Origin of the sequence: Pseudoalteromonas sp. MelDa3, from assembly GCF_002863625.1 — a bacterium.
GTDB classification, from domain to species: Bacteria; Pseudomonadota; Gammaproteobacteria; order Enterobacterales; family Alteromonadaceae; genus Pseudoalteromonas; species Pseudoalteromonas arctica.
In genome coordinates this window covers 1-57,671 of the sequence record NZ_PJBR01000002.1, presented here as the reverse complement: position 1 = coordinate 57,671, position 57,671 = coordinate 1, and the positions used below count along the sequence as shown (strand labels likewise).

The 57,671-nt window shown below is 40.4% G+C and carries 38 protein-coding genes and 1 tRNA gene (1 of these 39 running past the window's edge); 11 read left to right on the top strand and 28 right to left on the bottom strand.

Annotated features, from left to right (window positions below):
- On the bottom strand, positions 1 to 12,819 hold the 5' portion of the coding sequence (locus tag CXF89_RS00685; RefSeq protein ID WP_121953508.1) for an Ig-like domain-containing protein. Its footprint begins 4,911 nt before the window's first position; the window shows 12,819 of its 17,730 coding nt (coding positions 1-12,819); the start codon lies at positions 12,817 to 12,819; the stop codon falls past the left edge of the window.
- Between the two features lie 239 nt (positions 12,820 to 13,058).
- Here CXF89_RS00685 and CXF89_RS00680 point away from each other — a divergent pair, with 239 nt between their 5' ends.
- From CXF89_RS00680 to CXF89_RS00665, 4 genes are all read left to right on the top strand, one after another.
- Positions 13,059 to 15,035, top strand: a complete 1,977-nt coding sequence (locus tag CXF89_RS00680; protein ID WP_121953507.1) for a TolC family outer membrane protein — start codon at positions 13,059 to 13,061, stop codon at positions 15,033 to 15,035.
- 120 nt (positions 15,036 to 15,155) lie between these two features.
- A complete protein-coding gene (locus tag CXF89_RS00675; RefSeq protein ID WP_121953506.1) occupies positions 15,156 to 17,294 on the top strand; it encodes a type I secretion system permease/ATPase in 2,139 nt (712 codons plus the stop codon).
- Positions 17,291 to 18,712, top strand: coding sequence for an HlyD family type I secretion periplasmic adaptor subunit (locus CXF89_RS00670; RefSeq protein WP_024608819.1), 1,422 nt, complete (start codon positions 17,291 to 17,293; stop codon positions 18,710 to 18,712). Before CXF89_RS00675 ends, CXF89_RS00670 begins: the two co-directional genes overlap by 4 nt.
- A gap of 23 nt (positions 18,713 to 18,735) precedes the next feature.
- Positions 18,736 to 19,323, top strand: coding sequence for a response regulator transcription factor (locus CXF89_RS00665; RefSeq protein ID WP_007583159.1), 588 nt, complete (start codon positions 18,736 to 18,738; stop codon positions 19,321 to 19,323).
- A 22-nt stretch (positions 19,324 to 19,345) separates the two neighbouring features.
- Here the strand turns inward: CXF89_RS00665 and CXF89_RS00660 are convergent, their stop codons facing one another.
- The 3 genes from CXF89_RS00660 to CXF89_RS00650 all read right to left on the bottom strand — a co-directional run bounded on the left by CXF89_RS00660 (position 19,346) and on the right by CXF89_RS00650 (position 22,614).
- Positions 19,346 to 21,301 (bottom strand): bifunctional diguanylate cyclase/phosphodiesterase, encoded by a 1,956-nt coding sequence (locus tag CXF89_RS00660; RefSeq protein ID WP_007583158.1) that lies wholly within the window; start codon positions 21,299 to 21,301, stop codon positions 19,346 to 19,348.
- The gene (locus CXF89_RS00655; protein ID WP_121953505.1) at positions 21,301 to 22,008 is read right to left on the bottom strand and encodes a transglutaminase-like cysteine peptidase; all 708 of its coding nucleotides are present in this window, start codon (positions 22,006 to 22,008) and stop codon (positions 21,301 to 21,303) included. Before CXF89_RS00655 ends, CXF89_RS00660 begins: the two co-directional genes overlap by 1 nt.
- 147 nt (positions 22,009 to 22,155) lie before the next feature.
- Positions 22,156 to 22,614 carry an LPP20 family lipoprotein gene (locus tag CXF89_RS00650; RefSeq protein ID WP_008168853.1) on the bottom strand — a complete coding sequence of 153 codons (459 nt, stop codon included), beginning with the start codon at positions 22,612 to 22,614 and terminating at the stop codon, positions 22,156 to 22,158.
- A 140-nt stretch (positions 22,615 to 22,754) separates the two neighbouring features.
- Between CXF89_RS00650 and CXF89_RS00645 the strand changes: the two genes are divergently transcribed.
- Positions 22,755 to 23,948, top strand: a complete 1,194-nt coding sequence (locus tag CXF89_RS00645; protein ID WP_121953504.1) for a flagellar assembly protein FlgT — start codon at positions 22,755 to 22,757, stop codon at positions 23,946 to 23,948.
- 4 nt (positions 23,949 to 23,952) lie between these two features.
- On the opposite strand, the gene CXF89_RS00640 is transcribed toward CXF89_RS00645, so the two are convergent.
- Positions 23,953 to 24,855, bottom strand: a complete 903-nt coding sequence (locus CXF89_RS00640) for a LysR substrate-binding domain-containing protein (protein WP_024589976.1) — start codon at positions 24,853 to 24,855, stop codon at positions 23,953 to 23,955.
- Between the two features lie 112 nt (positions 24,856 to 24,967).
- Between CXF89_RS00640 and CXF89_RS00635 the strand changes: the two genes are divergently transcribed.
- From CXF89_RS00635 to CXF89_RS00620, 4 genes are all read left to right on the top strand, one after another.
- Positions 24,968 to 25,696: a glutathione peroxidase gene (locus CXF89_RS00635; RefSeq protein WP_010553231.1), complete on the top strand. Its 729-nt coding sequence runs from the start codon at positions 24,968 to 24,970 to the stop codon at positions 25,694 to 25,696.
- A gap of 82 nt (positions 25,697 to 25,778) precedes the next feature.
- Positions 25,779 to 27,227: a dihydrolipoyl dehydrogenase gene (locus CXF89_RS00630; RefSeq protein WP_121953503.1), complete on the top strand. Its 1,449-nt coding sequence runs from the start codon at positions 25,779 to 25,781 to the stop codon at positions 27,225 to 27,227.
- A 144-nt stretch (positions 27,228 to 27,371) separates the two neighbouring features.
- Positions 27,372 to 28,304, top strand: coding sequence for a DHH family phosphoesterase (locus CXF89_RS00625; RefSeq protein ID WP_121953502.1), 933 nt, complete (start codon positions 27,372 to 27,374; stop codon positions 28,302 to 28,304).
- 120 nt (positions 28,305 to 28,424) lie between these two features.
- Positions 28,425 to 29,018 (top strand): DUF4303 domain-containing protein, encoded by a 594-nt coding sequence (locus CXF89_RS00620; protein ID WP_121953501.1) that lies wholly within the window; start codon positions 28,425 to 28,427, stop codon positions 29,016 to 29,018.
- Positions 29,019 to 29,094: 76 nt separating this feature from the next.
- On the opposite strand, the gene CXF89_RS00615 is transcribed toward CXF89_RS00620, so the two are convergent.
- The 12 genes from CXF89_RS00615 to rppH all read right to left on the bottom strand — a co-directional run bounded on the left by CXF89_RS00615 (position 29,095) and on the right by rppH (position 39,571).
- Positions 29,095 to 29,169: transfer RNA gene (locus CXF89_RS00615), tRNA-Arg, on the bottom strand.
- A gap of 72 nt (positions 29,170 to 29,241) precedes the next feature.
- Entirely contained in the window at positions 29,242 to 29,916 is a 675-nt protein-coding gene (locus tag CXF89_RS00610; RefSeq protein ID WP_121953500.1) for a FlgO family outer membrane protein, read from the bottom strand.
- Positions 29,917 to 29,924: 8 nt separating this feature from the next.
- Positions 29,925 to 30,626 (bottom strand): FlgO family outer membrane protein, encoded by a 702-nt coding sequence (locus CXF89_RS00605; protein ID WP_010553226.1) that lies wholly within the window; start codon positions 30,624 to 30,626, stop codon positions 29,925 to 29,927.
- 13 nt (positions 30,627 to 30,639) lie between these two features.
- Entirely contained in the window at positions 30,640 to 31,233 is a 594-nt protein-coding gene (locus tag CXF89_RS00600; RefSeq protein WP_121953499.1) for a FlgO family outer membrane protein, read from the bottom strand.
- A 144-nt stretch (positions 31,234 to 31,377) separates the two neighbouring features.
- The gene (locus CXF89_RS00595; protein WP_180961365.1) at positions 31,378 to 31,872 is read right to left on the bottom strand and encodes an SPOR domain-containing protein; all 495 of its coding nucleotides are present in this window, start codon (positions 31,870 to 31,872) and stop codon (positions 31,378 to 31,380) included.
- Between the two features lie 112 nt (positions 31,873 to 31,984).
- Positions 31,985 to 32,668: an SPOR domain-containing protein gene (locus CXF89_RS00590; protein WP_121953497.1), complete on the bottom strand. Its 684-nt coding sequence runs from the start codon at positions 32,666 to 32,668 to the stop codon at positions 31,985 to 31,987.
- 608 nt (positions 32,669 to 33,276) lie between these two features.
- On the bottom strand, positions 33,277 to 34,155 hold the full coding sequence (galU, locus tag CXF89_RS00585) for a UTP--glucose-1-phosphate uridylyltransferase GalU (RefSeq protein WP_007583126.1): 879 nt from the start codon (positions 34,153 to 34,155) through the stop codon (positions 33,277 to 33,279).
- 23 nt (positions 34,156 to 34,178) lie between these two features.
- Positions 34,179 to 35,030, bottom strand: a complete 852-nt coding sequence (locus CXF89_RS00580) for a thymidylate synthase (RefSeq protein WP_010553222.1) — start codon at positions 35,028 to 35,030, stop codon at positions 34,179 to 34,181.
- 10 nt (positions 35,031 to 35,040) lie between these two features.
- Complete coding sequence (gene lgt, locus CXF89_RS00575; RefSeq protein ID WP_007583122.1) at positions 35,041 to 35,844, bottom strand: prolipoprotein diacylglyceryl transferase; 804 nt, start codon at positions 35,842 to 35,844, stop codon at positions 35,041 to 35,043.
- A 13-nt stretch (positions 35,845 to 35,857) separates the two neighbouring features.
- Complete coding sequence (locus CXF89_RS00570) at positions 35,858 to 36,667, bottom strand: sulfite exporter TauE/SafE family protein (protein WP_024589991.1); 810 nt, start codon at positions 36,665 to 36,667, stop codon at positions 35,858 to 35,860.
- Positions 36,668 to 36,757: 90 nt separating this feature from the next.
- On the bottom strand, positions 36,758 to 39,022 hold the full coding sequence (gene ptsP / locus CXF89_RS00565) for a phosphoenolpyruvate--protein phosphotransferase (RefSeq protein ID WP_007583118.1): 2,265 nt from the start codon (positions 39,020 to 39,022) through the stop codon (positions 36,758 to 36,760).
- Between the two features lie 30 nt (positions 39,023 to 39,052).
- A complete protein-coding gene (gene rppH, locus CXF89_RS00560; protein WP_002958704.1) occupies positions 39,053 to 39,571 on the bottom strand; it encodes an RNA pyrophosphohydrolase in 519 nt (172 codons plus the stop codon).
- Positions 39,572 to 40,254: 683 nt separating this feature from the next.
- On the opposite strand from rppH, the gene mutH reads away from it, so the two are divergent.
- Positions 40,255 to 40,926, top strand: coding sequence for a DNA mismatch repair endonuclease MutH (gene mutH / locus CXF89_RS00555; protein WP_024589993.1), 672 nt, complete (start codon positions 40,255 to 40,257; stop codon positions 40,924 to 40,926).
- Positions 40,927 to 41,123: 197 nt separating this feature from the next.
- On the opposite strand, the gene eno is transcribed toward mutH, so the two are convergent.
- The 5 genes from eno to rlmD all read right to left on the bottom strand — a co-directional run bounded on the left by eno (position 41,124) and on the right by rlmD (position 48,622).
- Positions 41,124 to 42,422, bottom strand: coding sequence for a phosphopyruvate hydratase (gene eno, locus CXF89_RS00550; protein ID WP_121953496.1), 1,299 nt, complete (start codon positions 42,420 to 42,422; stop codon positions 41,124 to 41,126).
- Between the two features lie 112 nt (positions 42,423 to 42,534).
- Positions 42,535 to 44,169, bottom strand: coding sequence for a CTP synthase (locus CXF89_RS00545; RefSeq protein ID WP_101217576.1), 1,635 nt, complete (start codon positions 44,167 to 44,169; stop codon positions 42,535 to 42,537).
- A 162-nt stretch (positions 44,170 to 44,331) separates the two neighbouring features.
- On the bottom strand, positions 44,332 to 45,129 hold the full coding sequence (gene mazG, locus CXF89_RS00540; protein WP_121953495.1) for a nucleoside triphosphate pyrophosphohydrolase: 798 nt from the start codon (positions 45,127 to 45,129) through the stop codon (positions 44,332 to 44,334).
- A 2-nt stretch (positions 45,130 to 45,131) separates the two neighbouring features.
- Positions 45,132 to 47,288 carry a GTP diphosphokinase gene (gene relA, locus CXF89_RS00535; RefSeq protein WP_121953494.1) on the bottom strand — a complete coding sequence of 719 codons (2,157 nt, stop codon included), beginning with the start codon at positions 47,286 to 47,288 and terminating at the stop codon, positions 45,132 to 45,134.
- A gap of 8 nt (positions 47,289 to 47,296) precedes the next feature.
- Positions 47,297 to 48,622, bottom strand: a complete 1,326-nt coding sequence (gene rlmD / locus CXF89_RS00530) for a 23S rRNA (uracil(1939)-C(5))-methyltransferase RlmD (protein WP_121953493.1) — start codon at positions 48,620 to 48,622, stop codon at positions 47,297 to 47,299.
- A gap of 109 nt (positions 48,623 to 48,731) precedes the next feature.
- On the opposite strand from rlmD, the gene barA reads away from it, so the two are divergent.
- A complete protein-coding gene (gene barA, locus CXF89_RS00525; protein WP_121953492.1) occupies positions 48,732 to 51,506 on the top strand; it encodes a two-component sensor histidine kinase BarA in 2,775 nt (924 codons plus the stop codon).
- Between the two features lie 82 nt (positions 51,507 to 51,588).
- Here the strand turns inward: barA and pdxJ are convergent, their stop codons facing one another.
- From pdxJ to lepA, 6 genes are read right to left on the bottom strand one after another with little or no spacing between them, the layout of a single operon-like run.
- Positions 51,589 to 52,320 carry a pyridoxine 5'-phosphate synthase gene (gene pdxJ, locus CXF89_RS00520; RefSeq protein ID WP_024592969.1) on the bottom strand — a complete coding sequence of 244 codons (732 nt, stop codon included), beginning with the start codon at positions 52,318 to 52,320 and terminating at the stop codon, positions 51,589 to 51,591.
- Between the two features lie 22 nt (positions 52,321 to 52,342).
- A complete protein-coding gene (gene recO, locus CXF89_RS00515; RefSeq protein WP_024592970.1) occupies positions 52,343 to 53,035 on the bottom strand; it encodes a DNA repair protein RecO in 693 nt (230 codons plus the stop codon).
- Positions 53,036 to 53,055: 20 nt separating this feature from the next.
- The gene (gene era / locus CXF89_RS00510; protein WP_007581730.1) at positions 53,056 to 53,988 is read right to left on the bottom strand and encodes a GTPase Era; all 933 of its coding nucleotides are present in this window, start codon (positions 53,986 to 53,988) and stop codon (positions 53,056 to 53,058) included.
- A complete protein-coding gene (gene rnc / locus CXF89_RS00505) occupies positions 53,978 to 54,655 on the bottom strand; it encodes a ribonuclease III (protein WP_007581728.1) in 678 nt (225 codons plus the stop codon). The genes era and rnc overlap by 11 nt, the downstream gene beginning before the upstream one ends.
- A gap of 2 nt (positions 54,656 to 54,657) precedes the next feature.
- Positions 54,658 to 55,593, bottom strand: a complete 936-nt coding sequence (gene lepB, locus CXF89_RS00500) for a signal peptidase I (protein ID WP_007581726.1) — start codon at positions 55,591 to 55,593, stop codon at positions 54,658 to 54,660.
- 16 nt (positions 55,594 to 55,609) lie between these two features.
- Positions 55,610 to 57,397, bottom strand: a complete 1,788-nt coding sequence (gene lepA / locus CXF89_RS00495) for a translation elongation factor 4 (protein WP_007581724.1) — start codon at positions 57,395 to 57,397, stop codon at positions 55,610 to 55,612.
- Positions 57,398 to 57,671 lie beyond the last annotated feature (274 nt).

Genomic DNA, 57,671 nt, shown 5'->3' with positions numbered 1-57,671 from the left:
GGTATTATTAGCATCATCGGTAACACTTACTTGAGCCGTATAATCACCATCAACAAGTGCTACGGGGACATCTACTTGCCAATTGCCATCAGTACCCACTGTTGCTGTTAGTGTTTGACCGCCGATAAGGATGGTTACATCAGCACCAATCTCATTACTCGTGCCTGAAATTGTAGGGGTTGTATCTATTGTCACGTTAACTTCGTTCACAATTAATGTAGGAGCAACGCTATCTATTTCACCTTGAGCCTGCTGCGTTGTTAAATTACCAACACTGTCTCTAACCTCTGCAACAACAGTGTATTGACCTTGCGCTAGCTCTGCTGGTACATCTGCTGACCAACTGCCATCGGCTTGAACAATCGCAGTAAACTCTTGGCTTTGCCCTGCACTATCGGTGACAGTCACATCAATTACAGTGCCTTGCCCCATATCGGTGGTTCCGCTAATTACTGGCGTACTGTCATTAGATAAAGCATCAACACTAACGGTTAGTTCTGGCGCTACGTTATCAAAATCAAGTGTATTGATTGTTCTTACATTACCGGCGGCATCCGTTGCACTGGCAGTCACATAGGCAAGGTTTAGTAATGGTACTGTTATGTTTGCAAGCCCCCACGTACCATCAGGATTTGTTGTCGCTGTATAAGTTGCACCAACTAATCCCCCAACTAGGTACTCTGTAATAGTGATTACAGAGCCTCCCGGTAAATCAGAATCCCCCGAAAGAGAAACTAAATTACCTAATAAAAACGATGGAATAATTTCAAGATCCGGAGCGGTTATATCCACTTCGCCAGTGTCAGTGCCGGTGCCTGTGTTGCCTGCCGCATCGGTAATGCTGGCGCTGACGCTGTAATTACCTTCGGCTAATGTACCTGTTGGTGTCGCACTCCAGTTACCATTGGCATCGGTTTGTACATCAATGCTTTGAGTCGCATTTGCTGCATCTGTAAACGTCACCGTGATGGTGCTGTTAGGTGCATCACTAGTGCCTGTCACTGTGGGCGTGCTGTCGTTTGTTAATACTGGCGCATCTACACTCACACTTGGTGCTGTGGTATCAATGGTGCCGTTGCCGGTAATATCGGTGCTGTTACCTGCCACATCGCTAATACTTGCTTCGATGCTATATGGTCCTTCTGCCAGTGCAGTCGGTACTTCCACTGAGAAGTTGCCATCGGCATCCACCGTGGTGGTGAACGTTTGTGTATTGCCTTGATCGTCCACCACGGTGAAGTTAATAACGGTGCCTTCAACGGCATCGCTTGTGCCGCTAAGTGTCGGGGTGATGTCGCTACTTGAGCCTGGACTGGTAAGTACAAGTGTCGGTGCAATGGTATCTATTTCACCAGTGCCTGTGGCAGTGGCTTCGTTGCCTGCGGCATCGCTCACACTGGCGCTCACTGTAAAGGTGCCTTCAGCCAGTACTTGCGTGGCTGCTACGCTCCATGTGCCATTAACCCCTAATGTGGTCGTTACGGTATGAGTAATATTATTACTGTCGGTGATTTCAACGCTTACGGTGCTACCTTGTGGCGCATTCGCTGTGCCGGTGATCGTAGGTGTTGTGTCATCAGTCACGGTTACATCATTTACGGCAATATTAGGAATGGTCGTATCCACTACACCATTTTCTGTTGCTGTACTTGTATTGCCGCTTCCATCTGTAACACTCGCTTCAACTTCATAACTGCCTTCAGCTAAGTCAACAGGAGCTTCAACACTCCAGATACCGTCTGTAACGGTTGTTTGTACCGTGTTTGTTATGTCATTACTGTCCGTGATACTGACGGTGATAATAGTGCCATTTGCTGCACTGCTGGTACCGCTCACATTCGGCGTTGTATCATTTGTATCCATTAATGCATCAATATTAATACTCGGTGCATTGGTATCCAATGTTGCGCCTTCACTTAACGTGGTGGTGTTGCCTGCACTGTCGCTTACACTTGCTTCGATAGTGAGTGGACCATCAGTTAGCGCGTTCGGTACATCTGCTGACCAACTGCCATCGGCTTGTACTGTTGCGGTAAACGTTTCTGTTGTGGTGCCGTCGCTTACACTGATGTTTATTACTGTGCCCGCTGGCGCATTGCTGCTTCCGCTGATTGTTGGGGTGCTGTCGTTGGTCGCTCCTACGGTATCCAGTGTCAATGTCGCCGCTAAGGTATCAAGGGTGCCTGTTTGTGTGGTGCCGCCGGTGTTGCCTGCATCATCGGTGATACTGGCTTGTACGGTGTAGCTGCCATCTGGTAATTCAGGGCTGGTTGCTTGCCAATTACCGCTGGCATCAACGGTGGCAGTGATTGGGTGCTCATCACCGTTACTGTCGGTAATAATAATGTTGATAACCGTGCCTTCAGGCTCTGTTGAGGTACCACTAATCACTGGAGTACTGTCGTTACTCAAACCCAGTGCATCAACGGTGACAACTGGTGTGATGGTATCTACATTACCACTGCTGTTTGCGGTGCTCTCGTTGCCTGCGGCATCGGTAATGCTGGCAACAACGCTAAACTCACCTTGTGCAAGGGCTGTCGATACTTCGATTGCCCAGTGACCATCGCTGCCTACAACAGTGCTAAGGGTTTGATTGATGCCTTCGCTGTCGGTGATGGTGAGTGTTACCGTGCCACCAATTTCATTACTGGTGCCCTGAAGCTCAGGTGTTAAATCGCTGACATCGCCTACATTTTGAATGGTTAAGGTTGGCGCTTGTGTGTCGATGGTGGTGGTATCACTCACGGTGGTTTCGTTGCCGACACTATCGCGCACACTTACTTCAATCGTGCTTTCACCTTCACTTAATGGTGTCGCTGGTGTGGCGCTCCAGTTGCCATTGGCATCCACTAAGGCGGTGATGGTTTGCGGGTTGCCTGCGCTGTCGGTCACTACGATAGTCACTTGTGCCCCCTCGCCCGCATCGCTTGTGCCGCTAATAACCGGTGTATTGCTGTCGCTTTGTGCTGCAACCTCAACAGTGAGTGTCGGCGGTGTATTATCAAAGTCATCTGAGCTAATTGTACGGGTATTACCTGCGGCATCGGTCGCTGTGGCGATCACTGAGCCAACATCAAGTAACGATACATCTAATCCGACTAATGACCAGTTGCCATCCGCATCCGTTGTAGTGGTATATGTTGCACCAATCCCACCGTTAACAAGTTGCTCGGTAATGGTAATTTCACTGCCTGCTGGCAAATCAGAGGTGCCGCTTAGAGTAATTAATAAACCAAGCTCAAACGTTGGTGTAAAGGCAAGGATTGGCGGAGTTACATCCACTTCGCCGCTGTCAGTGCCTGTACCTGTGTTGCCTGCGGCATCGGTGATGCTGGCGCTAACGCTGTAATTACCTTCAGCTAAATCAGTCGTTGGTGTCGCACTCCAGTTACCATTGGCATCGGTTTGTACATCAATGCTTTGAGTAGCATTTGCTGCATCTGTAAACGTAACCGTGATGGTGCTGTTAGGTGCATCACTGGTGCCTGTCACTGTGGGCGTGCTGTCGTTTGTTAATACTGGCGCATCTACACTCACACTTGGTGCTGTGGTATCAATGGTGCCGTTGCCGGTAATATTGGTGCTGTTACCTGCCACATCGCTGATGTTGCCGTTAATACTGTACGGCCCTTCGGCTATCGCATTAGGCACTTCGACTGAAAAGTTGCCGTCTGCATCAACCGTGGTGGTGAACGTTTGTGTATTGCCTTGATCGTCCACCACGGTGAAGTTAATAACGGTGCCTTCAACCGCATCGCTTGTTCCACTGAGTGTCGGGGTGATGTCGCTACTTGAGCCTGGACTGGTAAGTACAAGTGTCGGTGCAATGGTATCTATTTCACCAGTGCCTGTGGCAGTGGTGTCGTTGCCTGCCACATCTTCAACACTCGCGCTAATAGTGTATGCACCTTCTGCAAGTGCTATCGGTACAGGCATTGACCACGTACCATTAGCAAGTACGGTGGCGCTCATTGTTTGCGCTGCGCCGCTGCTGTCGGTGACAACAATGGTTACTTCACTGCCTTGTGGCGCATCGCTTGTACCCGAGATAGTCGGTGTCGTGTCATTGCTAACACCATTGTCTGCAATAACAAGGCTTGGTGCGGTTAAGTCAATCTCGCCTGTTTCGGTGGCGCTGCCGATATTACCTAGTCCATCATCTACCTGTGCGGTGACAGTATATTCGCCTTCTGCTAGTACGCTTGGTGCATCGACGCTCCATACGCCGCCCGTTACGGTCGTATCAACAGTCGTAATATTCCCTGCACTGTCTTCAAACGTTAAACTAATGGTGGTGCCATCTGCCGCATCGCTTGTACCATTAATGGTTGGGGTGGTGTCGTTGGTGTCAACCAGTGCATTAATACTGATGCTTGGCGCTGTGGTGTTGAGTATGGCGGTTTCACTTAACGTAGTGGTATTACCGGCGTTATCACTAACGCTTGCTTCGATAGTAAGTGGACCATCAGTTAACGCGTTCGGCACATCTGCTGACCAACTGCCGTCGGCTTGTACTGTCGCGGTGAACATTTCGGTTGTGGTGCCATCGCTTACACTGATGTTTATCACTGTGCCCGCTGGCGCATTGCTGCTTCCGCTGATTGTTGGGGTGCTGTCGTTGGTCGCTCCTACGGTATCCAGTGTCAATGTCGGCGCTAAGGTATCTAGGTTGCCCGTTTGTGTCGCACCGCCGGTGTTGCCTGCATCATCGGTGATACTGGCTTGTACGGTGTAGCTTCCATCCGGTAATTCAGGGCTGGTTGCTTGCCAGTCACCGTTTGCATCCACGGTGGCGGTGATTGGGTGTTCATCACCGTTGCTGTCGGTAATAACAATATTTATAACCGTGCCTGCAGGCTCTGTTGAGGTACCACTAACAACTGGGGTGCTGTCGTTACCCAGGCCCAGTGCATCAACGGTGACAACCGGTGTAATGGTATCCACATTACCACTGCTGCTCGTGGTGGTGTCGTTGCCTGCAGCATCAGTAATGCTGGCAACAACGCTAAAATCACCTTGTGCAAGGGCACCTGGAATTTCAATGTTCCAGTGACCATCGCTGCCAACTAGGGCCTCAATGGTTTGCACAGCACCTGCGCTGTCGGTGATGGTGAGTGTAACGGTGCCACCAATTTCATTACTGATGCCCTGAAGCTCGGGTGTTAAATCGCTAACATCACCTACGTTTTGAATGGTGAGCGTTGGCGCTTGCGTGTCTAACGTAATTGTATCTGTAACTTTTGTCGTATTTCCTGCTTCGTCAGATACACTCACTTCGATGGTGTTATCACCTTCATTTAAATCTGTTTGTGGAGTTACTTCCCAGTTACCATTTGTATCTACTGTGGTGGTAAGTGTTTGTTCAACCCCGTTATCATCAGTAATAACAACCGTGATGCTGGTACCAACGTCTGCATCACTAGTGCCTGAAATAGTAGGCGTTGAGTCGTTGGTTACAGCTTCAAAGTCAACGGTTAAGCTAGGTCCTGATGTGTCTATATTACCGGTAGCCGTAGTTGAAGCGCTATTTCCTGCAGCATCAGATACTTCAGCTTCTACAGAATAATCGCCCGAGGCCAGCTCTTGAGAAAGCTCAACACTCCAATTACCATCGGCATCCGTTGTAGTGCTAAATGTACGAACAACTCCTTGAGAATCAGTAACCGTTAAATTTATAACTGTGCCTGAAGCTACGTCTGTTGTGCTACCTGAAATAATTGGAGTAGTATCATTACTTGTTTCTAGTTCATTTACTTGTATGGTTGGAGGCGTAATATCAATTACAGCATCAAGCTCTGCATTAGCCGTTCCACCACCTATGTCTGTTACTGTTGCACTAATTAAAATGGTGCCCTCAGCTAAATTTGCAGGCGGAGTAACACTCCAAAGACCGTTTTCATCAACAACTGTGGTTAAAGTAATTATTGCACCCGCTGAGTCAGTGATCTGAACTTCAACTTGAGAGCCAACTTGTGCATTAAAAGTATCACCATTTATTTGAGGTGTTTGATCGTTAGTTTCGCCAATAACATCAATGGTAATAGTCAATGCGCTTGTATCAATTGTGCCTGAAGCACTTGCTGTGCCTTCATTACCAGCGCTATCACTAATACTTGCATCTACAGAGTAGGTTCCTTCAGCTAAAGCCGCAGGTACTTCTACTGTCCAACTTCCGTCTGCAATTACTTGTGCTGAAATTGTTTGTACTGCACCATTAGCATCGGTCACTGTTAAAGTTATGGTTGAACCAGCTGGCTCCCCGCTAACCGTACCTGAAATGGTCGGTGTTGTATCACTCGTATCGCCTAACGCGTTAATAGTCACTATTGGCGCTGTGGTATCAACTTCTCCCGTTGTTGTGGCTGTGGTTTCATTACCTGCGGTATCTGTAACCGATACCTCAACAGTAAATTCGCCTTCGCTTAGTTCATTTGGCACATCAGCACTAAAGGTGCTATCAGCTTGCACTTCAGTGGTAATGATTTGTGGGTTACCGGCTTCATCAGTTACCGTAATAGTAACAACTGTACCTTCTGGCTCACTCGTCGCGGTGCCTGAAATAGTTGGAGTGGTGTTGTTAGTATCACCTACGGGGTCAATAATAACTGTTGGCGCGGCAGTATCAACTTCGCCTGTTGTTGTTACGGTTGTTTCATTCCCTGCTGTATCGGTAACCGATACTTCAACAGTAAACTCACCTTTACTTAATTCATTTGGTACATCAACACTAAATGTGCCATCGGCTTGTACTTCTGTGGTTATGGTTTGTGGATTACCTGCTTCATCAGTTACTGTAATAGTAACAACCGTGCCTTCTGGCTCACCCGTTGCGGTGCCTGAAATAGTTGGGGTGGTATCGTTACTATCACCTACTGGGTCAATAATAACTGTTGGCGCGGTAGTATCGACTTCTCCCGTTGTTGTTGCTGTGGTTTCATTACCTGAAGTGTCAGTAACGGATACCTCAACTGTAAATTCGCCTTCACTTAGTTCATTTGGTACGTCCACACTAAAGGTGCCATCTGCTTGCACTTCAGTGGTAATTATTTGTGGATTACCTGCTTCATCAGTCACGGTAATAGTAACAACCGTGCCTTCTGGCTCACCCGTCGCAGTCCCTGAAATAGTTGGAGTGGTGTCGTTAGTATCATCAACAGGGTCTATTATTACTAATGGTGCAGCCGTATCGACCTCACCCGTCGTTGTTGCTGTGGTTTCATTACCTGCGGTATCGGTAACCGATACCTCAACAATAAATTCACCTTCACTTAATTCGTTCGGTACATCAACAGTGAAAGTGCCATCAGCGAGCACTTCTGTAGTGATAACTTGTTCGTTACCAGCGTCATCAGTCACGGTAATAGTAACAACCGTGCCTTCTGGCTCACCCGTCGCAGTCCCTGAAATAGTTGGGGTGGTGTCGTTACTATCAACGAGTGCATTAATCGCAATAACAGGAGCTGAGGTATCAATAGTACCCGTTGTTACTTCTGTACTTTCGTTACCCGCAGTATCAGTGATTGATACGTCTACGCTGTATTCGCCTTCACTTAATTCGTTCGGCACATCAATACTAAAGGTGCCATCGGCTTGTACTTCTGTGGTGATGGTTTGTGGGTTACCTGCTTCATCGGTCACGGTAATAGTAACAACTGTGCCTTCTGGCTCACCTGTTGCGGTGCCTGAAATGGTTGGTGTGGTATCGTTAGTATCACCTATGGGGTCAATAGTAACTGTTGGCGCGGCAGTATCGACTTCTCCCGTTGTTGTTGCGGTTGTTTCATTCCCTGCGGTATCTGTAACCGATACCTCAACAGTAAATTCGCCTTCACTTAATTCGTTCGGCACATCAACACTGAAGGTGCCATCAGCTTGTACTTCAGTGGTAATGATTTGTGGGTTACCTGCTTCATCAGTAACTGTAATAGTAACAACCGTGCCCTCTGGCTCACCCGTTGCGGTGCCAGAAATAGTTGGGGTGGTGTTGTTAGTATCATCAACAGGGTCTATTATTACTAATGGTGCAGCCGTATCGACCTCACCCGTCGTTGTTGCTGTGGTTTCATTACCTGAAGTGTCAGTAACGGATACCTCAACTGTAAATTCGCCTTCACTTAGTTCATTTGGTACGTCCACACTAAAGGTGCCATCTGCTTGCACTTCAGTGGTAATTATTTGTGGATTACCTGCTTCATCAGTCACGGTAATAGTAACAACCGTGCCTTCTGGCTCACCCGTCGCAGTCCCTGAAATAGTTGGAGTGGTGTCGTTACTATCAGCCAGTGCATCTATCGTGATCACCGGTGCTGAAGTATCAATTTCTCCAGTCGTAGTTGCTGTGGTTTCATTACCTGAAGTGTCAGTAACAGATACCTCAACAGTAAATTCGCCTTCGCTTAGTTCATTTGGTACGTCCACACTAAAGGTGCCATCAGCTTGCACTTCAGTAGTAATTATTTGTGGATTACCTGCTTCATCAGTCACGGTAATAGTAACAACTGTACCCTCTGGCTCGCCCGTTGCAGTGCCTGAAATAGTTGGGGTGGTGTCGTTACTATCAGCCAGTGCATCTATCGTGATCACCGGTGCTAAAGTATCAACCTCGCCAGTCGTAGTTGCTGTGGTTTCATTGCCCGCAGTATCTGTAACCGATACCTCAACAGTAAATTCACCTTCACTTAATTCGTTCGGCACATCAACACTAAAGGTGCCATCGGCTTGTACTTCAGTAGTAATTATTTGTGGATTACCTGCTTCATCAGTCACGGTAATAATAACAACCGTGCCTTCTGGCTCCCCCGTTGCGGTGCCTGAAATAGTTGGGGTGGTGTCGTTACTATCAGCCAGTGCATCTATCGTGATCACCGGTGCTAAAGTATCAACCTCGCCAGTCGTAGTTGCTGTGGTTTCATTGCCCGCAGTATCTGTAACTGATACCTCAACAGTAAATTCACCTTCACTCAATTCGTTCGGCACATCAACAGTGAAAGTGCCATCAGCGAGCACTTCTGTAGTAATTATTTGTGGATTACCTGCTTCATCAGTCACGGTAATAGTAACAACCGTGCCTTCTGGCTCGCCCGTTGCAGTGCCAGAAATTGTCGGTGTTGTATCGTTACTATCAGCGAGTGCATCAATCGTAATAGTTGGTGCGGTATTATCGATAGTTCCTTGTGCTGAAGTTTCACTTTGGTTACCTGCTTCATCGCTAACGATGGCATTAACGCTAAAGTCACCTTCAACTAACTCATTAATAGCATCAGCTGTCCAGCTACCATCAGCTAGCGTTTGTGTTGTAATTGTTTGTGTATTACCACCAGCATCCGTCAATATTAACGTAACCGTTGTTCCAGCTGGCACATTTTGTACTGAACCTGAAATTGTTGGAGTAGTATCGGCGCTATCTGGGATTGTATTAATTGCTATAATTGGAGCTGATAAATCAATTGTTCCAGTACCGGTATCGCTTGCTTCATTACCTGCAGCGTCTGTTACTGTTGCCGTAATTGTAAAGTCGCCTTCAGCAACAGCTTGAGTTGCACCAACTTGCCAAGTTCCATCTTCTGACACAACCGCCGTCAATGTTTGAGACTCACCATTTGCATCAGTAACTAAAACACTAACAAGGCTACCTGGAGCTACATCACTTGTTGTTCCGCTAAATGTAGGCGTTGTATCGTTTGAATCAGCAAAGTCATTTATTGCAACTAAAGGAGGGGTGGTATCAACTGTGCCTAATTGTGAATCTTGGGCTGCGTTACCCGCATTATCAGATACATTAGCAGTTACGGTAAAATCCCCCTCACTTAAAGCAGTTGAAATCTCAATACTCCAAGTACCATCAGCACTTATAGTAGTCACTAACTGTTGCTCTGCTCCTAGACTATCGGTAACAATTAAAGTTACTTCACTGCCCGATGCTAATCCTTGGGTAGAACCGGTAAGAGTAGGTGTTGTATCGTTTGTATCAGCAATATTGTTGATAGTGACACTTGGTGCGGTTAAATCGACCGTACCTGTAACAGTTGCCGTACTGCTATTGCCTGCAGTATCACTAACACTCGCTGTTACTGTGAAATCACCTTCACTGAGATCTGCAATAATATCCGCTGTATATGTACCATCGGCATTTGTAAGTGTTGTGAGTGTTTGTTCATTGCCTTCACTGTCAGTTATTACTAATGTAACTTCGGTCCCTGCAGGTACATCAATTACGTTACCACTTACTGATGGAGTTACATCATTCGTATCCTCAATAGGATTAATCGTGATTGCAGGATCTGTTAAATCAATTTCTCCAGTTTCGCTTGCAGAAGCTGTATTACCCGCAGCATCAGTCACAGTTGCAATTACACTAAACGGACCTTCAACCAATTCATTACTTGCCTCAACTGACCAGCTTCCGTCAGCACCAGTAACTACTTGCACAGTTTCTGTTACGCCATCGCTTCCTGTAAATGTAACGGTTACTAATGCACCAGGCTCTACGTCTTGGGTAGAGCCGCTAACTGTTGGTGTTGTATCGTTAGTATCAATAATAAAATTAATGCTTACAGTTAAATCAACATTACCTACTGCACTTGCTTGCGCTTCATTACCCGAGTCATCTATAACAGCAGCAACTACGGTAAAGTCGCCCTCAGGTAGAGGGGTTGTTACTTGTGCAGTCCATGAACCATCTGCTTGCGTCACTGCAAGTAATGTAAATGTACTCCCATCGCTTGCCGTAATAGTTAAAGTAATGGTAGTACCTGCAGGCACATTACCGGTGTTACCACTTAAAAATGGAGTGGTATCGTTAGTATTAGCAATTGCATCGATTTGAATTGAAATAGGAGCAAACGTTATTTCGCCGTTTGTTTGCGCAGTAGCCTCATTACCTGCTGGATCGGTTACTGACGCAGTTGCTGTAAACTCACCACCTGGCAAGATTTCATTAGCATCAACACTCCATGTGCCATCTTCATTTAATAAAGTAGTTAAAGTTTGTACGTTACCGTTAATATCGGTTACTAATACTGTAATAACAGAGCCCGCAGGAGCGTCTTCCACCCTACCTACAAATGTTGGTGTAGTATCGTTAGTATCAGCAATTGCAGTAACGGTAATATCTGGGTTTGTTAAATCAACAACACCTTGGTTATTTGCTTGGGCTTGATTACCTGCAGCATCGCTTACACTTGCATCAACCTCAAACTGCCCTTCAGCCAATGGCGTAGTTACGTCGATAGACCAATCACCATCAGCGTTTGTTTGGGTTAATAATGTTTGAGTTTGACCATTAAAATCGGTAATAACCACACTAATAATAGAGCCTGCAGGTACATCTTGCGCGTTACCAGTAATAGTTGGCGTGGTGTCTTGAGTGTCGTTAATATTATTAATTTGTACCGTAGGCGCCGTTAAATCAACTACTCCTGAATCACTTGCTGATGCTAAGTTTCCTACACTGTCGCTTACTTGTGCATCAACAGTAAAATCACCTTCGGGTAAAGGAGTCCCAACTTCTACACTCCAGCTTCCATCGGCTTGAGTAACCGCAGTTAATGTTTGTATTTGTCCTGCACTATCTGTAACAGTAATTGTTACTTGCGTGCCTTCAGGAACACCATTTGTTGTTCCAACAAGTGGTGGTGTTGCGTTATTTGTTTCATCAGTTACATTTACTGTGATTACCGGAGCAGTTAAATCTACATTCGCTAAAGCTTGATCTACAGCTTGATTTCCAGCGGCATCAATCGCCACTGCGCTTACGTTAAACTCTCCTTCAGATAAAGGTGAGGTAGTAGTAATAACCCAATTTCCTAGCGCATCAACTTGAGTAACAATTGTTTGTACCGTACCTGCACTATCCGTTAACGTGACTGACACATTATCCCCAGTGTTCATCAACCCAGATACAGTCCCTGTTACTGTCACTGTTTGCGAAGCAGAATCGGCAACAGGATCAATAGCAATAAGCGGAGGTGTTGTATCAATTTCTATAGAAATAGTGTCGTTTATAGGGTTGCCAACAGGATCTGTCGCTTCAACAACAACGGTCACAGGGCCATCAGCAACCGGAGTTGGTAGAGTTATTTCAAAGGTACCATCAGGGCCAATCACAACACTAACTACTTGAGAATTTCCATCAACATCAGTTACCGTTACATTAACCGTTTCGCCAATTAAGTTTTCACTCGTACCGGTAATTGTTGGTTGTGATGAATTAGTAACGCCCAGCTCATTAAGTGAAATAGAAGCCGAAGTTGCGTCAGGCACAATACCATCAGAAGTATCTCTTAAATTAAAAGCTTCAGTAGCGCTTTGATCAAAAGAAGAATCAAAAGTAACACTACTAGGATCAACACTTTCAGAAATTCGGGTTAACTGTACAAACGAACTACCTCCATCTGCACCAGCTGCATTACCGCCACCAGCGGCTGTTGCCTCTAAATTATCTAAAATGTCCCCATCACCCTCTAATGCATCTAAAAAATCTGTTACATCTGAATTAGCTGCCGTTGATGAGTCTTGTTCTGTACCTAAGTCTAAGCTTGCGATTGCTTCATCTAAACTTTCATCAAAAACAGTTGTTTCGCTAGCGTCTCTTGCTTCTTTCGCTAATAGGTCTGGTGTTATTTTTACCTTTTGATTTGCGGGTATAGATAAGGTTTCACCTTGCACATCTATTTGTAACGACGACTTAATAGCAGTAACAACTAAATCACCTACGGTAATAATGTCACCAACGTTTAACGCTCTTATTGATCCATCATCCAACACAACACCCGCCGAACCCTGAATATCAATAACTACAAGTTGATTTGCTTCCATTTAGGTACCCTCAAACTTTTTAAAATAACAATCTAATAAATTAAAGGTAGAACAAAAAAAGCACATAGATACTGGACTCAAGTACAGGTTTAGAAGAAAAATTCAAAAATAAAAAATCAACAAAAAAGTGGTAGAAATTTTTTTTTATGCTGTCCAAAAAGATTACTTGCAAAATTAGCACTCCTTTACTAAATATTTAAAAGAGTATTTTCGGTCTTAACAGGATCTAAGAGGAAGAAATGATTATAAAAAACACTTTTAAAAAGCATCAAGGGACTATGTTAATCGGATTAGCGATTGCAACCGTAACTTTATCAAACTACGTGCATGCAAACGAACAATCAGCAATGCCACTTACATACGTCTCAAGTAAAGCGATTGAAAACAATCCTGAAGTACAAGAAGCATGGCATGCTTTTAAATCTTCTATTTATGGAGTGGATGCTGCCCGTTCAGGTTATTTACCAAGTGTTGATGTATCAGCAAGTGCAGGATATGAAAGAAGAAATTACGGTATTGAAGAAGAATATAACCGTAATACAGCCGAATTAAGCGTTACTCAAATGCTTTATGACGGTTTTAGAACATCTAATACAGTTGACCGTTTTAAACGTATTCAACTTATTAGGTACTTTGAGCTTATTTCTCAAACAGAACAAACAGCACTTGAAGCCTCGATTGCACTACTTGACGTACAAAAATTCAAAGAGTTAGTACAACTTGCAGAAGCTAATTTACAAGAGCACGAGTCTGTATACCAACAAATAGAGCAAAGCGTAGGCGCCGGTGTAGCGCGCGCAGCAGACCTAGAACAAATTAGTGGCCGTTTATCTCTAGCGCAATCTAATGTATTAACGGAGTACTCAAATTTACATGATGTAAGCGCTCGCTACCTAAGAGTTGTAGGTGAGCTACCTATGAACGATATAAAGCAAGCTGACCTTGATGAAAACAATATACCAATTTCGGTTAACCAAGCGCTAGACGTCGCCTACAAAAACAGCCCTTCATTTTATGCCTCTTTGTATAATATTGAAGCGCAAAAAGCGAACGCCAAAGCACAAAAAGCGGCCTTTCATCCTAACGTAGATTTATCTGCCCGCTACGGTAGCCAAGATAGAGATGAGCTTGGTCAAAATGAAACCAGAACAGAAGCGCGAGTCGGCATAGATATTAGTTATAACTTGTATAACGGTGGTCTTGATAGCGCTAATTTAGAACAAGCTTATCAAGATATAAACATTGCAAAATATCAACGAGATCAAGCCTGTATTGATATTCGTCAAAGTCTGCAAATTGCCTACTACAACGTCACTATACTAGAGCAAAAGTTGCCAGCGCTTAATCAACACCGCGAATCATCAACTAAAGTTAAAATTGCATATAAAGATCAATTTGATATAGGCCAACGAACTCTACTAGACGTACTTGATGCCGAAAACGAATCGTTCCAATCAACACGTTCATACATAGTTGCGCTTTACGACCGCCAATCGGCTATTTTAACTATGCTAAAAGAAATGGGGAAATTATTGCCAGCACTTGACGTAATGTCAGGTAAATACCCTACATTAAAAGAGCTAACTGACGATCCTATTGTGCATAACGCACAAAATATTTGTCCGAGTTACGATGTAGCAACCACCTTTAGCCGCAAGGCATTTCTACAAAAAAAAGCGAAGCAAGATAATGCCTACATGAGTGTAACCGCTATGCCAAGGTACTTAGATATACCGTTGGAAACCGACACTACACAAAGTAGCTTTTTAGATGATGATGGTGACGGCGTACCAAACGAGCAAGACACTTGTCCGAGTACGCCGCTGTCAACTAATGTTGATTTATCTGGCTGTACAATTTATAGCGCATCAACCTCGAATATAGAGATTGGTATCCCTTTTTCTGCTGACTCAAGCGATGTAAGGTCTCAATATATTCAAGAAATTAGTCGGCTTGCAGATTTTTTAAAAGAAAACCCAAATAAGCAGGTTGAAATACAAGGTCATGCTTCTCTAGATGGAGATCGAACATATAACCGCAAACTATCTGAAAAACGTGCGTTTGCCGTTGCTGAAATTCTAATTAAACAATTCGATATAAAACCAAAACGTGTTAAATCGTTCGGGTACGGTATTGATCAACCTCGAGTAAACGAAATATCAGTAAGAGCAAATGCTGCGAATCGACGTATCGAAGCTGTAATTACTGATAGCTAAGTCAATTAACGTTATGTAAATAACCTAAACTCGGCTTGAAATATTTAAGCTAAATTTATTTCTCGAGTTTAGGTTTAGTAGTAACAACCGCATGCAGTTCTACATAACATTGGATGGTTTATGGAATTAAACGATGTACTTGATCACGGTGGCATACTCGTTGACTGCCTAGCAGTTTTATGTCGCCATCATGATAAAGAGTTTTCAAGAGAAGCACTATTAAATGGACTTCCTCTAACTGATGGAAATCTTACTCCATCAGGTTTTTCGCGCGCAGCAAAGCGCATTGGCTTTAAATCAAAAGTAGTTAATAAGCCACTACAAAAAATTAATACAGCACTGCTACCTGCCATCTTAATTTTAAAAGACAATCAAGCCTGTGTTATTAATTCTATTGATTACGATAAGCAGTTGGTTAGTGTAATTTACCCAGAGCTTACCGAATCAGTTATCGAACAAAGCATTGATGAATTAGCAGGCAACAGTGTTGGTTTAATTATTTATGCACAACCAGAATTTGCATTTGATGAGCGAACACCTGTACTTGAAAAACTATCAAAAGACGGATGGTTTTGGGGAGTAATTAAAGAGTGCCGCTCACTTTATAAAGACGTAATCATTTCAGCTATTGCGTTGGGCTTTTTGTCGGTTGCCATGCCTTTATTTGTAATGAATGTATATGACCGCGTAGTGCCCAACCATGCAACAGAAACCCTTTGGGTACTTGCCATTGGTATTATGATAGCACTCACTGCTGACTTTGTTTTACGCTTAGTAAGAGGCTATTTTGTAGAGCTTGCTGCAAGCAGAATAGATGTCAAAGTATCGGCTGTAATTATGGAGCGGGTATTAGGTATGAAACTAAAAAACCGTCCATCATCAGCTGGCTCCTTTGCTAGCAATATTCAATCATTTGAAGCTGTACGTAACTTTTTTAGCTCCATAACGCTTGTCGCATTAGTCGACTTACCATTCGTAGTTTTATATTTAATTGTTATCGCCATTATTGGCGTACCTCTAAGTTTACCCATTATAGCGGGCGCACTTATATTATTAGCTTACGCTATAGCCGCACACCGCAAACTTGAAGCCCTTTCAGAGCAAACAATGAAAGCAAGCTCAATGCGAAATGCAGTATTAGTAGAAAGTTTAACCAACATTGAAGATGTAAAAAGTTTTCACTCAGAGTGTAAAACACAATCTGTATGGGAAAAGTCGACCATTTACATTGCGCAAGTAAACGCACAAAGCCGACTCGTTTCAAGCTCTATATCAAATACAGCATCGTGGATACAACAATGTGTAGGCGTGATAATAATGATAATAGGCGTACACCTCGTTATTGAAGGTGAGCTAACTCAAGGCGGATTAATTGCAGCCTACTTATTATCATCTCGTGCTATGGGCCCTATTGGGCAGTCAGCCGCTGTTTTAGCGCAATATCATCATGCCGCAATAGCAATGCAATCACTAAATGAGATTATGGAAAAAGAGGTCGAGCGCCCACCTGGTAAGCATTGGTTAAGCCACCCTATTTTAAAGGGCGATATAGAATTTAAAGATGTATGCTTTAAATACTCTGACGAATCTCATAATGCACTCAACGGCGTTAGTTTTAAAATTAAAGCTGGTGAAAAAGTCGCAATTTTAGGACGTAATGGCTCAGGTAAAAGTACATTAGAAAAGCTTATTTTAGGGCTATATGAACCCTGTTCAGGAGCAATTTTGATGGACAATAACGATATACATCAAATTGACCCTGCAGAGCTTCGCCATAATATTGGTTATGTACCGCAAACCGTTGCCCTGTTTTATGGGACCTTAAAAGACAACCTTACGATAAGCGCTTGGCATGCCAAAGACGAGCAAATTATTGAAGCCTGTGAGCGAAGCCAATTATTTGATTTAATTAATTCGCACCCAGACGGATTTGATTTACAAGTAGGCGAGCAAGGCCGCCAATTATCAGGAGGGCAACGCCAAGCTGTAGGTATGGCAAGAGCCATAATTAACGACCCTCCAATACTATTACTAGATGAGCCAACCTCATCACTAGATCATAATAGTGAAAGTAAAATTATTAATAATTTAAAGGGTTATTCTAAAGATAAAACCTTAATCGTGGTGACTCACCGCTCATCATTACTTGAGCTTGTTGACCGAATTATAGTTTTAGATAACGGAAAAGTAGTTGCTGATGGACCAAAACAAAAAGTAATTGCGGCGTTAAATAATAAAACCGTGGAGCAGGCCTCATGAGTGATAACAAAAAACCACTTGAACAACGCTCTTTTGAATCTGTTAGCAAAGCAATAGAAGCAAGAAAACAAGGTAAGCCATCCGTATTTAATAAACTATTTAAAGGATGGATTTCACCGCCAAATACTCAAGACTGGGTAGTAGATGCACAGTGGGAAAAAATGCAGCAGGAACCAGCAAGCGCTAGGTTACTACTTTATTTAATTTGCTTAACGTTTATATGCCTTATTGTGTGGTCTGGTTTTGCTAATTTGGATGAAGTTGCTCGTGGCGAGGGACGGGTTATTCCCTCTAATAAATTACAGCTTATTCAATCTTATGATGGTGGTATGGTCGAAAAAATAAATGTCCGAGAAGGCCAAATAGTAAACGAGGGTGATGTACTCATTAAAATAGACCCTACCCGCTTTATTTCTAGCTTTAGGGAAAATCAATCCAAGGTTGAATCGTTAAGTGCAAAAGTTGCGAGGCTCAGAGCGCTCACTCAAAAAAAGGAGCTCGTATTTAACGAAGATGTTATAAAAAATGCGCCTCAGGTGGTTCAACACGAACGCTCTCTTTATTTGAGTAACAGCCAAGAGTTGGAGCAACAGGTAAGTATTCACAAACGCCAACTAGAGCAGCGACACCAAGATTATATTGAAGCAAAAGCGGCACTTCAGCAGCATACCAGCGCGCTACGCTTAACAAACAGGGAGCTTAAAGTGACCCGCCCATTGTTACGCACCGGTGCTATTTCGGATATAGATATTATTCGTTTAGAGCGTCAAATAGTTGATTTAAACGGCGAGATAAACAGAACCAAAGCAGTTATAAATAGGAGTCTTTCGGCCATTAACGAAGCTAAAAATAAGGTAACCGAAGTTGAGCTCGTTATGATTAACCGCTGGAACAATGAACTCTCCGAAGCGCTACTGCGACTAGATTCAATTAAAGAAACTGAATCTGGCTTAGCCGATAAAGTAACTCAAACTGAAATACGCTCTCCTGTTAAAGGCACTGTACAACGATTATTAGTTAATACTGTTGGCGGTATTTTACAGCCAGGTAGTGATGTTATGGAAATTGTCCCGCTTGACGATCAACTTGTAGTAGAGGCAAAAATCCCGCCTAAAGACATTGCATTTTTACGCCCTGGGCAATCTGCAATGATAAAATTTAGTGCCTACGACTTTGCCGTATATGGTGGCCTTGAAGCCGAAGTATTACATATAAGTGCCGATACAATTACAGATGACCGCGAGAATACCTTTTATTTGGTGCAGCTAAAAACCACCAAAAATAATTTTTCAAAAGAGCTGACTATTATTCCAGGAATGACCACTCAAGTGGATATTATTACCGGTAAAAAAACCGTACTTGAGTATATTTTAAAACCGGTTCTTAGAGCTACATCGCAAGCAATGACAGAGCGTTAAAACATTTTATAAATGGAGAAGTAATGCGCCAAAGTATTTTTATTACACAGCCTGAATTTGAATCGAAACACTGGCATACAGCGTTTCCTGGTTGTTTGATATGCACAAAAGAACCACACAGAGTCACGGCATCAAGTATTATTTGGGTTTTAGCCGGCACACCTAATTGGCTTGAGCTTGTTAAAAAGTATTCTCAGCAACGTTTACTGGTTATCGTTATGACCAACGAACTAGAAATAAATCAACTAAGAAGTGCGCTTGAAGCAGGAGCTAGGGGGTACGTAGAAGCACTCGCTACTAAAGTAATTATTGAACAAGTACTTGAGACAATTTGTACTGGCGGAATATGGTTACCAGGGCAATTACTATCTAACTTAGTAGGAGCTTTATCAAATACACCGTTTAAATATGCGAGCACATGCGAGCTTGATGTACTCACAAAACGAGAACGCCAAGTAGTTGATATTGTTGTAACAGGTGCAACTAATAAGCAAGCTGCAGAATCTTTAAATATTACAGAACGCACAATTAAAGAGCATATGAGCTCTATATTTAATAAGCTAAAAGTTCGCGATCGTATTCAATTAATGTTAGTTGTAAAAGGGCATTAACCGCACAGTTAATGCCTATTACTTACTCTTTAATAACCCCATCAAAACCTAAGTTAATAAGCGTATCTATATCATCTTGGCTTGTTACACCTTGAGCCACCACTTTAATGCCAATAGAATGCGCTAATGTACACACTCCTCGCAGAAATGTTTGGTTATCTTGGCTGTAACTAATATTGTGTCCGTAAACACTATCAACCTTAATCATTTCAAGACCAAATTCCTGAATTTTATTAATTTTAGTAAATTCAGGGCCCACACGTTTTAATGCTACCTTAGCGCCCATACATCGAGCCTGCTCACAAAAATCTTTAAATATCTCAATTTCGCTAACGGCAATACTTTCACGAATATCAAAACAAATTTTAGAGGCTAAATCAGGAAACGCCGAAAGGTACGTAAGAATCGAAGCAAGTGCAGCATCATCAAGTAGCGTTTGAGCAGATAATTCAACCGAAATCAGTTCACTTGGTGGCTCAATACTATAATGAGCCACCAACGCCTTAATTAAACCCCAATCTAAACGCGCTAATAACTTTAATCGGTTAGCCCACTGGTAGTAGTAACTAGCACGGTATACTTGCCCACCAAGCTTTAGGCTCAACCCTAATTGATTTTGCATTACCTGCCCTGTAAAGCTCGTTACTGGGTAAGTATTTATTTCTAAATTATTATTGTTGAGTGCCTCTTCTATGGCATTTTTCCAGCTAGTTGCATTATCAAACAGCTCACTTTCTTGCTTGATTTGAGCTACTTTTGCTTGTACATCAGATTGTTTACCCGATGATTTTAAAAGTTCATCCGCACGCTTTAATACATCAAATCGCGTGTCGTCTTTTTGAATATAAGTACAGCTGTGAGGTATCGCTAGCTTAACGTTTTTATACTCTTCAACAAACGATTGATGCATCAATAAAATACGTTCACTGATTGCTTGAATATCATCAATATCACTAAATAAAACGGTAAAATCGCTGTGAGAAATACGTGCAATGTAATTTTCAGAAAAGTGTTCTTGGTTGCTCTCTAAGAAGCTAACCAACATCTGTGAAAATCGACGTAGAAAGTTAACCATTTCTACTCGTCCCACTTCCTCACTTACGCGATCGAGGTTAACAACCCTAAATAAAAATAAGGCACCATGGGCATGATCTTTCGATTTTTGTAAGTGAGCCTCAAGCGTTGCACCAAAGTATTCTCTATTTGCTAAACCAGTTAGCTCATCGTGTTGCGATTTAAATCTAAGCTCTTCTAAACGTTTATTATCTTCTTTAATAATACGGCTAAAACGGGTAGATAATTGGTTCATAGACTGCACTAAACGTGCAAACTCAAATGTGCGCGGAACGCTCGATTTAATAAAACGTTTTTCACCAAATGCATTAGCCTGATACACAACATCATCTAGTGGTTTTAATATTCTACTTAAAAAGTAAGCACTAACTATACAAGCAAAAAAAGCGACAATTAAAAAACTAAAAAATAGTTTAAGCGCACTTTCCCATAATGCTTGCTCAGCATATTGACTGTGGCTTTCTATAAACAAAGTACCAAACTGCTGCCAACCATTATTTACTTGCCCAACCCCTGGCTGTACATTTAATCCATACATTGCTCTAAACCACTGCGGAGCCGTCGCTTCGAGTTCATCGGTAAACGTGCGTTTAACAATCACCTCACCATTAGGGTTTTGTAGTTCTATTCGCTTATAGTGACCGGTATCAAATGTGGCCGATACTAATAATTCAAGCTCAACGGGGTCTTTATCTAATTGGCTGATCATTAACGCGAGTGAACTGGCGTTATCTACATTTTTTAAGTACAGCTGGGTCGAAAAATAACTTTTAGCCGAATTAGTGCTAATTAAAACACTACTTATAAAGCCTACAAAAATAACAATTAATAATGCAATCCACAGCTCTTGCCTGAGTGTTATTTTTCGTTTTTTAAGATACTTAGATAAGGAAAATGATGCCATTACCACATAACTCCTTCTTTGGTTGTCTGCTCCAAAATTTTACGCCAGCGTGAAAGTCTTGCTGTTGGGCTGGCTACACTTTTGGTTGAATTATTAGCCCATAAACCTTGGCTGTTAAAGCTAAAAACAGGGCTTAAATCTACACGTTTTGCAGCAGGTAAAACCTTTGTTACTAAACTGTCTAAAATAAGTGGCTGAGCGTTTGGTGTAGCAAAATAACCTAACACCATATGTGCTTGCGTTTTGTTAGTGCCCGCAATTTTTGCTTTTACATAAATAAGGCGTAACTTGTCGTCACTCACCCCTAGGGCTCTCAAGCTTATATACTTTGCTATTGCGTAATCTTCACAATCACCTAAGCCTCTGCCTAACGTTTCTAAAGGGGTTGCCCAATAATCGTTTTGTTTCCATAGCAAAATATCAGTTTGGTAGCGTAAATTACGCGCAAAAAAATCATTAACAATAAGAATTTGTTGTTGCTCTGGTTTGTTTTGAGTTTGTACCAACATACTTTGCCAGTTACGTGCAACAGCCGCTCGCGCAGGTCCATATTTTTGACCCATCAGCTCAATAAAGGTATTAAATTGAATAGTTAGTCGGCTTGCAAGCACACCACTAGAGAGTACAAAAAACAGTAATAGGTAGCGCAAATTGGCTTTGCACCATATAAATAATTTAGGATTTAAATGAGTTGGCTTAAACGCCATTTACAGAGCCACTGTTAATATAAGTGGCAATAAAATACATCTGTTGAGCACTACGCAATCTGCTTAAAAATTAATCCTAACAACAGCATAGCACTCAATATAAGAGGATGAGATATTTTGAATAACTTTTTTAATTAACTGGGCTATTTAGTAATAAGTTACTTTTTTAACTTCGCGTGGTTTTACTTCACCTATGTATAAATCGTGCACACGCTTCATATTAAGCTCAAGCTCGGTCACGTAAGTGTCATCTACTGCGTAAGTTTTAATTATTTGTGCACCTTTAATAAGCCCCTGCACTTTACTTTCTAGGTAATCGTCTTGAGCAATTGAACCTTCCACCGTTGTTCCTGCGGTAATTTTTTGCCCATATACTTGCTCAGTAAGCTCGCGGTAAGCCTCAAGCTTAGAAGCCTTAATTGCCATAAGTTGCTTTTGCGACGCGTTAGCGCCTTTTTGCAAGCTAATAGGTGCATACCCTATCGCTTTTAAAACGGGGTAATTATTTGGCTCTACATATTTATATTCAACATGCTTATCAAAAACGCTGCTACAACCACCTAAGGTTAAACACCCAAGTGTAATAAGTAATGAAATTGCTCGCATAGCATCTAGCCCTTGTATAGTAATTAGCAGTACATATGCACGTTTAATGCCATTTATAGCATTACTAATAATTACCAAATAACATTGGTACAGTCCTTGCTCTACCTAGTTAATAGCTAACGTTTAATTGGAGTAAAAGTATGAAGTCGTTTTTATCATTGGCATTTGCAGGATTAAGTGTAACGGCATTATTAACCTTCTCCCCTTTTACTAAAGCACAGTGGTATGAATCAACGGGTCACGCGAACGTTCAAAATGGTGATACGAGCGCAGCTAAATCTGCCGCTATAAAAGATGCGATTACACAAGCGTTAGTGTTCTCTGGCGCACGGGTTAGCTCTGTACAAACCCTGGTAGATGGCGTGTTAATGCAAGATCAGCTAAAAATTAGCAGCCACGGTGAAATTCAAAAAATTGAACTAATCAGCGAAAATAAATACGACAATAAATTTGCCGTTACATTACGACTCGATATTTTTTCTCAAACAGAGCAATGCCCACAAAATAGTTTTAATAAGTTTGTGGCCGTTACACAAAGCCAACTTGTTCATCGTGAACACGCCAAAATGGGTCAAATATTTGACGTAAGCAAAGCGATTAGCAAAAATATTTTTACTTCCCTGCAAAAATCAAAAATGAGCGCAGTACCTATTGCTTACTATAATAATGCAATAAGCGTTGATAAATACTTTTCGCAGCAGCACGACTATTCAAATGCCCAATTAGAAGAAATATCTTCGCGCAGTAACGCTCAATATGTTCTGCTTAGCCAAATAACCAGCCTTTCGACTAGCGACAAACTCAATAACGATTATGCATTTTGGCAAGACGAGGCGTATGAGCGCAGTTACAACATTGAGTTTGCACTGTTTGATGGCACTACCTATGAGCAACTTTGGCAAAATAGTTACCATACTCAAGCAATTTGGCCATTTGAAAAAACAACCATAGTTGATGTTAATAGTGATAGGTTTTGGCAATCGCCTTATGGGCAAAGCATAACCGATATCAACCAATCAGTAAGTTATGACATTCAAGCAGCTATGGCGTGTTTACCTACTCAAGGTAAAATAATGCATATGGAAAATAGCAAAATCGTTATTAACTTAGGTAAAGCTCATGGGTTAAAAAAAGGCCAAATGCTAAGCATTGCGCACCATAACTATTTAACCGACGCGGCAGGTAATGTTATGCCACACACCATCACCACGCTTAATAAAATTCGCGTAGAGCAGCTTTATCAGCAAACTGCTGTAGCTGTCAGTATTGATGACAAACCGCTACCTGGCGTGCAAATTAACGATGTTGTAGAAATAATCAGCCAAAACCTTTAAATATTTAATTAACTTTTTTAGTTAATTTAGCTTTTAAATTAGGGTGAGCCGATAACCACTCGCCCAATTGTTCTACACCAGATAAATGCGGATAATGCTTTCTGCATGCAAACACCACATTACGCTGCTGATTAGGGAATATAGGCAAGTAATCAATCCCTACACGGTCGGTACATGCCAACTTTGGTACAAATGTAATACCGTCATCCATGGCCACTAACGCTAATAATGTTTCTAAACTATTACCTTTATACTGGTTAGATACATCGACTCCTGCAGAAAAACAAAACTTTTGGGCTTGATCTTTAAAGCAATGGCCATCACTTAACATTAATAGGCTGCATCCTTGAAGATCGCTCAGCGCTACTTTTTTATGCTTAGACAGCGCGTTATCGTGTGATACCGCCACTAAAAAATCTTCTTTGTATAAAGCAACCGTATGGTAATTAATAAGCTCTGGCACATCGGCTAAAATAGCAAAGTCGAGTTCACCCTTGTTTAAAGCTTCTAAAATTGTTGCTGTTTGCATCTCAATAAACGAAAACTGGCTATCAATAAATGCCGCTTTCATCGATGTTAGTAACGCAGGCAACAAGTAAGGCGCAATGGTAGGAATAATACCAATAGTTAATTTACCTTGTAGAGGCTCGTTAGAAGTAGCAGCAAGTTCTTTGAGTATTTGCGTTTGTTCTAAAATAATCTCTATTTGCGTCAACAAACGTTCACCTTTTGCTGTTAAGGTAACTTGCTTGGTTGAGCGATCAAACAAAGTAACGCCAAGCTCATTTTCGAGTTTTTTTACTTGACCACTTAATGTAGGCTGGCTTACAAAACATGCATCGGCAGCTTTGCGAAAATGTTTATATTGCGCTATTGCTTTTACATATTCAAAATCTTTTAAGTTCATATTCAGCTCTACGTGATAGTTTATAACTATCAGTTTAATACAAACAAACGATTGGAACTATATTTAATTATTCACCATAATGGCTATCAACAAATCAAGAGGAACAAAAACTATGTTAAACAATATCGAAGGTCAAACAATCCCAAGTGTTACATTTGCAACTCGTCAAAATAACGATTGGAAATCAGTAACAACAGATGACATTTTTAAAGGTAAAACTGTTGTAGTGTTTTCACTACCAGGTGCATTCACACCAACATGTTCATCAACTCACTTACCACGTTACAACGAATTAGCAGGCGTACTTAAGCAAAACGGCGTTGACGAAATTGTATGTTTATCAGTAAACGATACCTTTGTAATGAACGCATGGGCTGAACATCAAGAAGCGCAAAACATTACTTTATTACCAGACGGCAACGGCGAATTTACTGACGGCATGGGCATGTTAGTAGACAAAAACGACCTAGGCTTTGGTAAGCGCAGCTGGAGATACTCTATGCTTGTTAAAGATGGCGTGATTGACAAAATGTTCATCGAACCAGATTTACCAGGTGACCCGTTTGAAGTATCTGACGCAGACACAATGCTTGATTACATCAACCCTAAGCAAGCTAAACCAGAACCAGTAAGCATCTTTACTAAACCTGGCTGTCCTTTCTGTAAAAAAGCAAAAGAGCTTCTTGCAGAAAAAGGCTTCGCATATGAAGAGATTGTTATGGGTGCAGGCGCATCACTAACAAGCCTAAAAGCTGTATCTGGTCGTGACACTGTTCCACAAATATTCATTGGTGGTAAACACATCGGTGGTTCAGACGACTTAGAAAAATACTTTGCTTAATTAATAAGTAAATTAAATACCTAACGTTAGTAGGTAAAAAATAGGGGCTTTTATGCCCCTATTTATTAGAGGAAAAAATACTATGAAAGAATTGCAAACCGATGTTGTTGTTATAGGCGCAGGCACTGCTGGTTTAAGTGCTTATCGTAATGCTAAACAGTTCACACAAAATGTATTAATGATCGAATCAGGCCCATACGGCACCACATGTGCACGTGTTGGTTGTATGCCAAGTAAGTTATTGATTGCAGCCGCTGAAGCTGCACACGCAATTGAAATGGCACCTGCATTTGGTGTTCATAGCTCAAAGCCTATCATTGATGGCAAAGCAGTTATGGCACGCGTTAAAAGTGAACGAGATCGTTTTGCAGGATTCGTAGTAGAAGCCGTAGATGAATTACCAGATGGTGATAAAATTCGTGGTTACGCTAAATTTTTAGACACAAACCGCATACAAATAGACGACCACACAATTATTACAGCAAAACGCTTTGTAATTGCCACCGGTTCACGCCCTTCGTACCCTGGCGTATTTAATAACTTTGGCGACAAACTTATTATAAACGACGACGTATTTGATTGGGATGACCTACCAGAATCAGTCGCTGTATTTGGCCCTGGTGTAATAGGTCTTGAAATTGGCCAAGCACTTAGCCGACTAGGCGTAAATGTAAAACTATTTGGTGTAGGCGGCGCAATTGGCCCACTTACAGACCCAGTAGTAAAAGACTATGCAAATACTGTTTTTGCTGAAGAATTTTTTGTAGATACCGACTCAAACGTATCTGACATGATGCAAGTTGGCGACAAAGCACAGCTAACTTACACCGACAAACAAGGTGAAAAACACACCGAACAGTTTGACTACGTACTTGCAGCCACAGGCCGAGTACCTAACGTAGATAAACTAGGCCTTGAAAACACCGGCATTGAGCTTGATGAACGCGGCGTACCGCACGCAGACACGCACACAATGCAATGTGGTGAGTCGAACATATTTATAGCAGGCGATGCGAGTAACATGCTCCCATTGTTACACGAAGCATCAGACCAAGGTGCTATTGCAGGTCAAAATGCCGGGCGCTTCCCAGATGTACGTATAGGTCTGCGCAGAGCTAAAATTGCAGCTGTATTTAGCGACCCACAAATGGCGATGGTAGGCGAAAGCTACAAGCAAATTACCGACCGTTTAGGCCCATGTGGTTGTTTTGAAGTAGGCGAAGTCAGCTTTGAAAACCAAGGCCGTAGCCGAGTAATGCTTAAAAACAAAGGTCATATGCGAGTATACGCAGAGCAAGGTACAGGCTTATTTTTAGGTGCTGAGTTTATTGGCCCACAAGCCGAACACATCGCTCACTTACTTGCATGGGCTGTACAAAACAAAATGACCGTACCAGAAATGCTTGATATGCCATTTTACCACCCAGTAATTGAAGAAGGGTTACGTACCGCCCTTCGCGACTTAAATGCCAAACTTAAATTTGGCCCAGACATTGTAAATTCATGTATGGAATGTGGCCCAGGCGCATAACCTATTTGCCACACATACAAACTTGCTAGCAAAAGCCAAAACTAACGTTTTGGCTTTTTTTTATAATTTTTTTGAGCTGACCTCTCAAAAAAAAATTTAGCTGTTACACTTAATTGATAATTCAATTAAAAAGATGGAATAGCTATGCCCAATAATAAATTTAGACTAGTCACCCGCAGCGATTTTGATGGCTTAGTTTGTGCTGTATTGCTTAAAGACTTGGACCTAATTGACGATATTTTGTTTGTTCACCCAAAAGACATGCAAGATGGCAAAATAGACATTGCCGAAAACGACATTACCACCAACCTCCCCTACGTTGCAGGTTGTCACATCGCATTCGATCATCACCTTAGCGAAACCGTTCGTAACTCAAGCGACATAAAAAATCATATTATTGATCCAGAAGCCCCATCAGCAGCTCGCGTAGTTTATGACTATTATGGCGGCGCTGAAAAACTTCCAAATATTTCTGTTGAAATGATGGACGCGGTAGATAAAGGCGATGCTGCTCAGTTTTCAAAAGACGAAATATTAAACCCAACCGATTGGGTCTTAATGAACTTTATTATGGATGCGCGAACTGGCCTTGGCCGTTTTCGCGAGTTTAAAATTTCAAATTACCAATTAATGATGAAACTGATTGATGCGTGTAAAGATCAAAGCATCGAAGAAATCCTACAAATGGAAGACGTAGCCGAGCGTGTTGCTTTATATAACGAGCATAACGAAAAAGCTAAAGAGCAAATTTCTCAATGCGCTACCGTCCATAAAAACTTAGTGGTTCTTGATTTAACTCAAGAAGAAACTATTTACGCCACAAACCGATTTGTTATTTATGCAATGTACCCCGACTGCAATATCTCGATTCATAAAATGTGGGGCCTTAAAAAACAAAACGTAGTGTATGCCGTTGGTAAATCAATCACTAACCGCAGCTCAAACACGAATGTTGGCGAACTGTGCCTTAAATACGGCGGTGGTGGTCATTTAAATGCAGGTACTTGCCAAGTAGAAACAAGTAAATCTGAAGCCGTACTTAGTGAGCTAATCGATACGATTACAAGTGATGGCTAATATTAACTTACAATAACCAGAGTCATATAATAGCTCTGGTTATTTTATTTTAGTAGAGTGAGTTTTAATCGCTCTCTTTTTCATATAAATTTCTGTAATAATAAAAGAAATAATGACCTCATGTTAGATACTAAAAACTTCGAAAAAACACTTTATCAAGATACCAAAAAAGCGTTTAAAAACATTATACAAAAATACGGTAACGATCTTTATGTAATGGGCTTTTACCACACAGGTAGCTACTCACTACTTCCAATGTTTAATACCTTATCGGATTTAAAAAAAGTATTTGAAGAAGAGTACGGCAATGATGTAAGTAGTTTTTACATGGCTAAATGGAATCCAGAAGACTACCCCACGCTTGAGGATTATTCCGAATACTTTGATGAAACAACTCTAGAGTGTCAAAAACTAGAAAACAGCATTGATTTGTTTCAATCAGATATAGAAGCAATGGATAATTGGCATCAATGGCTTACAACCATGGAGAAAGTGCTCATACAATTAGATACCGAAGGGATATTTTCAAATGGTATCGAACGCGAAAAAATTACTTTAGCAATACTCGCCTATGATGAAGAAGAAAGTATTCAATTTAAAAGAATCAAACGACTTAACCCACCAACTGTTCTAGCACAAATTCGAACTGACTTTGAAGCCATGATTACAGAGCGTGAAAAATGCGAGCAAGAAGTGTTAAATACCATTAATTAAAAATAAAACACGACTACATATACGCTATACACAAAGTATAAGGAAGGGAGGTTAAAATATAACTCATTGATTTAATTGGTAGCCCCTGCAAGAATCGAACTTGCAACTGCCCCTTAGGAGGGGGCCGTTATATCCATTTAACTAAGAGGCCACAAATAAGCTGTGTGCTTAGAGGTGTGAATTATAACGGCATCTGGTTTTTTATATCAAGCAACAACTGAACTTAGTTGCTTGATAAGTATATATCTTCTTTATTTAGTACATAAATTGGGATTAGTTTTCGACTACTCGCGACGATTTTTTTTGTATGCGCGTTAATTACACGTGTATTTACAACAACAGCATCATGGCGATAAATTAATGTACCCGCTAATACATGGCTCGCCATTTGCTCATCACTAAGCTTTTCAATATCACGTGAAAAAGCAAAATCACCACGGCTATTTACATCTATTGTTTGGGTTGTTTTAAAATCAACCACGCCATAACCAAACTTTTGTAACTGATGAATTAACGTCTCAGATATTTGATTACCCAATTGATTACTTTTAGTAAGCGATGAATCAAGATCGACCAAGGTAGTAACGGCAATATTAATATTGGTGTCGGTATCACTTTCAAATTCAAGCGTATCAACCAAATCAAGTGCCATTTGCTCTACATAGTTAGCAAGTGTTTTATGGTGCTTAAGTGGTGTGAACTGCTGAGATGGATCATATTCAACTTGCGATTGTATTGCTTGATTATTATAAGCAATATTAAGCTGATCATTACCACCGTTTACTGTGTAATCTGTTCGTGTTGTGTTTTCGTTATGCTCATTATTATGCGTCATTGAGCAGCCTGTTAACCCAATTAAAGTAGTAAATCCAACGATAGTAATTAGTATATACGACATAGTTAGCCTCACTTGCTTGCTTGCTTAAGCATTATACCATCAGTGCGGTAGTTACTATTAAGTGCATCAACAACTGACTGCGGAATAAAACCTTGCGCAGTGCCTACTACGGCTTTGCTTTGCAGCCCAATAATACGTGCATTTACAAGGACTCCTCCTTGACTACTCACTAATGTGCCAGCGAGTACGTATTTAAAGTTTTGATCTTGGTTAAGCTCTAAATAATCTCGACTAAATACAAAGTCTCCTTCAGGTGTAACACGCATGTAGTCGGTTGTTTTAAAGTCAATAACGGGTATGCCAAAATTATGTAGCTCGTGCATAAAACTTTCTGATATTTGATTACCCAGTAAACTACTGTCATTAAAATCATCATCTAAAAATACAAAACTTGAAACAGCTAATGGTGTTTTTCCATTAACATATTGCAGATTTTCAACCATGTCTTGCATTATCCCGCGTACATAATGGTTTATGTTCTTTCGCATTGGCGGAGTCGGCTTAGTATGACTATTTTTTTGAGCAAAGTCCGATTGAAATAAACGGTCATTGGATACTGGATCTGCAACATCACGCTGATTATTAACGAGTTGCGTTGTTTGGTTATTATTTTGAACCTGGGTCTCATCCGTACCTGTATTCATACCATTTAGTATATGCGAACAGCCAAAGCCCAAAGGTAAACAGAGGGTAATTAATAGATTTCTCATTTTGTGCTCCTGGTTAGTATTCGCTGCGGTATAAGTAGCCATCGCGTTGCTGTATTTTTTCATTACCCCACATCACATTAATTGGGATCTCGGTACTTCCCGCAGAGAGCACCTGTTTATTTTCTATATTCACAAGCCGTGCATTAACTATGTATGCATGCTGCTGGCGAGTCACTGTTCCTGTGATAACTAAGTCAATATTTTGGCGATTACGTAATTTACTTAAATCGCGACTTAAAATACTGTCTGAGTTTTCTGATAAATAGAGGTTATTCCCAAGTCTGTACTCAACCGTGTGATAACCTAGTTGCGTAAATTGTGTAAGCAGACTTTCTTGGATCTGCTGACTTAAGCCTGAGGCTTGCCCTGTCACTAATTTTGTATCTAGTGCATCTGCATAAAAGAAGCTACTAACGCCAACACGTGCATTAGCATTTAATGCTCCATTTAGGTGGTTAAGTTGCGACGTTAAATTAACTACATAGTCATCAACAGTAAAAGGAGCCATGGCCGCTTTAGGTGCATCTGTAGGCACACTTGGTTCTGGCGGTGGCACCAAGTTACAAGCAGCTAAATTTAAAAATAATAAAGGCAGTAAAAGGCGCATAATTGCCATCCTCTTCAAAACATACTGAGGATGAAGCAATTTGTATGCCTATATCGTACTTCTGTAAGGTTGTTGAACATAATAGCTAACAAAACATGCTACTTGTTGCTTTATAAGAGCTAAACAATCATTTTTCGCATCCGCTTAATTGCTATAAGCACCTAACTTCAATCGATAAAAAGTTGTGTTATTAACACTTACGGTTTCTACATTTATCTCAGTGGATAAGATGATATTTTGTGGTATTTTTTTTTGGAATTCGCTGAGCTTCTTTTGCAATGCATTTTTATTTTTAAAAGCGGCAATTTGCAAAGCAAACAATGCCGAGTCGGTTTTTAATATACTTTCGTTATTAACTACATCATTTACACGAGTATTTAGAACATCAGACTCATTTAGTTGTTTTAGGTTAGTAGCAAGCTGCGTTAATTTATTTTCTAACTTGAGTAGCTGCTCTACTTTTGGTTGAGAGCTTTCCCATTGTGCCGCAGAGCTTTTGAGCAGCTCCAAATCAGACTTTTCAATAAGAATCGGTTGCGGGGTTGCTTGAGCCATTTTAACTTGTTGAGATGAGTTACATGCAGATAAAACAAGTACACCCATTAGCATCATGCATTCTAAGCTCCGTTTTAAAAGCATTTTCCTTCCCTGAAATGACGTTGTTTTATGGGGAAATATACCCCCTAAACGCATTTAATTATGAAGGGTGTATTTTATGGATAAACAGATTTTAAGCAAGTTTCTATTTTAACTACAGCTTTACTGGCTTATCGGTGTAGTTACTTACTATGCAATCGAGTTTGTACAACTTGAATACGTCACAGTCTGCTTTTGCATTTTTAAAGTTTTGGTAAGAGCCAAGTTTTAGCCTGTAAAACATTTTGTCGTTTATTTTGGCGGCTTCTACGTTAGTCAATATTTTGTCTCTAAACAACGGTGCTGCTTTAGTATTTAGCTCTTGCCATGCTTTAGCCACACCTTGCTCTGAGTCAACCGAAGCTACCTGTAAAGCAAATACATGTTTAGGTTTATTTAATTCTACAGTTTGTTTTTTATTACTGTAATTTTGTTTAACTTGTTGGCGTGACTTAACATTACGTGTGTTTCGTGGTGAGCGTACAGACTTGCTGCTATACCCTTGATTAGACTGCGCAATAGCTTTGCTGTTTATAATATCGATATGATTTACGAGGTAAGTTATTTCTTTTTCTAATCTTAAAATTCGCTCTATACCTTCACGAGCTTGTTGCCACTGCATTGCGGCATCTTTTAGCTGTGCAAGTTCAAGGGCTGTAATTGATACGTAGTCAGGCGAGTTACTTTGAGGTTGTTCATCAATGGTTTTTATTTCAGGCGAGACGCTGCATGCTGTACCAAATAAAAGCATTAGCAAGCTAAGTAAAAGCCCAATGTTTTTTTTTTTATATATAAACATGTATTAGTTGTCCTGAAAGCAGTGTTTTTACACTACATTTCAGTTAAACATTCTCACAAGAAAGCGTTTAACTTTATTTAAGCTGTGAGCTATAAAACTTAGCTCTTCGCATGCTTGTCAGTATTTCGTAAAACACAACGTTGCATACTCCACCCCTTCCTTGAGAGCATTATTTAATACAAATTCAATGCCAATTAACACAAACTTTACAACATAAATAACAATATGTCTGTAATGACTTAAAAACTTTTATTTTAGAGCTATTCCTTTTCTTATTTTATTCTAGGGCCTGTTGACCTTTCAGGATTAAAATTTGTTCAATCTAGGGGCGATTTAATCGCGGCGCGAGGTTTGTAACCTAGTGGGCTAAGTAAAAACCGAGTAACAAAGAGTAAATTGTCCCGAGGCAGAACCCTTCGGGCAGCGCATGTTTGGCATTTATGCTACGTTATCGCCTATTTATGGGGAATAACCACACTACATAGGCTCTGCCTTGCCTAAATACCAAACAGCCTGCTGAAAATTTAACCTCGAAAGATAAACAGGCCCTAATAAAACTCATAAAAAAAGGCGCCGATATAGGCGCCTTTCATGTTTTACGTTAACTGTTAAATCAGTTTTTTAATAAATGATTTTAATTCATCGGCAAATTCATCGCGACGAAGTGCAAATTCAATCGTTGCTTTTAAGTAACCAATTTTACTTCCACAATCGTGGCTACGGCCTTTTATAGCGTATGCATCTACTTTTTCGTGTTCCATTAACATCGCAATTGCGTCAGTTAATTGAATTTCGTCGCCTGCACCTTGCGGAGTTTTTGCAAGTAACGGCCAGATATTTTCGCTTAATACGTATCGACCCACTACAGCTAAGTTTGATGGAGCTTCATCTACTGGCGGCTTTTCTACCATATTAAGAATTGGTGAGCTTTCACCTTGCTTTAAGTCAACATCACCTAAATCAACCACACCAAACTGGTTAACTTGTGCCATTGGTACTGGTTCTACCATAATTTGGCTGTGCTTGGTTTTCTCAAAATTAGCGATCATTTCTGCTAAGTTATCTTTTTTAAGATCGCTCTCTACATCGTCAATAATTACATCTGGTAAAATAACTACAAACGGTTCGTTACCAATAATAGGCGCTGCACAACTAATAGCATGGCCTAAGCCTTTTGCTTCACCTTGGCGTACGTGAATAATGGTTACGTCTTTAGGGCAAATTGCTTGCACTTCGGCAAGTAGTTGCCGCTTAACACGCTTTTCTAAAGTAGCTTCTAGTTCAAAACTTGTATCGAAGTGATTTTCGATTGAATTTTTACTTGAGTGCGTTACCAACACTATTTCTTTAATTCCTGCAGCAACGGCTTCGTTTACTACATATTGAATTAAAGGACGGTCTACCACTGGCAGCATTTCTTTAGGAATTGCTTTAGTGGCTGGTAACATACGAGTGCCAAGGCCCGCTACTGGGATCACTGCTTTCATTTTATGTTTTCCTTAATCTTTTATTATACTGAAAATGGATATTGAATCGCTTCGTGGCATTGATAGCCTATTACTTCAAAGTCGTCTCGTGTTACCCACGTTTCTATGTCTTCTAATGATTTAATTTTTGGATTAATTTTTAACTGAGGTGATTCAAATGGCTCACGCGTTAACTGCACGTCTCGCATCAGTTCAAGTTGGTTTTCGTAAATATGTGCATTAGCAATTTTATGATACGCCTTACCCGCTTTGTGGCCGGTAATTTGAGCCACTAACGCAAGCAACACAAAACACTGAATCTGATTGAAATTAAGGCCAAGCGGTACATCACAGCTTCGCTGGTATGACGTTAAGTATAGCGTATCGCCAAGTAGTGAAAAAGTGTGCGTATGCATACACGGACGCAAACAACCAAGCTCAAACTCACCTGGATTATAAAACGTGATTATTTCACCACGGTCATCAATGCCATTTTTTAAGTTATTAATAACTTTGGAAAGCTGATCAAGCGTTGAGCCATCTGGACGTTGCCAACCACGGCCTTGTACGCCATAAACACGGCCCATATCGTCCTCACCTTTACGGTTAGGGTTATTGAGCCATGCGTTGTTATCGTTCGCGTTGGCATCCCATGTTTTACAGCCAATCTCACGAAACTGCTCAGCGCTGTCGTAACCACGTAAATATCCTAGTAACTCAGCAATCGCTGCTTTGTAGTAACTTTTTCGCGTCGTGATCATTGGAAACTTATTATTAGCCACATCGTATTCTAAATCGGCATTAATAACGGTTAAACAACGCGTACCTGTACGTTTGTTTTCGACCCACTGACCTTCGTCAACAATACGCTGACATAATTTTAAATATTGTTTCATGCTTTTCTTATTATGCCTTAGCTGTTTTAACGTGTTGTGGTTGCTTATATGCCCAAATTAATAAACCTAAACCACCCACTATCATAGGAAGTGAAAGTATTTGTCCCATTGAAATAAAGTCGGCAAATAAACCGAGTTGTGCATCGGGTTGGCGGAAATATTCAATACAGAATCTAAACACGCCGTAACCTAATAAAAATACACCGGCTACGCTGCCTGCTGGACGTGGTTTTTTAATAAACCATTGCAGGATTAAAAACAGCACTAAGCCTTCAAAAAATGCTTCGTATAACTGCGATGGGTGACGCGCAAGCGGACCGCCCGTTGGAAATACCATTGCCCATGGCACGTCGGTAACTCGGCCCCATAACTCACCGTTTATAAAGTTACCAATACGTCCAGCTAAAAGCCCTACAGGAACCAGTGGTGCAACAAAGTCGCCTACTTGAAGCAGTGACTTTTTACGCGTCCATGAAAAAATTGCGACGGCGGTTATAACGCCAAGTGTTCCACCATGGAACGACATACCGCCCTGATCTATCCTAAATAAATACAGTGGGTTTTCTATAAAATAACTAAACTGGTAAAACAATACGTAGCCAATACGCCCGCCTAGTATTACCCCTAACATGCCGTAAAACAGTAAATCGCTTACTTGGTCTTTAGTCCAACCCGAATTTGGCTTTGACGCTTGACGATTAGCAAACCACATCGCAAATGCAAAACCTATTAAGTACATTAAGCCATACCAACGTACGCTTAGCGGTCCAACAGAAAAAATAATTGGATCAATTTGAGGAAACTCAAGTGCCATAAAAAATAAACCTTTAGCTAAAAACCATTTTAATTGCGATAACTACAAGCAGCACCGCGAAAACTTTCTTAATTGTATTAACAGGTAAATAGTGAGTTGCTTTGGCGCCAATGGGCGCAACAAACCACGAGGTAATAACAATCCCAAATAATGCAGGTAAATAAACAAACCCGGCAAAACCATGCTCTAAATCGGTAACATGCCAGCCTGCGCTGATGTAACCAATAGAGCCAAATAATGCAATAACAATTCCGCACGCTGCCGCGCAGCCAATTGCTTTTTTTATATCAACCGAAAAATAATTAAGCATCGGTACTATTAAAGCTCCGCCGCCAATCCCTATTAAACCTGATAACCCGCCCATTATTGCAGAAACGCCCCCTAAAATAGGACCAGCCGGCAACGGTTTTTCTGACATCGGTTTATTACGCGCGGAGAGCACCATTCTTGCTGCAATAAATACAACACTTATAGCAAACACTGTACGTAATATTTGTTCAGGGATTAAACTTGCTGCAAAGCCACTAATAAGTGCACCTAAAGCCACACCCGACATAACCCACGGGGCGATTGCCCAAGGCACATTATCATTTTTATGATGAGCCAGCGCTGAAGACGTTGAAGTAAATAAAATAGAAGCGAGTGAGGTTGCAATAGCAATTACTAATACATGATCAGCCGACGTTACATTAAATGAGAGTAGCAGAGTGCTTAGTACTGGAACGATAATTAAACCGCCGCCAATGCCTAGTAACCCAGCTAAAAACCCAACAATACAGCCTAGTAGTGCGCAGCTTGCGACTAACAAACCTAAGTCATACATAGTAATCTCAAATACCCTTTTAAGGTTTATATATTAAAGGATTATAAAACTAATAGCATCTGTGTATTGCAATTAATTAGGTGTACAAGCTTATTTGGGGGTGTAAAACAAATCACCTAATTTATGCTCTAGCATAAAGCTTCGCGTTAAACGTAGTACTTGTTTGGCTGTGGATTGCGCTAAACATTCACTTAGTAGTTGTTCCATGTCACTGACATTTAAACGCCTAAGTACCCACTTCACTTTATTAAGCGATGATAAATTCATACTCAGGCGTCTGTAACCCATGGCAATAAGTAAAATAGCTCCTTCAGGATCGCCGCCTAGTTCCCCACACAAACTAAATGGCAGTTCATATTGCTCACATTCGTGCGCCACTTTATTTAGTACTCTTAGTACACCTGGGTGATAAGGGTTAAAAAGTTCGGCTACACGTGCGTTAGCCCTGTCTACTGCTAATAAATACTGTGTTAAATCGTTACTGCCTACTGAGCAAAAATCGACTTTTTTTGACCACTCTGGAAGCATAAATACACTTGAAGGTACTTCCAGCATTATTCCTATGTCGGGTCTTTCTATGGTTTGCTCTGGGTATTTTTCACTTAACTCAAAATAAGCCTGTTCAAATAACGCAAGTGACTCATCAACTTCTTCAGTGCCACTGATCATAGGGAGCATTATTTTTAAATTACCCAAACCAATATTTGCTTTAAGCATCGCTTTTAGTTGATCTAAAAATAACTCTGGATGATCAAGGCTTATACGAATACCACGCCAACCTAAAAATGGGTTTTCTTCGGTAATATTAAAGTAATCAAGTACCTTATCGCCCCCAATATCCAATGTACGCATAACCACAGGATTAGGATGATAGCTAGTTAGTACTTCTCGGTACCAATTTTCTTGCTCTGATTGCGAAGGAAACTGGCCCTTTTGCATAAACCACGCTTCGGTTCGATAAAGCCCCACACCGTCACAAATATGCGCGCTACTTTGCTCGGTATTAAGCTCAAGGCCTGCGTTCAATAATAAGCTAACATGTTCACCGTCAAGCGTAATTGATTCTGAGTCTTGCTCAGCTAAAAAGCGGTTATTTAGTAGGTTATCTTGATGCTGTAACTCTGTGTATTCGTCCATCAGCATTTGTGAAGGCGATATATATAAACGCCCAGCAAATGCATCTAAAATCATCGGTTTGCCATTAAACTGCAATAGAGGTAAATCCTCTATACCCCAAATGGCAGGGATCCCCATCGCACGCGTTAATATAGAAGCATGGCTATTTGCAGAGCCATTTACGCTTACAACGCCTGTTAAGTGACCTTTTGGCACTTCAGCAAGCATGGCGGGTGTTAAGGTATTAGCAATTAAAATAGTGTTGGCCGGATAATTTTTAACAGCGTGCTCGGTATTTACAAGGTGGTGTAATACGCGAAGACCAATGTCTTTAACGTCAACAGCACGCTCTTTTATATAAGGGTCTTGCATGGCATTAAATTGAGATATTAAACGCTCTATTACAATTTTTAGGGCGCTTTTAGCACACCAGCCTTCTTGTAATTGCATTTCAACATTATGCCCTAAACTTTTAGCGTCAAGCAGTTGTTGATACACATCAAATACCGCAAGAGCTTCGTGCGGAATAGAATCGCTTAGCGTCATAGATAGGGTATTAAATTCTTTGCGCGTTGCAGCTACAGCTTGAGTAAATAAACGACGCTGCTCAGTGACGTCACTGTCTTTTAAAAGCTCAATAGATTTAAAATCAAGTTTTGGTAATACAACAAATGCTTGTCCTATACCTATTCCTGGCGCACTCGATACACCTTTTAAAACAGACGTTTGATGAGATGACTCATCTTGGCGTAATATTTCTTTAATTTCAGCATGCGCTAACTGTGAAGCAAGTTGAGCAGAAAGCGTTATTAAAAACGACTCTTCGTCTTGGCTAAATACACGTGCCATTTTTTGTTGGACAACAATAACGCCCAGTACTTTTTTTTGATGAACAACGGGTACAGATAAAAAAGCGTTGTAGCCTTCTTCATTTACTTCGGGGGAGAGCTTAAAACGAGGATGCGATTTAGCAAATGCAATATTAATAGGTTCTTCGCGTTGCGCTACTAGGCCAACTAAACCTTCGGTAAAACCAATTCTAAACTTACCTACCGCATCGGGGTTTAGCCCTTCGGTTGCCATAAGTACAAAATTGTCCTGGCTGTAATCTGCAAAATAAATGGAGCAGCACTGGGTTTTCATGGCATCTTTAACCATTTGCACAAAGCACACTAATGCGCTGTCTAAATTCGCTTGTCGCGATACAGACTCCGCAATAGATCTCAGTGTAGCCAGCATGTCCTGCTCCTTTATTTTATTCTGAATTAACTACCTTTTACTTCGCCAATGATCTTTATGTTGTTCTCTCTTATTAAAAGGCATGGCGAAAGGAGCAAACTCTTTCATTACACGTCGATAAACATCCCGTTTAAACGATACAACCTGTCTTACAGGATACCAATAACTTACCCAGCGCCAATCATCAAATTCAGGATGATGGGTTTTAAGTAAATTTACATCTTCGTCTTTACAGCGTAATTTTAGTAAAAACCATTTTTGTTTTTGCCCAATACACACCGGACTAGAGTCTCGGCGGATTAATCGTTTGGGTAATTTATAGCGTAACCAATGTTTTGAGCTTGCGACTATTTCTACATCTTCTGGTCGCAACCCTACTTCTTCGTGTAATTCACGGTACATGGTTTGTTCTGCAGTTTCGCCATCATCAACACCACCTTGGGGAAATTGCCAAGAGTGTTGACCATAACGTCTGGCCCAAAAAACCTGTCCCTGATTATTGCAAATCACAATTCCGACATTGGCACGAAAACCTTCGGCATCAATCACCTTAGTGCCTCATTTGTAAGTCGATTTTTAATGATTGTTCCACATTAGCCGCAATACGGCAAATACTATTATACCCAACCCGATTAGTAAGCTAAGTTTGAGCTTTTAGTACATTGATAATTTATGGAGAGTGGGTAAATATTTGGAAAATAACTTAACAAGGCTATTGCGGTTCTTGTTTTCCTCTAGTTACTCACAGTTTGTGCATAACTTTTGTAAAACACGCTCATTTTGCAAACAAATCCACAATATTAGATCCAAAAACTTGGCTTCTCCACAGATTCTGTGGATAAACATGTTCATATAGTTGTATTTATCCTTACAACTTTTAAATTGCTTAATCAAAACTGAATGTACAACATTAAAAAAACCAACTGAGTCAGTAACTTAAAGTAAAGCAGCTTAATTTCAATATGTTCAAAATTAACACAAACAACAAGCGAGCAAAAAACACACAACTCTAGTGATATCCACGGCTTAGCCTATTTGCTATCATGGCTATGATATTTATACAACCGAAATTAAGAATACTGATTACGTTGAATTGATACTTATAATCGCAATAAAAAGTAGCTCAATAACAAAAAACTATCATATGCAGTTTCTCCGCATAAGTAATTTCAACGTAGTTAGTGAGTTATTAAACCTCTATAATATTCATATTTTAATAAAATTGGCATGACATGCGACCTACAAAACCACACTCAATTAACGATTTAATGCAACGCGTTAATAATATTGCCGGATTAACTCTAGGGCAGCTTGCTAACAAGTATAATTTTAAAACGCCAGATGATTTACTGCGCGAAAAAGGTTGGACTGGTCAGTTAATTGAATACGTACTAGGTGCTACTGCGGGCTCAAAACCACTTCCGGATTTTGAAGATTTAGGAATTGAGCTAAAAACACTCCCTATTTCCTATAAAGGTAGGCCACTGGAAACTACGTTTGTATCGGTTACACCTTTAATGAACGTTACAGGAATGACGTGGCATACCAGCTCTGTACGTAAAAAACTAAATCATGTTTTATGGCTGCCAATTTTAAGCGAACGTGATATTGCCCCGTTTGATAGAACCATTGGCAGCGGCTTTTTGTGGCAACCCTCACCTGAACAGGACGCTTTATTACAGCGCGACTGGGAAGAGCAAATGGAGCTAATTGCGCTAGGTAGAGTCGACGAAATATCAGGCCATTTAGGCGATGCGATGCAAATACGCCCTAAAGCTGCTCATAGCAAAATAGTGACTGATGCTATTGGTCCAAATGGGCAAATAATTAAAACCCTACCCCGTGGCTTTTACTTAAAAACCAGTTTTACAGGTGATATTTTAAAGCAGCAGTTTCAGCTTTAACTGTGTTATAAAATATTAAAACTTAAGTAACCTTTAATATTATTGCCGCCACCCTCTTTCGCTCTGTGCGCGCGCCAGCAAGCTTAACCCTACAACTTATTCTCATCTCTTTGAAAAAGTATCAGGCATAAAAAATCCCCGCTTATGCGAGGATTTTATCATCTAAAATTAAAAATTAGATTCTATATAAAATAGAATTACTGACCTTTAACTTCTTTAAGACCGTTGTACGGTGCTTTATCACCTAATTGCTCTTCAATACGTAGCAATTGGTTGTACTTTGCAACACGGTCAGAACGGCTCAATGAACCTGTTTTAATTTGACCTGCAGCAGTACCAACAGCTAAATCAGCAATTGTTGAATCTTCAGTTTCACCAGAACGGTGAGAAATAACAACAGTAAAACCAGCGTCTTTAGCCATTTTTATTGCAGCTAAAGTTTCAGTTAAAGAACCGATTTGGTTAAACTTAATTAAGATTGAGTTAGCAATACCGTTGTCGATACCACGTTTTAAAATCTTAGTATTTGTTACAAATAAATCATCACCTACTAATTGGATTTTATCACCCATTAGTTTAGTTTGATGTGCAAATCCATCCCAATCAGACTCATCAAGACCATCTTCAATAGAAACGATTGGGTACTGATTAGTAAGATCTTGTAAGAAGAAGTTAAATTCTTCAGAAGTGAATTTTTTGCCTTCACCCTTAAGGTCGTAGATATTTGCTTCTTTGTCGTAGAACTCAGATGCAGCACAATCCATCGCTAAAGTAATATCTTTACCTAGCTCGTAACCTGCGTTTGCAACAGCGACTTTAATTGCTGCAAGAGCCGCTTCGTTAGATGCAAGGTTAGGTGCAAAACCACCTTCATCGCCAACCGCTGTTGAATGACCATCAGCTTTAAGTACTTTAGCAAGGCTATGGAATACTTCAGCACCCATACGTAGGCCTTCGCGGAAGTTTTTAGCGCCAACAGGTTGGATCATGAATTCTTGAATATCTACAGAGTTATCTGCATGCTCACCACCATTGATGATGTTCATCATTGGAAGTGGCATAGAGTAAACACCTGGTGTGCCGTTTAAGTCAGCGATATGTTCATAAAGCTCAACTTTTTTAGACTGTGCAGCTGCTTTTGCAGTTGCTAGTGATACAGCTAAGATTGCGTTTGCACCTAATTTTTCTTTATTTTCGGTACCGTCTAAATCTAGCATCACTTTATCTACAGCGCTTTGATTTAATGCACTTTGGCCTTTTAAAGCATCAGCAATTTCGTTATTGATATAACCAACTGCTTTTAATACACCTTTACCTAAGTAACGTGATTTATCACCGTCGCGTAACTCTAATGCTTCACGAGTACCGGTAGATGCGCCTGAAGGTGCTGCTGCACGACCCCAAGAGCCATCTGCTAAATGTACGTCTGCTTCAACAGTTGGGTTACCACGCGAGTCCATAATTTCGCGACCGATTACTTTTACGATTTCTGACATCTTGATTCCTCTATATTCCCAAAATGGTGAGTTCAGCTAACTTTACTACGTTTTATATAGCTTAGTCAGCCCTTAAAACAAAAAAGCCGTGCAATATGCACGGCTTTTAAAATTACGAATTCGCTTTTTGGTGGATATGCGCGGCTGCTACAAACCCTTCAAATAACGGATGACCATCACGTGGAGTTGACGTGAATTCCGGGTGGAACTGCGCGGCAATAAACCATGGGTGATCTTTATTTTCGATAATTTCTACCAGTTTTTTATCTTCTGATAAACCAGTAAAGCTTAAGCCTGCTTTTTCAAGTATTTCTACAAAGTTATTATTTACTTCGTAGCGATGACGATGGCGTTCAACTATTTCGTCGCTGCCATATACTTCGCGTACTTTAGAACCTGGTGTTAAATGACATTTTTGTGCGCCTAAACGCATAGTGCCACCTAAATCAGATTTTTCGCTACGTGTTTCAACATTACCTTCAGCATCTAGCCATTCAGTAATTAAGCCAACTACTGGTGCTTCTGAATTTGCATTAAACTCTGTAGAGTTTGCATCCGTTAAACCTGCAACATTACGTGCATATTCAATTAATGCTACTTGCATACCTAAACAAATACCTAGGTATGGTACTTTATTTTCACGTGCGTATTTAGCCGCTAAGATTTTACCCTCAACACCACGTCCGCCAAATCCACCCGGTACTAAAATAGCATCTAAGTGTGAAAGTAATTCAACACCTTTGCTTTCTAAATCTTGTGAATCTACGTATTGAATATTAATTGTTAAACGGTTTTTAAGGCCCGCATGCTTTAATGCTTCGTTAACCGATTTGTACGCATCTGGTAATTCAGTGTATTTACCAACCATACCAATTGTCACTTCACCCGTTGGGTTAGACTCTTGATAAAGTACTTGTTCCCACTCAGCTAAATCTGCTTCTGGTGGATCTAAGTGAAAACGACGACATACGAAGTTATCTAATTCTTGCGTTTTTAATAACGCAGGAATTTTATAAATGCTGTCTACGTCAGGTAATGAAATAACCGCTTTTTCTTCTACGTTTGTGAATAATGAGATTTTTGCACGCTCATTATTAGGTAGTTTACGGTCTGAACGACAAATAAGAATATCTGGCTGAATACCTACTGAGCGTAACTCTTTAACAGAGTGCTGAGTTGGTTTTGTTTTAACTTCACCTGCAGGGCCTAAAAATGGCACTAACGTTAAGTGAATAAATAGCGCGCGTTCGCGGCCAATTTCAGTTCCCATCTGACGAATTGCTTCAATAAACGGTTGTGATTCTATATCACCTACAGTGCCGCCAATTTCTACAATAGCAATATCATAACCTTCAGCACCGTCGTATACACGTTGCTTAATATCGTTAGTGATATGTGGAATAACCTGAATAGTAGCGCCTAGGTATTCACCACGGCGCTCACGACGTAATACGTCTTCATATACACGGCCTTGTGTGAAGTTATTACGACTAGTCATTTTGGTACGAATAAAACGCTCGTAGTGACCTAAATCAAGGTCAGTTTCTGCGCCGTCTTCTGTAACGTAAACTTCACCGTGTTGAATTGGGCTCATTGTGCCTGGGTCAACGTTGATGTAAGGATCCAGCTTTAAAATGGTAACATTTAAACCACGGGCTTCTAAAATAGCGGCCAGTGAAGCTGCGGCAATACCTTTACCCAACGAAGAAACAACTCCGCCAGTAACGAAGATAAATTTTGTACTCATGCGAACCCTAGAATATCAGGAATTAAAAGGAATATAACACCCAAAGAAGAGCCTAAGGGTATATCATCAAGACGGGGCGAAATTGTACCAAAACACTGCTTATCAATCCAGCTAAAATTAGCTAATACGCGCACAAAAAATGTGCACTATTTAACATTAAGCCTATTTTACTTTTTTAATCGCATCCCACGCACTATCCATCTCTTCAAAGGTGGCTGTATCTAAGCTTTTACCTTGCGCATGCAAATAGGCGTTTACCTTTTCAAAACGCGCTGAAAACTTATCATTAGCGCTACGAAGCAGTTGTTCGGGATCTCGTTTAATATGGCGTACAACATTAACAGTGGCAAAAAGTAAGTCGCCGAGCTCTTCCGCTGTATGATCAGATAACGGGTCTTGCTCAATCGCTTCTTTTACTTCAAGCACTTCTTCGCTCACTTTATCAAGTGCACCATGATACGTTGGCCAATCGAAACCAAGTGCGGCAACCCGTTGTTGAATTTTTTTGGCTTTACTTAAACTTGGCATATTGGCAGGAATATCTTGCCAAAAAGAAGGTGATTCTGTTTGCGCTCTAGCACTGCGTTCTTGTGCTTTGATTGCTTGCCACTGTTGCGATAGCTGCTCGTCTGTTAGCTCTTTTTTATCGCCAAATACATGCGGGTGGCGACGTGTAAGCTTATCGTTTAATTGCTCCACTAGATCATTAAAATCAAATAGATTTTGCTCTTGTGCAAGCTGCGCATAAAAAATAATTTGAAATAACAAATCACCCAATTCACCTTTAAGCTCACCTAAGTTGCCTGACTCAATACAGTCGGCAACTTCGTATGCTTCTTCTAGTGTATGCGGCACAATAGATTTAAAATCTTGTTTAAGATCCCACGGGCAACCATCCTTGGGATCTCGCAGTGTTTTCATTATGCTAAGAAGCTGTGTAAGCGCTGCATTATCATTCATGATTAATGACCACGCTTGGCATCGTGTACACCTTCAATTTGGTGTAACTTAGAAAGAACACGATTAGTACCCGATAAGTCATGTACTTCTATTTGCATCGTAAATATAGCTAACTGATTATCTTCAACCGTATTTACGTTCATGTTTAAAACATTTACTTTTTCGTTAGCAAGTACTGAGCTTATATCGCGTATTAGCCCTGAACGATCGGTTGCTTCTATTTTAATACTTAGTGCGTACGAGCCGTTGATATCATCAGACCAACTTACCGAAATAACACGCTCTGGATGCTGATTTTTTAAGTTATTAAACGAATCACAGTCTTCCTTATGAACACCTATTCCTCGACCTTGCGTTATATAACCTATTATCTCATCGCCAGGGACAGGACGACAGCATTTGGCTACATGGCTCATTAAGCTACCAACGCCATCAACCACTATGCCGTTTTTGTCACCGGTTACTTTGCTAGGCGCTTTAATACGAATAACCGGTTCATCTTCTGTCCGATCACTTACAAAGTTAAGCATTTGATTGAGGCGTACATCGCCCGCACCAATTGCAACCATTAAGTCATCAAGTTCTTTAAAGTTAAAACGCTTGATGGCTGGCTCTAAATCTTTGTATGTTAAATTAAGCTTTTGTAATTCACTGTCGAGAATTTCTTTCCCCGCACTTAAGTTTTTGTCGCGGTCGAGCTGTTTAAACCAGTGATGAATTTTGGCTCTAGCGCGCGATGACTTAATGTACCCTAATGACGGGTTTAACCAATCACGACTTGGATTTGGTTGTTTTTGGGTCAGTATTTCTACCTGATCCCCAGTTGTAAGTTGATGCGTGAACGGCACTATTTTGCCGAATATTTTTGCACCAATACAACGATGCCCCACATTTGAGTGAATGTAGTAAGCAAAATCAAGCGGTGTAGCGCCAAGTGGTAAATCAATAATATCGCCGCTTGGGGTAAATATGTATACGCGGTCTTCTACTACTTGGTTTTTAAGCTCTTCTGCTAAATCGCCACCATCAACCACTTCTTCTTGCCATTGAAGTAACTTACGCAACCAGCTAATTTTTTGCTCATAACCCGAGCCGCGTCCCGGTAATGCACCTTCTTTGTACATCCAGTGTGCAGCCACACCCAACTCAGCATCTTGATGCATATCGCTGGTACGAATTTGTATTTCTACTGTTTTACCTTCAGGCCCAAATACCACGGTATGGATTGACTGATAGCCGTTTTGTTTTGGGGTTGCTACATAGTCGTCAAACTCTTTATTAAGATGACGCCAATTGGTGTGCACAATACCCAGCGCTCCATAACAATCTTGTAGGCGTTCAACAACGATACGCATTGCACGAATATCAAAAAGCTGATCAAACTCGTAGTTTTTTTGCTGCATTTTTTTATAAATGCTGTAAATGTGCTTGGGGCGGCCATAAACTTGGGCCTCTATGCCCGCTTCACTTAAACGGTTTTTTACTTGCTCAACCATATCTTCCATATAGGCTTCGCGCGTAAGACGTTTGTCGTCAAGTTGTTTGGCTATGCTTTTATAGGTGCCTGGGTGCAAATATCTAAACGATAAATCTTCCAGTTCCCACTTTAATTGCCCTATTCCTAATCTGTTTGCCAATGGTGCAAAAATATCAGCCGTTTCTTTAGCGGCAATGACGCGGTCTTCTTCATCCGCATTTTTTACATTACGTAAATGACATACCTGCTCGGCAAGCTTAATGACCACGGCGCGCACATCTTCAACCATGGTTAATAACATTTTTCGAATATTATCAACTTGCATAGTTCCTTTACCTTGATGCGATAAAGTACTAATAGTGGCCATTTGTGCAACCCCAGTTAACAGCATGGCTATATTACTACCAAGCTGCTCTTCTATGGTTTCTAATGATATTAAATCGTTTAAAAAATACGGGGTTAAATACGCAGTAGCTAACGATTCGGGGTCGAGATTTAGCTCAGCTAAAATTTCAACCATTTCGATTGCAGTAGTTTGCCTGCTTTCATTATCACATTTTACGCAGAGCGCTTGCGCTTTAGTAAGTAGCTCTGTTTTTTCTTCAGACAAGGCAAGAAATAAAAGCCGAGTGCTAAAATCTGTTGTCTCATCTTGTTGATGTGATTGTCGTGTAGCTACCATAATGCGTTCTACCTCCGTTGAAATAACGCCATAGTTTCAATATGCCCTGTATGAGGGAACATATTCATTAGCCCAATTTTATTAAGATCAAAGCCAGCTTGTGAAATAATTGCGCTGTCACGGGCTAAAGTAACAGGGTCACAAGAGACATATAAAATAGTTTTAAACTGCTTTAAAGATAATTGCTCTAATACAGCCATTGCACCAGTCCTAGATGGATCGAGTACAAGCACATCTAAGTTTTTACTAAACCATGGGGCGCTCTGTATGCTTTGCGTTAAATCAAAGCAATGAAACTGCGCATTGGTAATAGAGTTAGTTTGCGCATTTTGAGCAGCCATTGCAACCGCTGAAGTCACACCTTCTACGCCAATTACAGATTTTGCTTGTTTTGCCAACACTAATGAGAAATTACCAATGCCACAAAATAAATCCAATAAATTTTCATCACCTTTTAAATCAAGCCAATTTGCGGCTTGCTTTAACATAGCTTCGTTAACTTGCGCATTTACCTGAATAAAATTACCTAAACCAAATTCAAATTTTAGATCAAACTCTTTAAGATAATAAAACGGCATGGCTAAGTGTGAATGCTCAATTACATCGCTCTCGCTTTGCCATACAACTTCAAACTGTTGGCTTTTTGTTATGTGCTCAACCAAAGCCTTTGTATCATCGTTAATTGCTTTAGTGTGACGAATAACAACAAAGTTTTTCTCATCACTTTGGCATAACTGTAAATGGCTTATACTGTGCAGCGCTTTGTGTTGATTAATTAAACCATCAAAAAGTGTAAAAACATCTGCAAATACTTCATCAAGTACTGCACATTTATTAATACTGACAATATTTTTTGAACCACTGGCTCTGTAACCAACACGCATTTTTTTTGCTGCTTTATCAAACATAACGGCTATGCGAGCGCTGCGCCTGTAATGCACAGACTTACTTAATAATGGAGCTTGCCAGTTTAAGCTGTTTAATTTAGCAAACTTACTAAATAGCTGAGTAACTGCAGTTTGTTTTTCTACAACTTGTTGGCTTACTTCTAAATGCTGTAATTGGCAGCCACCACACTGATTATAGTGCTCACAAAAAGCGTCTACTCTTGATTCACTCGCTTTAATAACTTTAATTACTTTTGCACTGCTGTATTTAGCTTTATCTTCGACGAGCATTGCTTTAACTGTTTCATTTGGTAATGCACCGCTTACAAAACATACTTTATTATTATGCTTCGCAATGCCACGCCCTTGATGATCCATTCCCGTTATATTTAATTCTAATGTTTGTTGCTTAAGCGGTTTTTTTTTCGCTTTAAAAATTTGCGCCATTAGGCATTACCTTCAGTTTATTTATGAAGCACCTATATTTAGATGCTTTAGAATGCGTGTTGAACCGTATATACTCAAATCATACTAATAACGATAAAACGCTCCCATTATGACCAAATTAGGCTTACGCGATTCTGTTTTAACACTGACCCTGATCCCAACGGTGATCATAGGATTACTACTTGGTGGCTATTTTACAATAAATCGTTACATTGAGCTTGATGAAATTTTATATCAGCAAGGTACTACTATTTCTGAGCCCCTTGCTATTGCGCTTGAGCAACCCATGCTCGAAAAAAACAAACAGCTATTGAATCGCCTTATAAGCTACACACATAACAAGCACTCCCCTACAATTAAGTCGATTGCAATTTTTGATAAAAATAATACGCTATTAATGACGAGTAATTATCACCGCTCATTTGAAAAGTTAATTAATCAAAAGACGCTCATAAATTTAAAAACGACCCACGTGCAAAAGTCAGATGAGCTTGTTACATTCTTCACGCCCATTATTAACCATACAAATCACGACTCTAAATGGGATCCATCTGCTTTTCAGTCATCTCTGGGCACCGTTATTATACAGCTAAACAAAGACCAAGCGGTTATAGGGCAGCAACGTGCTTTATTAATTAGCGGTATTGTAATTATTTTATCATTGGTATTTGCAGCAATTTTAGCTTTAAGGTTAAGCCGCATGTTTATGACGCCGCTTAATAAGTTAGTACTTGCAACCGACAAGTTAGTCGAAGGTAAAAGAAGTACTGGCCTTAACGACAACATGATAGGTGAATTTGAGCTATTGCGAGAAGGCTTAAATACCATTGCTCACACTATGGTGATGCAAAAAGATGAAATGCAAAAAAATATTGACCAAGCAACTAGCGACTACCGCGAAACACTAGAGCAATACGAAACTTCAAATATAGAGCTCTCATTTGCAAAAAAAGAAGCTCAAGATGCTAACCGTGTAAAATCAGACTTTTTAGCTAAAATGAGTCACGAACTTCGTACTCCGTTAAATGGTGTTATTGGATTTACACGCCAGCTTTATAAAACACCGCTGAATAAACATCAAAAAGATTATCTCGATACTATTATGCTATCAGCAAATAGTTTAATGACTATTATTAGCGACATTCTAGACTTCTCCAAACTAGAAGCGGGTGCAATGGAACTTGAGTCGATTCAGTTTCAACTTCGTGATGCTGTAAATGAAGTGATGACACTACTCGCTCCTAGCGCACACGATAAGCAATTAGAGCTATCCATTTACATTAACCAACAAGTACCAGATGACTTAACGGGCGATCCCACTCGCTTTAAACAAGTGCTGATAAACCTATTAAGTAATGCGATTAAGTTTACTGAAAAAGGCTCCATTAAGGTCGACATAAGCCATCGGTTACTCGACGACGAACGTACTTCTTTACTTGTGTCAGTAACAGATACTGGCGTGGGTATACCTGTGGATAAGCAAGACTCTTTATTTACGCCATTTGGGCAAGCAGACTCAAGCATTACACGTAAGTTTGGTGGTACAGGCCTTGGCCTCATTATTACCAAGCATATTGTTGAAGCGATGAATGGCCGCATAACATTAAACTCTGCACCAGGTAACGGTACCTGTTTTACATTCAATAGTGTGTTTAGTTTGCCCAATCATGTATTTACTAACGACTTACCGACTAAATCGCTCATTGGTAAGCGTATTTTGTATTTAGAGCCACACGAGCATACACATCACGCTGTACTTTCGTTATTGACTCAGTGGGAATCAAGCATAACGGCATGTTTTAACGAGACTAGCTTTTTAGACGCTATAAAAAATACTGAACATAAATATGATGTTTGCTTAATTGGCCATATGGCATCAGTTGATGATATGCAGCAACTAAAAAGCTATGTGAAAGCCGTGCGTGAATCTACTGATTACTTATATTTAATGCTTAATACTGTATCGCACAATATGCGAGAAGCCTTTATAGGCAGCGGTGCTGATGCGTGTTTAAGTAAACCACTTAATCACCGTAAGTTGTGTGAGGTACTTGCCGCACCTTACAGGCTTGACCACCCTACTCATAATATTGAACAAAACGATCAAGCTTTGCTGCCGTTAAAAGTATTAGTTGTTGATGATAACGATGCCAACTTAAAACTTCTCCATACTTTATTAAGTGAACAGATTGAAGTAATAGAAACGGCACATAATGGTTCACAAGCATACAGCTTAAGTAAAAGTCATAAATACGACATAATTTTTATGGATATTCAGATGCCAATTATGGACGGTATAACCGCATGCAAGCTTATACAAGAATCATCACTTAATGAAGATACACCCATTATCGCTGTAACGGCACACGCCCTTCAAAGCGAAAAAGAGCAACTACTAAAAGATGGCTTTAAAGGCTATTTAACTAAGCCTATTGATGAAGATATGCTTAAACAAATTATTAGCGATCATAGTCCACAGACCCCGGTTAATCGCGATAAAGCTAAAACAGATACACCACAAAGTCCTGCACCATTTCAAAGTAGTCGAATTGATTGGGCACAAGCCCTGCAGCGTGCTGGCGGAAAGAGCGAGTTAGCGCTAGAGATGCTTAATATGCTACTTCTAAGCGTCCCTGAAACTCTTACATTGCTTGCTAAAGCGATAGAGAGTAATGATTATCAGCAAGTCTTAAGTATTGTCCACAAGTTTCATGGCGCATGTTGCTACACTGGTGTGCCTAAACTTAAATCACTCGCAGAAACAATTGAAACATCACTTAAAAATAAATGCTTGTTAGAGAATATTGAACCTGAATTATTTGAGTTACAGGACGAGCTTGAAAACTTACTTGCTGATGCAAGCGTAACTGAGCTACAAAGATAAGCTTTGAATTTTAGATACAAAAAAACGCGGCATTAACCGCGTTTTTTTAATTAAGCTTTTTAAATACTTATGTAGATTCGTATTACATTCTTGCTTCAATCATTAATCGTTTCATATCGCGTACGGCTTTATCGAGTCCATCTATCGCTGCACGAGCAATAATAGCGTGGCCAATATTTAGCTCATAAATCTCAGGCATCGCGGCAATGGGTTTAACGTTATGGTAATGAAGACCATGGCCAGCGTTAACAATCAAACCTAAGCTTGCTGCGTATTTAACACCTTCACGAATATGCTCTAACTCTTTGTGTAAATCAGTATCATTTGTTGCATCAGCATACGCGCCTGTGTGTATTTCTACATAAGGAGCACCACATTCTTTGGCTGCATCTAGTTGGGCTTTATCTGCATCAATAAATAGCGATACTTTAATACCCGCGTCGGTAAGCGTTTTTGTTGCGGCTTTAATTTTATCTATATTACCCGCTACATCTAAGCCGCCCTCGGTGGTTAACTCTTCGCGCTTTTCAGGTACTAAACACACGTACTCGGGTTTTACTTCAAGCGCTATTTTTATCATTTCATCGGTAACAGCGGTTTCAAGATTCATACGAGTTTGGATAGTTTTAGCCATCACATAAACGTCGCGATCTTGAATATGGCGTCTGTCTTCACGTAAGTGAATCGTAATACCGTCTGCGCCTGCATGCTCTGCTACACTGGCTGCATGGGCTGGATCTGGGTAACTTGTTCCACGCGCTTGACGAAGTGTTGCAATATGATCTACGTTTACACCCAAAAGAATATCTTTCATTTTCTTACCTGTAAAATTACGTTTATTGAGAGGCCATAAATAGCTCACGGCTTTTTAATGGTTTACTACCTAATAAGGGTTTTAATAAATAGCGACTTAATTGCTTTGCCATATATAGCACATCACTTTGGCTAAAGTCATGATTTGCTATGGCGTTGAGTTGTTTGCCACTAAATCCAGAACGCGTATCTTCTTGTATTAAAAAACCAAGTTCGGGGAAATAACTATACGTCTGCTTTTCATCTATTGGTTCACCACTGGCATCAAAACTAAAATCCACGCCATAACCGAGTAATTCCAATAATTGAAATTCGTACGAGCGAAGCACTTCTTGTAAATTGGCTCCGCTGTTTAGGTTTCCTAGGTGAGATTTATATAGCTCAAATACTTGTTCAATTGGCTCATTAACAGGAACGATGCGATTAGTTAGCTCATTCAAATAAAAACCACAATAAAGCTCATCACCTTTTAAAAAGTGCGGGTTACCATGCAGTTCAAACTTATTGATATATTTTAAATCGTACTTGCCACTGTAATTAACAAGGAGTGCCTGGAATGGCTGAAGTTGTGCTTTATGTTTAGTGGCCTGGCGACCACTAATTCGGGCCAGCATTCTTAACTGGCCAACGCCTTCTACAAGCATATCTAACATTACTTGGGAGTCACTATAAGGACGCCGATGTAATAAATACGCGGTGTAGAAGTCGCTATCCATTCACTAAGCTACTGCTTGGTTTAGTCTTCACTGTAACCTAAGCTTCTTAGTGCACGTTCATCATCAGCCCAACCCGACTTAACTTTAACCCAAAGCTCTAAAAATACTTTGTTATCAAGCATTTCTTCTATGTCTTTACGGGCTTCACGGCCAATGGTTTTTAGCTTTTCGCCTTTATTACCAATAACCATGCGTTTTTGTGTTTCGCGCTCAACAAGAATTAACCCATTGATGTGCCAAATACCGTTGTCTTGCCATTTAAACTGCTCAATTTCAACAGTCACAGAATACGGTAGTTCTTCACCCATAAAACGCATTAGCTTTTCACGGATAACTTCAGCTGCCATAAAGCGCATCGAACGGTCAGTTACATAATCTTCAGGAAAGTAAAATTCGCAAGGAGGTAAGCGTTTAGTTACTTCTGCTTTGATTAAATCAACGTTTTTACCTTGCGTTGCTGATACTGGCATAATTCCAACAAAATCAAACTTGTCACTTAACCACTTCATATGAGGCAATACAAGATCACGGTCTTTAACTTGGTCAATTTTATTAATAACTAATAATACAGGCTTACCACTTTGCGATACTTTATTAAGTACCATATCGTCATCTGCATTCCAATGAGTGCCTTCAACGACAAAAATAATAAGCTCTACATCGCCGATAGAACTAGACGCTGCTCGATTCATTAGACGGTTAATAGCACGCTTTTCTTCAACGTGTAGACCCGGTGTATCTATGTATACCGCTTGGTGTTTATCTACGGTATGAATACCCATAATACGATGACGTGTAGTTTGTGGTTTACGTGAGGTAATACTCACTTTTTGCTCAATGATTTCATTAAGCAAAGTCGATTTACCTACGTTTGGTCGACCGACAATCGCCACCATTCCACAAAATGTATCTACATCACGTTCATGAGGCTGTATTAAGGTATCAAGGTTCATTTTTAAGTATCTTCAATGCTTTTTCGGCAGCTTTTTGTTCGGCCTTACGGCGCGAGCTACCAACAGAAATTATGCTATCCATTCCATCAACAATACATTCAACCGTGAATGTTTGATTGTGTGCTTGGCCTTGTGTATCAACCACTGTGTAGCCCGGTAACGATAATTTACGGGCTTGTAAATACTCTTGCAGCAGGGTTTTAGGATCTTTCTGGTTAAGCCCTGGTGAAATAGCATCCAAACGTGATTGGTACCACGCCAATATAAGATCGCCACAACTGTCGATACCTGAATCTAAAAATGCAGCGCCTATAATAGCTTCTACTGCATCAGCAAGCGTTGACTCGCGACGAAAACCGCCACTTTTAAGCTCGCCCGGCCCTAAGCGTAAATAATCGCCTAGACCAAATTCAAGACCAAACTCAGCAAGTGTTTGACCACGCACAAGTGTTGAACGCATGCGACTTAAATCGCCTTCACGCGCTTTAGGGAATTTGGCATAAAGTGCATTGGCAATCACAAAGCTTAAAATCGAGTCGCCTAAAAATTCTAGTCGCTCATTATGTTGGCCTTTGTGGCTGCGGTGCGTCATTGCTTGTTCAAGTAAACCTTGATCAGCGAATTCATAGCCAATTTTTTTATATAATTCTGTTACATTTTTTTTCATCGTTACTGAATATTACCTAGGCGTTCAAAGCGAACACCAGTTGGAACCCATCCTGGTAAAATATCATCAGGGCCATTCTCAAATTCAAAACTCATCCATATAAAGACAGCTTTACCCACCAAGTTTTCTTTTGGTACAAAGCCCCAAAAGCGACCATCTTGGCTGTTGTCGCGGTTATCACCCATCATAAAATAATGATCAGCAGGAACAGTCCATTCATCAGAAGGCGTGCCCGGTTGCTGATAGTAACGCCCTTTTCTTTCAGGCGCTTGTGGGTTGATTAATATATCATGCGTAACTGTTGTTAAATTTTCATTCACACGAGCTAGAGGCATTGGGCCTTGTTTAAATTCGTTATCATTAATTAGTTTAAAATCAATTTTATTGAATTCATTACATAAAAGCTCACCCTGTTGGGTTTCGCCTTCTTTACAGTTTGGCTGAATATATAAACGTTTATCACGATAAACAATTTTATCGCCAGGTAAACCAATCGTACGTTTAATATAGTCAACACTTTCATCTAAAGGGTATTTAAAAACAACAATATCACCACGTTCAGGCTCACCGATATCAACTAACTGAGTGCGCCAAACTGGGTCTTTTATTCCATATGAATACTTTTGTACTAAAATAAAGTCACCCACTAACAGTGTAGGCATCATTGAACCAGATGGAATTTGAAACGGTTCAAAAATAAATGATCTAAAAATAGTAATTGCTGCAATCATCGGGAAAATCGACTTTGCTGTTTCTGTTAGTACTGGTTCTGGTGCAATTAATGCCGCAGTTTCTTCATCTAACGGAGCTCCAGCAGACGTTTGCGCTATCGCTAAGCGCTCCTGTCTTTTAGGTGCATACATTAAGTGATCTATTAACCATATTAAGCCTGAGCCTAAGGTTAATAGCACCAATAAAACTGAAAAATAACCAGCCATTTATAATCCTTTGTTTTTATTTACCAACTTTTAAAATAGCTAAAAACGCTTCTTGAGGCACTTCAACATTACCTACTTGCTTCATACGTTTTTTACCATCTTTTTGCTTTTTAAGTAGCTTTTTCTTACGACTCACATCGCCACCGTAACACTTAGCAATTACGTTTTTACGTAACTGTTTTACCGTAGTACGTGCAATAACGTGTTGTCCAATCGCTGCTTGAATCGCAATATCAAACATTTGACGAGGAATAAGCTCTTTTAATGCATCAGCTAACTGACGACCACGAGACTGAGCACCATCGCGGTGAACAATAATCGCAAGTGCGTCAACACGCTCACTATTGATTAAAATATCAACACGCACCATATCCGATGTTTGAAAGTGTTTAAAGTTATAATCAAGCGATGCAAAACCACGGCTTGTTGATTTTAATTTATCAAAAAAGTCCATTACCACTTCAGCCATAGGTAGCTCGTACGTAACAGCTACTTGCTTTCCGTGATAGGTCATTTTTGTTTGGCTACCGCGTTTTTCAATACACAAAGTAATAACATTACCTAAGTATTCTTGTGGTACCAAAATATTAGCTTCAACAATCGGCTCACGAATTTCTAAAATATCGTTTACTGCAGGTAAATCAGACGGGTTATCAATCTGGAATGTACCTTCTTTAGTAACTATCTCATAGATTACCGTAGGTGCCGTTGTAATTAAATCAATATCGTATTCACGCTCTAAACGCTCTTGAATGATTTCCATGTGTAGCATACCTAAAAAGCCACAGCGGAAACCAAAACCTAATGCAGTTGAATTCTCTGGTTCAAAGAATAACGACGCATCGTTTAAGCTTAATTTATTAAGCGCATCACGAAATGATTCATACTCATCAGATGCAATTGGGAACATACCTGCATAAACCTGAGGCTTAATTTTTTGAAAACCAGGTAAACGAAGTGGAGCCGCATTTTTTTGATGAGTTATAGTATCGCCTACTGGCGCACCATGTATCTCTTTGATGCCAGCAATAACAAACCCTACTTCACCTGTTCTTAAAATACCGGTGTTAGTTTGCTTAGGTGTAAACACACCCACTTGGTCGGCAGTATGTATATGCTCATTCGACATTATTTTTATTTTGTCGCCAGTGCGTAATTCACCGTGCTTAATACGCACTAATGATACAACGCCTTGGTATGGGTCAAACCAAGAATCGATAATAAGTGCTTGTAGAGGTCCATCTGTATCGCCTACTGGCGGCGGAACATCTCTAACAATCATTTCAAGAACTTCGGCAATACCTACACCCGTTTTAGCGCTACATTGCACTGCATCAAGGGCATCAATACCAATAATTTCTTCAATTTCTTCTGCAACGCGCAAAGGATCCGCTTGCGGTAAATCGATTTTGTTAAGTACTGGAATTACTTCTAATTCCATTTCAATAGCGGTGTAACAGTTAGCTAATGTTTGTGCTTCAACGCCTTGGCCTGCATCGACAACGAGTAGTGCACCTTCACATGCAGCTAAAGAACGCGATACTTCATATGTAAAATCAACGTGTCCTGGAGTATCAATGAAATTAAGTTGATAAGTTTCGCCATCGTTCGCTTTGTAATTCAACGTTACACTTTGCGCTTTAATGGTAATACCACGTTCGCGCTCAATATCCATTGAATCCAAAACTTGTTTTTGCATTTCACGGTCGGTTAAACCGCCACAAACTTGGATCAAACGATCTGAAAGGGTCGATTTACCATGGTCAATATGGGCGATGATCGAAAAATTACGGATATGCTTCATAAACTGGATTCTATACTTCTATTTTAATGGACTAAATATGAATACCTAAGTGACTTGAAAATACTTGCTGTAGGATGCCATAAGCTCAGTTTGTAAATTACAAACATCACGAATGCTTTTTAATATTGATTAAAACCATTTTATTTATTGAATAACAATAAGTTAAATTTATTTAACTTATTGTTATTCAATAAATAAAATAATTTAAAAAACCACTATTCCCTGTATTTCCAAGTTACTTTGGTATAAAACGGCAATTTTACATTTAATTGGC

Bases quoted from the DNA above. Each gene is read 5' to 3' on its own strand.
- CXF89_RS00680 (WP_121953507.1), top strand. From the start codon at position 13,059: ATGATTATAAAAAACACTTTTAAAAAGCATCAAGGGACTATGTTAATC.
- CXF89_RS00675 (WP_121953506.1), top strand. From the start codon at position 15,156: ATGGAATTAAACGATGTACTTGATCACGGTGGCATACTCGTTGACTGC.
- CXF89_RS00670 (WP_024608819.1), top strand. From the start codon at position 17,291: ATGAGTGATAACAAAAAACCACTTGAACAACGCTCTTTTGAATCTGTT.
- CXF89_RS00665 (WP_007583159.1), top strand. From the start codon at position 18,736: ATGCGCCAAAGTATTTTTATTACACAGCCTGAATTTGAATCGAAACAC.
- CXF89_RS00660 (WP_007583158.1), bottom strand. From the start codon at position 21,301: ATGGCATCATTTTCCTTATCTAAGTATCTTAAAAAACGAAAAATAACA.
- CXF89_RS00655 (WP_121953505.1), bottom strand. From the start codon at position 22,008: ATGGCGTTTAAGCCAACTCATTTAAATCCTAAATTATTTATATGGTGC.
- CXF89_RS00650 (WP_008168853.1), bottom strand. From the start codon at position 22,614: ATGCGAGCAATTTCATTACTTATTACACTTGGGTGTTTAACCTTAGGT.
- CXF89_RS00645 (WP_121953504.1), top strand. From the start codon at position 22,755: ATGAAGTCGTTTTTATCATTGGCATTTGCAGGATTAAGTGTAACGGCA.
- CXF89_RS00640 (WP_024589976.1), bottom strand. From the start codon at position 24,855: ATGAACTTAAAAGATTTTGAATATGTAAAAGCAATAGCGCAATATAAA.
- CXF89_RS00635 (WP_010553231.1), top strand. From the start codon at position 24,968: ATGTTAAACAATATCGAAGGTCAAACAATCCCAAGTGTTACATTTGCA.
- CXF89_RS00630 (WP_121953503.1), top strand. From the start codon at position 25,779: ATGAAAGAATTGCAAACCGATGTTGTTGTTATAGGCGCAGGCACTGCT.
- CXF89_RS00625 (WP_121953502.1), top strand. From the start codon at position 27,372: ATGCCCAATAATAAATTTAGACTAGTCACCCGCAGCGATTTTGATGGC.
- CXF89_RS00620 (WP_121953501.1), top strand. From the start codon at position 28,425: ATGTTAGATACTAAAAACTTCGAAAAAACACTTTATCAAGATACCAAA.
- CXF89_RS00610 (WP_121953500.1), bottom strand. From the start codon at position 29,916: ATGTCGTATATACTAATTACTATCGTTGGATTTACTACTTTAATTGGG.
- CXF89_RS00605 (WP_010553226.1), bottom strand. From the start codon at position 30,626: ATGAGAAATCTATTAATTACCCTCTGTTTACCTTTGGGCTTTGGCTGT.
- CXF89_RS00600 (WP_121953499.1), bottom strand. From the start codon at position 31,233: ATGCGCCTTTTACTGCCTTTATTATTTTTAAATTTAGCTGCTTGTAAC.
- CXF89_RS00595 (WP_180961365.1), bottom strand. From the start codon at position 31,872: ATGCTTTTAAAACGGAGCTTAGAATGCATGATGCTAATGGGTGTACTT.
- CXF89_RS00590 (WP_121953497.1), bottom strand. From the start codon at position 32,668: ATGTTTATATATAAAAAAAAAAACATTGGGCTTTTACTTAGCTTGCTA.
- galU (WP_007583126.1), bottom strand. From the start codon at position 34,155: ATGAAAGCAGTGATCCCAGTAGCGGGCCTTGGCACTCGTATGTTACCA.
- CXF89_RS00580 (WP_010553222.1), bottom strand. From the start codon at position 35,030: ATGAAACAATATTTAAAATTATGTCAGCGTATTGTTGACGAAGGTCAG.
- lgt (WP_007583122.1), bottom strand. From the start codon at position 35,844: ATGGCACTTGAGTTTCCTCAAATTGATCCAATTATTTTTTCTGTTGGA.
- CXF89_RS00570 (WP_024589991.1), bottom strand. From the start codon at position 36,667: ATGTATGACTTAGGTTTGTTAGTCGCAAGCTGCGCACTACTAGGCTGT.
- ptsP (WP_007583118.1), bottom strand. From the start codon at position 39,022: ATGCTGGCTACACTGAGATCTATTGCGGAGTCTGTATCGCGACAAGCG.
- mutH (WP_024589993.1), top strand. From the start codon at position 40,255: ATGCGACCTACAAAACCACACTCAATTAACGATTTAATGCAACGCGTT.
- eno (WP_121953496.1), bottom strand. From the start codon at position 42,422: ATGTCAGAAATCGTAAAAGTAATCGGTCGCGAAATTATGGACTCGCGT.
- CXF89_RS00545 (WP_101217576.1), bottom strand. From the start codon at position 44,169: ATGAGTACAAAATTTATCTTCGTTACTGGCGGAGTTGTTTCTTCGTTG.
- mazG (WP_121953495.1), bottom strand. From the start codon at position 45,129: ATGAATGATAATGCAGCGCTTACACAGCTTCTTAGCATAATGAAAACA.
- relA (WP_121953494.1), bottom strand. From the start codon at position 47,288: ATGGTAGCTACACGACAATCACATCAACAAGATGAGACAACAGATTTT.
- rlmD (WP_121953493.1), bottom strand. From the start codon at position 48,622: ATGGCGCAAATTTTTAAAGCGAAAAAAAAACCGCTTAAGCAACAAACA.
- barA (WP_121953492.1), top strand. From the start codon at position 48,732: ATGACCAAATTAGGCTTACGCGATTCTGTTTTAACACTGACCCTGATC.
- pdxJ (WP_024592969.1), bottom strand. From the start codon at position 52,320: ATGAAAGATATTCTTTTGGGTGTAAACGTAGATCATATTGCAACACTT.
- recO (WP_024592970.1), bottom strand. From the start codon at position 53,035: ATGGATAGCGACTTCTACACCGCGTATTTATTACATCGGCGTCCTTAT.
- era (WP_007581730.1), bottom strand. From the start codon at position 53,988: ATGAACCTTGATACCTTAATACAGCCTCATGAACGTGATGTAGATACA.
- rnc (WP_007581728.1), bottom strand. From the start codon at position 54,655: ATGAAAAAAAATGTAACAGAATTATATAAAAAAATTGGCTATGAATTC.
- lepB (WP_007581726.1), bottom strand. From the start codon at position 55,593: ATGGCTGGTTATTTTTCAGTTTTATTGGTGCTATTAACCTTAGGCTCA.
- lepA (WP_007581724.1), bottom strand. From the start codon at position 57,397: ATGAAGCATATCCGTAATTTTTCGATCATCGCCCATATTGACCATGGT.